50 protein-coding genes and 6 pseudogenes (1 of these 56 only partly in view) are annotated in these 56,067 nt (G+C 57.8%); 27 read left to right on the top strand and 29 right to left on the bottom strand.

The features are described 5' to 3' along the window. Positions 1–39: 39 nt before the first annotated feature. Both ACWGZX_RS01670 and ACWGZX_RS01665 read right to left on the bottom strand, forming a co-directional pair. The gene (locus ACWGZX_RS01670; protein WP_452628948.1) at positions 40–414 is read right to left on the bottom strand and encodes a DUF1214 domain-containing protein; all 375 of its coding nucleotides are present in this window, start codon (positions 412–414) and stop codon (positions 40–42) included. 630 nt (positions 415–1,044) lie between these two features. Then, a pseudogene (locus ACWGZX_RS01665) lies at positions 1,045–1,611 on the bottom strand (DUF1254 domain-containing protein); the annotation flags it as partial. Between the two features lie 517 nt (positions 1,612–2,128). On the opposite strand from ACWGZX_RS01665, the gene ACWGZX_RS01660 reads away from it, so the two are divergent. After that, positions 2,129–2,524 carry a hypothetical protein gene (locus ACWGZX_RS01660; protein WP_452627018.1) on the top strand — a complete coding sequence of 132 codons (396 nt, stop codon included), beginning with the start codon at positions 2,129–2,131 and terminating at the stop codon, positions 2,522–2,524. A gap of 175 nt (positions 2,525–2,699) precedes the next feature. On the opposite strand, the gene ACWGZX_RS01655 is transcribed toward ACWGZX_RS01660, so the two are convergent. The 6 genes and pseudogenes from ACWGZX_RS01655 to ACWGZX_RS01630 form a co-directional block, all read right to left on the bottom strand. Next, positions 2,700–4,127 (bottom strand): GGDEF domain-containing protein, encoded by a 1,428-nt coding sequence (locus tag ACWGZX_RS01655; protein ID WP_452627017.1) that lies wholly within the window; start codon positions 4,125–4,127, stop codon positions 2,700–2,702. An 849-nt stretch (positions 4,128–4,976) separates the two neighbouring features. Continuing rightward, positions 4,977–5,230: pseudogene (locus tag ACWGZX_RS01650) on the bottom strand (cytochrome d ubiquinol oxidase subunit II); the annotation flags it as partial. Continuing rightward, a pseudogene (locus ACWGZX_RS01645) lies at positions 5,226–5,576 on the bottom strand (copper oxidase); the annotation flags it as partial. The pseudogenes ACWGZX_RS01650 and ACWGZX_RS01645, both read right to left, overlap by 5 nt. Positions 5,577–6,118: 542 nt before the next feature. Then, entirely contained in the window at positions 6,119–7,549 is a 1,431-nt protein-coding gene (locus ACWGZX_RS01640; RefSeq protein ID WP_452627016.1) for an IS1182 family transposase, read from the bottom strand. 170 nt (positions 7,550–7,719) lie between these two features. Next, positions 7,720–8,148 (bottom strand): hypothetical protein, encoded by a 429-nt coding sequence (locus ACWGZX_RS01635; protein WP_452628947.1) that lies wholly within the window; start codon positions 8,146–8,148, stop codon positions 7,720–7,722. Between the two features lie 271 nt (positions 8,149–8,419). Beyond that, positions 8,420–8,638, bottom strand: coding sequence for a GDCCVxC domain-containing (seleno)protein (locus tag ACWGZX_RS01630; RefSeq protein WP_452627015.1), 219 nt, complete (start codon positions 8,636–8,638; stop codon positions 8,420–8,422). Positions 8,639–8,803: 165 nt separating this feature from the next. Between ACWGZX_RS01630 and merR the strand changes: the two genes are divergently transcribed. Beyond that, on the top strand, positions 8,804–9,202 hold the full coding sequence (merR, locus tag ACWGZX_RS01625; protein WP_223517523.1) for an Hg(II)-responsive transcriptional regulator: 399 nt from the start codon (positions 8,804–8,806) through the stop codon (positions 9,200–9,202). A gap of 416 nt (positions 9,203–9,618) precedes the next feature. On the opposite strand, the gene ACWGZX_RS01620 is transcribed toward merR, so the two are convergent. Next, positions 9,619–10,008 (bottom strand): hypothetical protein, encoded by a 390-nt coding sequence (locus ACWGZX_RS01620; protein WP_452627014.1) that lies wholly within the window; start codon positions 10,006–10,008, stop codon positions 9,619–9,621. Between the two features lie 145 nt (positions 10,009–10,153). Then, positions 10,154–10,684 (bottom strand): DUF2867 domain-containing protein, encoded by a 531-nt coding sequence (locus ACWGZX_RS01615; RefSeq protein WP_452627013.1) that lies wholly within the window; start codon positions 10,682–10,684, stop codon positions 10,154–10,156. Between the two features lie 462 nt (positions 10,685–11,146). Between ACWGZX_RS01615 and ACWGZX_RS01610 the strand changes: the two genes are divergently transcribed. Both ACWGZX_RS01610 and ACWGZX_RS01605 read left to right on the top strand, forming a co-directional pair. After that, the gene (locus ACWGZX_RS01610; protein ID WP_452627012.1) at positions 11,147–11,662 is read left to right on the top strand and encodes a hypothetical protein; all 516 of its coding nucleotides are present in this window, start codon (positions 11,147–11,149) and stop codon (positions 11,660–11,662) included. A 187-nt stretch (positions 11,663–11,849) separates the two neighbouring features. Continuing rightward, positions 11,850–11,945, top strand: a pseudogene (locus tag ACWGZX_RS01605) (DUF6124 family protein); the annotation flags it as partial. A 126-nt stretch (positions 11,946–12,071) separates the two neighbouring features. On the opposite strand, the gene ACWGZX_RS01600 reads toward ACWGZX_RS01605, so the two are convergent. After that, entirely contained in the window at positions 12,072–13,394 is a 1,323-nt protein-coding gene (locus ACWGZX_RS01600; protein ID WP_452627011.1) for a DUF1329 domain-containing protein, read from the bottom strand. A gap of 367 nt (positions 13,395–13,761) precedes the next feature. Between ACWGZX_RS01600 and ACWGZX_RS01595 the strand changes: the two genes are divergently transcribed. From ACWGZX_RS01595 to ACWGZX_RS01570, 6 genes are all read left to right on the top strand, one after another. Continuing rightward, positions 13,762–14,598: an AraC family ligand binding domain-containing protein gene (locus ACWGZX_RS01595; RefSeq protein WP_452627010.1), complete on the top strand. Its 837-nt coding sequence runs from the start codon at positions 13,762–13,764 to the stop codon at positions 14,596–14,598. A 108-nt stretch (positions 14,599–14,706) separates the two neighbouring features. Continuing rightward, positions 14,707–15,303, top strand: coding sequence for a LysE family translocator (locus tag ACWGZX_RS01590; protein WP_452627009.1), 597 nt, complete (start codon positions 14,707–14,709; stop codon positions 15,301–15,303). A gap of 148 nt (positions 15,304–15,451) precedes the next feature. Further along, complete coding sequence (locus ACWGZX_RS01585; protein WP_452627008.1) at positions 15,452–17,452, top strand: peptidase U32 family protein; 2,001 nt, start codon at positions 15,452–15,454, stop codon at positions 17,450–17,452. Between the two features lie 126 nt (positions 17,453–17,578). Beyond that, complete coding sequence (locus ACWGZX_RS01580) at positions 17,579–18,406, top strand: Nmad3 family putative nucleotide modification protein (RefSeq protein ID WP_452627007.1); 828 nt, start codon at positions 17,579–17,581, stop codon at positions 18,404–18,406. A 197-nt stretch (positions 18,407–18,603) separates the two neighbouring features. Continuing rightward, complete coding sequence (locus ACWGZX_RS01575; protein ID WP_452627006.1) at positions 18,604–19,227, top strand: NIPSNAP family protein; 624 nt, start codon at positions 18,604–18,606, stop codon at positions 19,225–19,227. A 141-nt stretch (positions 19,228–19,368) separates the two neighbouring features. Continuing rightward, complete coding sequence (locus ACWGZX_RS01570; protein WP_452627005.1) at positions 19,369–20,133, top strand: tetratricopeptide repeat protein; 765 nt, start codon at positions 19,369–19,371, stop codon at positions 20,131–20,133. Between the two features lie 33 nt (positions 20,134–20,166). On the opposite strand, the gene ACWGZX_RS01565 is transcribed toward ACWGZX_RS01570, so the two are convergent. From ACWGZX_RS01565 to ACWGZX_RS01540, 6 genes are all read right to left on the bottom strand, one after another. After that, complete coding sequence (locus ACWGZX_RS01565; RefSeq protein ID WP_223517535.1) at positions 20,167–21,075, bottom strand: MurR/RpiR family transcriptional regulator; 909 nt, start codon at positions 21,073–21,075, stop codon at positions 20,167–20,169. A gap of 127 nt (positions 21,076–21,202) precedes the next feature. Beyond that, positions 21,203–21,967 (bottom strand): ABC transporter ATP-binding protein, encoded by a 765-nt coding sequence (locus ACWGZX_RS01560; RefSeq protein ID WP_452627004.1) that lies wholly within the window; start codon positions 21,965–21,967, stop codon positions 21,203–21,205. Between the two features lie 18 nt (positions 21,968–21,985). Continuing rightward, positions 21,986–23,098: a succinylglutamate desuccinylase/aspartoacylase family protein gene (locus ACWGZX_RS01555; RefSeq protein WP_452627003.1), complete on the bottom strand. Its 1,113-nt coding sequence runs from the start codon at positions 23,096–23,098 to the stop codon at positions 21,986–21,988. Positions 23,099–23,107: 9 nt separating this feature from the next. Further along, on the bottom strand, positions 23,108–23,806 hold the full coding sequence (locus ACWGZX_RS01550) for an ABC transporter permease (protein WP_223517541.1): 699 nt from the start codon (positions 23,804–23,806) through the stop codon (positions 23,108–23,110). 11 nt (positions 23,807–23,817) lie between these two features. Beyond that, a complete protein-coding gene (locus tag ACWGZX_RS01545; protein WP_452627002.1) occupies positions 23,818–24,507 on the bottom strand; it encodes an ABC transporter permease in 690 nt (229 codons plus the stop codon). A 105-nt stretch (positions 24,508–24,612) separates the two neighbouring features. Further along, a complete protein-coding gene (locus tag ACWGZX_RS01540; protein WP_452627001.1) occupies positions 24,613–25,389 on the bottom strand; it encodes an ABC transporter substrate-binding protein in 777 nt (258 codons plus the stop codon). A 542-nt stretch (positions 25,390–25,931) separates the two neighbouring features. Between ACWGZX_RS01540 and ACWGZX_RS01535 the strand changes: the two genes are divergently transcribed. From ACWGZX_RS01535 to ACWGZX_RS01490, 10 genes are all read left to right on the top strand, one after another. After that, on the top strand, positions 25,932–26,291 hold the full coding sequence (locus ACWGZX_RS01535; RefSeq protein ID WP_452627000.1) for a DUF6124 family protein: 360 nt from the start codon (positions 25,932–25,934) through the stop codon (positions 26,289–26,291). Between the two features lie 179 nt (positions 26,292–26,470). After that, positions 26,471–27,040, top strand: coding sequence for a type II RES/Xre toxin-antitoxin system antitoxin (parS, locus tag ACWGZX_RS01530; RefSeq protein ID WP_452626999.1), 570 nt, complete (start codon positions 26,471–26,473; stop codon positions 27,038–27,040). Beyond that, a complete protein-coding gene (locus tag ACWGZX_RS01525; protein WP_452626998.1) occupies positions 27,040–27,537 on the top strand; it encodes an RES family NAD+ phosphorylase in 498 nt (165 codons plus the stop codon). The genes parS and ACWGZX_RS01525 overlap by 1 nt, the downstream gene beginning before the upstream one ends. A gap of 547 nt (positions 27,538–28,084) precedes the next feature. Continuing rightward, positions 28,085–28,996, top strand: a complete 912-nt coding sequence (locus ACWGZX_RS01520) for a TauD/TfdA dioxygenase family protein (protein ID WP_452626997.1) — start codon at positions 28,085–28,087, stop codon at positions 28,994–28,996. Positions 28,997–29,031: 35 nt separating this feature from the next. Then, positions 29,032–30,141: an ABC transporter substrate-binding protein gene (locus tag ACWGZX_RS01515; RefSeq protein ID WP_452626996.1), complete on the top strand. Its 1,110-nt coding sequence runs from the start codon at positions 29,032–29,034 to the stop codon at positions 30,139–30,141. 4 nt (positions 30,142–30,145) lie between these two features. Beyond that, positions 30,146–31,051, top strand: coding sequence for an ABC transporter permease (locus ACWGZX_RS01510; RefSeq protein WP_452626995.1), 906 nt, complete (start codon positions 30,146–30,148; stop codon positions 31,049–31,051). Further along, positions 31,048–31,833 carry an ABC transporter permease gene (locus tag ACWGZX_RS01505; RefSeq protein WP_223517563.1) on the top strand — a complete coding sequence of 262 codons (786 nt, stop codon included), beginning with the start codon at positions 31,048–31,050 and terminating at the stop codon, positions 31,831–31,833. The genes ACWGZX_RS01510 and ACWGZX_RS01505 overlap by 4 nt, the downstream gene beginning before the upstream one ends. Before the next feature lie 25 nt (positions 31,834–31,858). Beyond that, positions 31,859–32,623: an ABC transporter ATP-binding protein gene (locus ACWGZX_RS01500; protein WP_452626994.1), complete on the top strand. Its 765-nt coding sequence runs from the start codon at positions 31,859–31,861 to the stop codon at positions 32,621–32,623. Positions 32,624–32,682: 59 nt separating this feature from the next. Further along, positions 32,683–34,014: an LLM class flavin-dependent oxidoreductase gene (locus ACWGZX_RS01495; RefSeq protein ID WP_452626993.1), complete on the top strand. Its 1,332-nt coding sequence runs from the start codon at positions 32,683–32,685 to the stop codon at positions 34,012–34,014. 716 nt (positions 34,015–34,730) lie between these two features. Next, complete coding sequence (locus tag ACWGZX_RS01490) at positions 34,731–36,140, top strand: MFS transporter (protein ID WP_452626992.1); 1,410 nt, start codon at positions 34,731–34,733, stop codon at positions 36,138–36,140. Positions 36,141–36,422: 282 nt separating this feature from the next. Here ACWGZX_RS01490 and ACWGZX_RS01485 read toward each other — a convergent pair whose 3' ends face one another. Then, complete coding sequence (locus tag ACWGZX_RS01485) at positions 36,423–37,442, bottom strand: AbrB family transcriptional regulator (protein ID WP_452626991.1); 1,020 nt, start codon at positions 37,440–37,442, stop codon at positions 36,423–36,425. 195 nt (positions 37,443–37,637) lie between these two features. Here ACWGZX_RS01485 and ACWGZX_RS01480 point away from each other — a divergent pair, with 195 nt between their 5' ends. Together ACWGZX_RS01480 and ACWGZX_RS01475 are read left to right on the top strand one after the other, a co-directional pair. Next, positions 37,638–38,636, top strand: a complete 999-nt coding sequence (locus tag ACWGZX_RS01480; RefSeq protein WP_452626990.1) for a bile acid:sodium symporter family protein — start codon at positions 37,638–37,640, stop codon at positions 38,634–38,636. A gap of 35 nt (positions 38,637–38,671) precedes the next feature. After that, a complete protein-coding gene (locus tag ACWGZX_RS01475; RefSeq protein WP_452626989.1) occupies positions 38,672–39,157 on the top strand; it encodes a metallophosphoesterase family protein in 486 nt (161 codons plus the stop codon). 187 nt (positions 39,158–39,344) lie between these two features. Here the strand turns inward: ACWGZX_RS01475 and ACWGZX_RS01470 are convergent, their stop codons facing one another. From ACWGZX_RS01470 to ACWGZX_RS01450, 5 genes and pseudogenes are all read right to left on the bottom strand, one after another. Further along, positions 39,345–39,746, bottom strand: coding sequence for a nuclear transport factor 2 family protein (locus ACWGZX_RS01470; protein WP_452626988.1), 402 nt, complete (start codon positions 39,744–39,746; stop codon positions 39,345–39,347). Positions 39,747–39,813: 67 nt separating this feature from the next. Beyond that, positions 39,814–40,730 (bottom strand): annotated as a pseudogene (locus ACWGZX_RS01465) (alkene reductase). Positions 40,731–40,807: 77 nt separating this feature from the next. Then, complete coding sequence (locus ACWGZX_RS01460; RefSeq protein WP_452626987.1) at positions 40,808–41,566, bottom strand: SDR family oxidoreductase; 759 nt, start codon at positions 41,564–41,566, stop codon at positions 40,808–40,810. Between the two features lie 179 nt (positions 41,567–41,745). Further along, positions 41,746–42,648 (bottom strand): LysR family transcriptional regulator, encoded by a 903-nt coding sequence (locus ACWGZX_RS01455; protein WP_452626986.1) that lies wholly within the window; start codon positions 42,646–42,648, stop codon positions 41,746–41,748. A gap of 159 nt (positions 42,649–42,807) precedes the next feature. Next, positions 42,808–43,908, bottom strand: coding sequence for an alkene reductase (locus ACWGZX_RS01450; protein WP_452626985.1), 1,101 nt, complete (start codon positions 43,906–43,908; stop codon positions 42,808–42,810). A gap of 147 nt (positions 43,909–44,055) precedes the next feature. Between ACWGZX_RS01450 and ACWGZX_RS01445 the strand changes: the two genes are divergently transcribed. Then, positions 44,056–44,940, top strand: a complete 885-nt coding sequence (locus tag ACWGZX_RS01445) for a LysR family transcriptional regulator (RefSeq protein ID WP_452626984.1) — start codon at positions 44,056–44,058, stop codon at positions 44,938–44,940. A gap of 18 nt (positions 44,941–44,958) precedes the next feature. Here the strand turns inward: ACWGZX_RS01445 and ACWGZX_RS01440 are convergent, their stop codons facing one another. Next, a complete protein-coding gene (locus ACWGZX_RS01440; protein ID WP_452626983.1) occupies positions 44,959–45,270 on the bottom strand; it encodes a hypothetical protein in 312 nt (103 codons plus the stop codon). 164 nt (positions 45,271–45,434) lie between these two features. Beyond that, a complete protein-coding gene (gene katG, locus ACWGZX_RS01435) occupies positions 45,435–47,636 on the bottom strand; it encodes a catalase/peroxidase HPI (protein ID WP_452626982.1) in 2,202 nt (733 codons plus the stop codon). A 481-nt stretch (positions 47,637–48,117) separates the two neighbouring features. On the opposite strand from katG, the gene ACWGZX_RS01430 reads away from it, so the two are divergent. Continuing rightward, the gene (locus ACWGZX_RS01430; protein ID WP_452626981.1) at positions 48,118–48,747 is read left to right on the top strand and encodes a DUF2238 domain-containing protein; all 630 of its coding nucleotides are present in this window, start codon (positions 48,118–48,120) and stop codon (positions 48,745–48,747) included. 224 nt (positions 48,748–48,971) lie between these two features. Here the strand turns inward: ACWGZX_RS01430 and ACWGZX_RS01425 are convergent, their stop codons facing one another. Continuing rightward, the gene (locus ACWGZX_RS01425) at positions 48,972–49,832 is read right to left on the bottom strand and encodes a CAP domain-containing protein (RefSeq protein ID WP_452626980.1); all 861 of its coding nucleotides are present in this window, start codon (positions 49,830–49,832) and stop codon (positions 48,972–48,974) included. A 198-nt stretch (positions 49,833–50,030) separates the two neighbouring features. Between ACWGZX_RS01425 and ACWGZX_RS01420 the strand changes: the two are divergent. Both ACWGZX_RS01420 and ACWGZX_RS01415 read left to right on the top strand, forming a co-directional pair. Then, positions 50,031–50,759, top strand: a pseudogene (locus ACWGZX_RS01420) (MCP four helix bundle domain-containing protein); the annotation flags it as partial. Between the two features lie 42 nt (positions 50,760–50,801). Next, positions 50,802–51,665: a methyl-accepting chemotaxis protein gene (locus tag ACWGZX_RS01415; protein ID WP_452628946.1), complete on the top strand. Its 864-nt coding sequence runs from the start codon at positions 50,802–50,804 to the stop codon at positions 51,663–51,665. Positions 51,666–51,740: 75 nt separating this feature from the next. On the opposite strand, the gene ACWGZX_RS01410 is transcribed toward ACWGZX_RS01415, so the two are convergent. From ACWGZX_RS01410 to ACWGZX_RS01400, 3 genes are all read right to left on the bottom strand, one after another. After that, the gene (locus ACWGZX_RS01410) at positions 51,741–52,181 is read right to left on the bottom strand and encodes a hypothetical protein (protein WP_452626979.1); all 441 of its coding nucleotides are present in this window, start codon (positions 52,179–52,181) and stop codon (positions 51,741–51,743) included. Positions 52,182–52,351: 170 nt separating this feature from the next. After that, entirely contained in the window at positions 52,352–54,034 is a 1,683-nt protein-coding gene (ilvD, locus tag ACWGZX_RS01405; protein ID WP_452626978.1) for a dihydroxy-acid dehydratase, read from the bottom strand. A gap of 66 nt (positions 54,035–54,100) precedes the next feature. Further along, positions 54,101–54,997, bottom strand: coding sequence for a LysR family transcriptional regulator (locus tag ACWGZX_RS01400; RefSeq protein WP_452626977.1), 897 nt, complete (start codon positions 54,995–54,997; stop codon positions 54,101–54,103). A gap of 129 nt (positions 54,998–55,126) precedes the next feature. Between ACWGZX_RS01400 and ACWGZX_RS01395 the strand changes: the two genes are divergently transcribed. After that, a protein-coding gene (locus tag ACWGZX_RS01395) for an MFS transporter (RefSeq protein ID WP_452626976.1) crosses the window boundary here: on the top strand, positions 55,127–56,067 show its 5' portion. It continues 445 nt past the right edge of the window; only the first 941 of its 1,386 coding nucleotides appear in the window; it begins with the start codon at positions 55,127–55,129; its stop codon lies beyond the right edge, outside the window.

Genomic DNA, 56,067 nt, shown 5'->3' with positions numbered 1-56,067 from the left:
GAACACCGCCCGGGAGGTTGTGCTGACCGTGACCTTGTCTCACCGAACCAGTTCGACCTCGCTCGGGCGCCACTCTTTCGTGAAGAACGACTCAAGGGGGCTGTAGAGGCGCAGGAGCAGGAACCAGCCCTTGTTGGGCATGGTTTGTATCCAGTTGCCAGCTTTGGCGTCCGCTGGTTTGGAAGGGCCGAAGTAGATGGTCATGGAACCATCCGCGTTTTCGACGGCCGCCGGTGAAGGGTAGGTTTGACTGCCTGCACGCGGATAGCGCTGTGGTGTCTGGAGCATGGAGCGCGTCTGGTTATCGTAGACGGTAAAGGACCAGAATTTCGCCGCAGGGATCTTTGGTGGCAGGGTCACCTTGTAGGTCTTTGCGCCATCGAAGGGATTCTTGTCGGCGTCAGAGAAACCCATGAGGTACTGCGAGCCAACATTGGGTAGCCGCATGATCATGCCCGGCGAATCCATTGTGTAGCCGTAGTAGAAGGCCGTGCGGGAATCAAGCGTACGCGCGCCAGTCGGCGGTAGTGCCTTGAACAAGCCTTCCTTGGTGATCAACGGCGGCGGTGTTTCAAAATTGAAGCCGCCCTGCCACAGCATGTTGGCCCACATCGAGTTCAGGTAATAGGCCCAGCCGGGATACTCGGCGGCGCGCCAGTTCAGCACTCGTCCAGCGGCGTTGCCCACGGCTGCCGCGTCGCTGAGGATCTGCTTCATCCGCTCGTCCGGAACAAAGGGTTTGCCCTTCACGATACCAATGGCCGCCAATTCGCCCATGAGTTCCGGGCTGAACGAGGTGGCGGGTTCCAGCTGTACGAGCTTGTCGAGCATCTCGAAGTATGAAAAATCGTTAGGCGGGATAGTGTTGAAGGACTTGCCACTGCCCTCGATGAACTTCGTTGGCGGTATCGAGGGGATCGGCTCCAACCGGACTTGGCCGTCGAGTGCCGTGGCAATGCTGGTGCCGTAGCCACCCGGTGTGTAGGGGTAGATCTTCAGCTTGTCTTTGATGAGATCAACAGCAGGTTTCGGGTCGTTGTTCTCCATAAAGGCGCGAACGGCGTAGAGCACATGGTTGGTTTTCGAGCGGCCGACAAAGTAACCGCCATCAGGAACAGGACCATCGTAGTCTGGCGGCAGAATCAGGTATTTACCGCCTTCACCCCGATCAGGTCCGGGTGCGCCTATGTCGATGATCCAGCCAAATCACATGTCATTAAGCGTGCCGAGAGCCTTCGGTGGCACTTCAACCACCAACGGTCCTTTCGTCAAGTCGAGCGTTGCCACCGTGTAGATAGTATCGGCGTTGGCCGTGAGAAAGAGCGAGTTGGAGTCCATCAACTCGGAGAAGATGACCACCGAGTTGTCTTCAGCGCCAATGCTGTGGAAGCCCTCGCGAATCGCATAGGCCGAGGCGCCCGAAAAACTGTTCACGAATGCATCGACACTGCGTGTGAACGCCAGTGTGTCGTAAACATTCTGAGCGGTTTTGGCGCTTGGAGCGCCATCTTTAAATTCCAGCACGCCGATTCGGGTCTCGACACGATCCGGCGTCTTGATTGCGGGTGGAATGTCGGTAGCCGCCTGCGCAGAGGTCAGCACCGGCAGCATCATTGTAAAAAAGGACGTTAGTACGGCGATTGGTTTGAGAATGTGCACAATGGTTTTCTCCCTGGGGGAAGTTTGAAGCATTGACGACTCAAACTGAGGAAGGGCATGGCGCAAAGGATTTTCGAAAGTCAGGGAAACTACTGGCTTGGTTCCAGGATCATCGAAGATGTGCTGAAACTGATACGCCCGGATGACCTTTGACGGATATTGCGCACAGGTGACGGAGCAGCACGGAATGCTCGATCAGTTCTTCCAGCAGACCCAAGCATAGGTGCACGTTTGCCATAGCTCCAGCCACCGTCAACTGTTGGCCGATTTCTCTCTGTTGCATCGACCGGTTGAATCCACAACCCAAATCAGCCATTCGGATACTTCTATGGCATCACGGGTATCGCAATAAAAAACAAACGCTTTCCATGAGCGTCAACCGTTCGGCGCCTGCGTCAGGTTGTCAAATAGTATTGTCTAAGCTTTGATTTACCGAATATTTTTTCGGCAAATACAAGGAAGGTGTGGCATGACTTTATCAAAGCTCAGCACGTTCATCTTGTTGTTCTGTCTGGCAGGTTGTACAACAAGCAGCGCTTATCAACCACCACCAGTGCCTGCATCCGCGGTAACGCTAAATGATGAGCAAATTCACGGCACGTTGATGGGTAAGAAGCTGTACGGAACCACCCGGGAAGGCAGTCATCCGTATACGATCAGCTTTTCTCCCGATGGAACAGACGTGTTCGAGATGGCGCCTAACCCGTCCGAAAAAGAGCGCTGGACCCTCAACGAGGGTGTTGTTTGCGTTATACCGAAAGACTATCCAACGGAATGCAGTCAGGTGAAGGTGGCTAATAATGAGTACTGGTTTGTTGATCCCAAAAGCGGGAAAGTCAATGCGCATTTGAAGCTCAGCCCGTGACCTGAGGTTGGTACCGGTGCTGGCAGACCAGGACGCTCTACAAAGTTGGTTGAAGCCAAGCGTAGCCTGCACGTTGTGAAAGGGGCGCTCCGAATGTGGAGACCGAATAACGCCCAATGCTGTGGCGCAAAGCCGGGTATCGGTGCCGACGCTTTCAGCGACTTCGAGACAATGGTCAGGGCAGAGGTTGGAGGCTGGTTTTGATGGTAGTGACCACACGGTTACGGCCTTCGTGTTTAGCGTGATATAGGCGTTGGTCGGCTGTACGCAGAATTGCCTCGATGGTGTCACCGTCGCGGCCAGATTGTGATACGCCGATGCTCACTGTGACCACGGTTGACCGCTGCAGGCCATAAAAAGAATTATTTGCAACGGTGCTTCGCAGACGCTCAGCGATTACGTGCGCGCCTTCAAGTGAAGTCTGAGGTAGCAGTATCATGAATTCTTCCCCGCCCACTCGGGCTACGCCGTCATACGGCCGGATCGAATCGAGGCATTTCTCCACGAAACTCTTCAGGATGTCATCGCCAACCTGATGCCCGAAGCGATCGTTGATGGACTTGAAATTATCCAGATCGAGTGCCAATACGGAGAATGGCGCACCGCCGTGTTTGGTCCGGCCGATTTCGACTTCGACCCGCTCCATGAACCGACGCCGATTATCAGCGCCTGTCAGTGGATCGGTCGCCGCAAGTTGCCCGAGTTCTTGATTGGTGCGCTGGAGTTCCTGCAGGGCACTCTCGGTATACGCCATCGCTTCGGCAAGACGCACCATCAACTCCTCTTGGCTGTAAATCTTCGAGAACGACCGCGTGGTGAGGAACGCTTGCACTACCCCATAGCTCAACATGAAGAATCCACCGGCGAAGATCGCATGAGCGAGCCACCACATATGGTTCCACGGACGTGCAAGGATGAAGGCAAGAGATGACAGCGCGAACGCGGTGACCGAGATGACAAAAATCATCATCAGCGGCGAACGGATACGGCGTAGCAGGAGTATTGCCACGGTCAATGTGGAAAGAACGAGGGCACCACCTTCCATTGAGAGGCGCACCGAGAGATTGCCGGCGATCGGCGAATTCGCGACATACGCCACTGCCACGTCAACCAGCAGGAACAGTCCTATCCAGGTCAACCACGGGCGGGCCTTCGTTCGTTGGTCCGCAGCATCAGGTGGGCGGTGGTACGACAGCATTCCGACTAACAGCAGAATCGACATGACCAGTCGAGAGGCCGGTCCATAAAGCAGGAACAGCCAGATATTGTGGTGTGCTTGCCCCGTGAACGCACCATGCAACGCGTAGATCAGTACAAAACCGAGAAAACCAAGCGTCATCCATCGCAGCAGCGGATCTCCCGATGACTGATAGCAGCGCCACGTTACGTAAGTAACAAACAAGCCTTCCAAGGTGGCTGTCGTGATCGCAATTACATGGAACAGGTGATTCTCGAATAGAAGCGTGGGGTCCTGAAAGAAGTATAAGTAGCCAATCAGATAGGCCGGAGCAAACGCAAATCCTGCGAGCAGCAAATAGGCGTAAACCTTGACCACGAGGCGAACGGCTTCAGGTGGCTCGTCGGTGGCGATGAGATGGTTCATGGTTCCCTCCAAAGTTAAATCCATATAGCCAACACCGGTCCAGTGTTGGAGCCGCCTACATGCCAACGGTCCCTCGCATCATTACGCAAATATGGGATGGACCGATCTATCGCATTTCAATATTAGACTCCTTACCAATTTCTGCTGCAGAAGCAGGTAAAAATGAATCGCCTCTGGTTTCCTGGACGCCTGCGAAAGACCGCATTTGGCCGATTCTGTTGAAAATGTCGGCGATGGTTTGCGCATCAGAAAAGTACGCGTCCGAGATTGAAATCTTTACTTTTGGCAGAGGCTTCCGGACTCGGATTTCACGTAGCAGCGTGCAGAAAAGGCGTTTTCACCAGTCAATGATCAGGCAGTTTGGGCAGACCGACTTTTTCAACAGAATCGGCCGTTTTGTGCCTGTCACGACCGGACTGGCTTGGGTCGATTTCGGTCATTTGTGGAGGTGGAAACCCGGCCGTGAAACTCTCTTGCTTCTGGACTTGGCTCTGAGTCGATGCCCATGCGTACCCGCGCTCATGACAATCGGCTATCGACCACTCTCTATGAATCGTGAGAAATAAGCGTCCACCCAACACACCTTGCGTGGCTAATCGTCCAAGCACTCCGGCAGCAAGATGACTTGAGTTCGCGCCTAGCCTTCAATGAATCGCTTCATGATCGTCTTGGCCAAGTCAGGATCGACCGCCATCGGAGCCGGCAGGTCAGAGCGCTCAAAGGGCCAACTCCATCGCCAGTACAGTGGACAACGCCAGCATAATCAGCAACGTGATAAATATTAGGCTCAACTGAGCAAGCTGCTTATAAAGGGTGTTCGGCCTTTTCGTGATTACAGCAATTGATCTATTAGTGGAAGACATCACCAATTCTCCCTTTTCCACGGAACACGGTTAGCTCCAGAAGGTGTTCATCAGGGTCACCGGCAGGAAGAACAGCGCGCCGATCAGGGCGAACAGCCGACTGGTGGCCGGTGATGCCGCCGCCCACAGGCTGACGGATGGCGGGATGATGTTCGGCCAGATGCTCAGTGCCAGGCCGATGTAACCGAGGAACAGCAGCACCAGGGTGAACACAAACGGCTAGTGCATATGACGTTGGCGCCGGCAGTGTCGGGTCGAGTTTTTCCGTGCCGAATTCTTCGAGCCACAGCAGTTGCTGAGTGTACGGCTGAGCCCTGAACAATTGGCTGGGCTTGCCGTTGGTGGGGATTTTGAATGATGTCTGCAAGTTTGGTTGAAGCACGTTGTCAGCCCGTGGCGTGTTCCGGTCACCGAACACGCCGTTGGGCAGGACAATCGCGCCTGGGTTGGCTGGTGGCAAGGTCAGCACATCCAGCGCGGCCTTGAGGTCGTCCGGCGGATTGTTAAACGCCGAGAGGGTCGTCGGTGGTGGCGAGCCGAAATCATCCAGCGGCACGGTGCTGGCGGTGGTCAGGGTATGGAGCATCGTACAGGGCGGGCTTGACCTGAGCAGTAAGGCGATGGAGCTGCATGGTGGTGTCGCGCGCTTCATTTTTCACCCCTCGCGTCATACCGAATCAGGCAAGCCCCGCCGTCTCCATGATGTCCGGGACGACAGCTGTTGCGGGTACCAAGGGGTGAAGCAATGAATGAGCCATTGCAATAGGGCGAAGAAAAAGTTCAAGTTAATTAACAAGCTGTATCTCAGTGTTCCAAGCGAGACTCAAATTAGGTGGTAAACACCCGGTAGGTGGGTGTAATACCCCATTTATGGGGATAGTAGCGGCCCAATTTCACCGACTGCTTTTAGTAGGGGGGCTTGCCCTAAGGCGACGTGGATTTAACGGGGCGAGAAGGGCCGCTTCTGGCCCAGAGTGTGTAAAAACGCTCACGGCCGCATTTTTTTGGATCATCGACGTTCGTTGGCTGAGCGATCGCGCGGTCAATGCTGCGGCTCACATCGGTCGCGACCTGGAACACGTCAACGCTGTTTTTACAGCCTCAGGGATGGGCCAAAACTAGCCTTTTTTATGCCAACAGCACCTTCATCAAACCGTGAGCACCGATGATTTTCATGACCCGTTTCATGTTGTAGGCGAGCACATTCAAACTCATCTCCGCACCCACCCCGGCCAGCTTTCGGGTCAGGAAGTGCGTCGCACCCATCCATTGTTTGAGCGTCCCGAAGGGATGCTCAACCGTCCGTTTTCGGACGCGCATCATCTCTCGCGCGTTGCTCAGCCGAAGCTGCATCTCCTCTAAGACGGCTTCATGCTCCCAGCGTCGAACTCGTCGTTCCGTGCTCGGCGTGCACTGTGCTTTCAACGCGCAGCCCTGGCATTTCGAACTCCAGTAACGATGCAACTTCAGGCCTTTTTCAACGTAGGAGTAGTGCCAGATCAGCGCCTCTCCAGCTGGACAAATGTATTGGTTTTTTGCCGCATCATAGACGAAGGCATCGTTATTGAAACGCCCGTCAGCCTTGGCTCCAGAGGTCATCGGCTTGGGTACATAGGCGGTGATGCCTGCATCGTGACAAGCGAGGATTTGCTCGCTTTTGAAGTAACTTCGATCAGCCACCACCGACAACGTATCTGACGCCATCGCCTCGCGGGCCTGCTTGGCCATCGAGCTGAGTTGATCTCGGTCGGAACCGACGTTGGTCACCTCATGCGCAACGATCAAATGGTTCTTGGTATCGACCGCAGTTTGCACGTTGTAGCCGACGATTCCCGTGCCACGCGTCATCATGGAACGGGCATCTGGATCGGTCAGTGAGACTTGTTTGTCCGGCGATTCATTCAGCTGGATTTCGATCGCCTGAAGCTCCTTCATTTGAGTTTTGAGCTTGGCGATTTTCGCTTCCAGCCGCACGGCGCTGGGCTCGGAAGCTGTGGGTTCTTGCCGATCGGCAGCATCGAGTGCCGCCAGGTAACGGCTGATGCTCGATTCAATTTCTTCCATTCGCCGCTTCAGTTTGGCGCTGGTGAAATTGCGGTCGCGGTTGTTGACTGCTTTGAATTTACTGCCATCGATGGCGACCAGATTTTCTCCGAACAGTCCCAATTGCTGACACAGCACGACGAACTGGCGACAGACGCCTCGGATGGCCTTGCTGTTGTCTTTTCGGAAGTTGGCGATGGTCTTGAAATCCGGCATCAAACGCCCGGTCAGCCACATCAGCTCGACGTTGCGTTGGGCTTCTCGCTCCAAACGTCGGCTCGACTGGAGGCGGTTGAGATAACCGTAGATATAGATCTTCAGCAGGATTGCGGGGTGGTAAGCAGGCCGGCCTGTGTCAGCCGGAATAGCACCATCAAAACCCAGACTGACCAGGTCGAGTTCATCGACGAAAACGTCGACTATGCGCACCGGATTGGTATCGCTGACGTAGTCGTCGAGGCTTTCGGGAAGTAAGGTGCCTTGGCCTCGATGTTCACCTTGGATAAAGCGCTTCATGGGCGATCCTTGCGATGAAATCCTCAGAAATCATAGCAAGGGTTCAAGAAAGCGTTTTTACACACTCTGGGCCGATTTCTGCCTGTCAGGAAGGGCCACAAACGACCCAGGCTGCGTGAAAACGTTTTTGAGCGTTGGCTAGAGGGGGCGGGCGAAACTTGGAGCGAACGCTAATCACAGGCCTCAGTTACAGCCTTCTCGGTGCGTTTGATTTCTTGCTTGATATCAGTGGTAATGCGCTGTTTTTTGAGTTGCTGTTCGAGAAAAACCTGATTCCCTTGGTTTTTCAATTCTGCATCGGTTGCAGCGTCTTTCGCCTCTAACTGGGCAGCGTGTGCGTCTATGACAGCTTCAACCTCAGCATCATTGTTTGCGGTATCCAAGGCGCTGACCAATTTGTCCACCTCAGTATTCTCGGCCTCTGCGTAAGCTTCGATAGACAGTCCCGCAGCCATCGCTCGCGCTCGACTTTCCAGGGTTTTCAAATGCTGCTGCGCTGCCTTGCACACCGAATCCTTTCGCTCGTTCTCGATAGATGTCCATTCCATGACCTTATGCGTCGTCACACCAATCACCGCGATGATGATGGTGGCCCCAATCAATCTGGCTCTCACGTTTCGCAACCTCAACTGAGTTTTGTGAGTGATTCCAGAATCCATTCGAAATATTAAAAGCTTAGCGGACCGACCGATCGTCACCAATTGGGTCAAAGCCAATACAGGAGAGCCATGGTATACAACCAGCCGATGGTGAGGGTGATAGTCAGGTAGGTCATCACGAGCACCAGAGCGTGATTCCACATGTCACTAACCTCCCATAACCACCGTTGGAGGCGCGTTAGGGGCGTCTGATAAACGGAATAAACATAGGTTAGGCCGTACCACAGCATCCGCGTTGCTCCTGAAACGGCGGGCACTTCACCGTGCCAAACGAACAGAACACACAGCAGTCACCGGGGTTCGGGCGTAGCAGGGTTTTGCAACTGCCACACTCGTAGAAGAACTGGCAGGCATCCGTGGGCATGGCCTCCTGCTTGGCGAAACCGCAATGCGGGCAGGTCAACACGGATTCGAGGATGACGGTGCTCATGGTTGCCTCATTTGTGCATGGTGGAGGGAAAAACTGCATTCGTCGTCGCCTTGGTCAACGCCTCAGGATCCGCCGATCTGTTGAGCCATCGTTTTCTCCATTGAATCGATCTAACTTAGAGTCACTCTACACTCCGTACCCGAGTACAGAATCAAGGGGCGTGTGATGGCGACAGGGCTGAGTATCGGCAAGTTGGCGGAAGCTGCCGGGGTGAACATCGAGACTATTCGCTATTACCAGCGACGCGGCTTGCTGGATGAGCCGCCAAAGCCGCTCAGCGGTTATCGGTGCTATCTTCCGGAGCAGGTCAAACGGTTGCGCTTCATCAAGAGGGCGCAGGCGCTGGGATTCACGCTGGATGAGGTGGGCGCACTGCTGACACTTGATGCGGCCTGCACTTGTCGCGAGACTCGAGCACTGGCCGTGCGCAAACTGGCCCTGATCGAGCAAAAGATGGCCGACCTTGCCGCAATTCGGCAGGTGCTGGGCGGACTGGTGCAGGAGTGCGATGCAGGCGACGGCGGGGCTGCTTGCCCTATCATCGATGTGCTGAACAGGGAGTGATGCCTGGTTGCAGGGCATCGTGCACAGGCGTCAGGCCAGCAATCCAGGCAGTGCAATCGTAAGGCCGCTTGCTAGCGGTCAGGAATGACCGCTTGTGGCCGATTCTGTTGAAAAAGTCGGCCATGGTTTCCACGGCAGAAAAATACGCGCCTGAGATTGAAATCTTTACTTTTGGCAGAGGCTTCCGGGCTCAGATTTCACGTAGCAGCGTGTAAAAATGGCGTTTTCACCAGACAATATTCAGGTCATTTGGGCGAGCCGACTTTTTCAACAGAATCGACCCGAAGCTGACATTCGAAGTAAGAAAATAAATCAGTCCCCTTTCCCCTCCTTTTTCCTTTGGCTTTCCCATTCTTGAATGTCTATTGAGCATATGTTTACTGAACCTAACGTCCGCTCGATGGAAGAGTTAGGCCTCAGTGCTGGCCCGCCAGGATAGGCCTGATCGACTGAGCATCGGCTTTCAGTGCGAAGTAGGTCCATATGCCTCCAAAAAGATCCGCTACTCCGAAGAGAACGATCATTGGACTGGCGAGGCCAGCGACAGCGAAGGTAGTGAAGGCCACGAAGACGGCGAAGCGCGTGTACACCGACGCTTCCAAAAATGGCTTGTTTTCGTGCTTGGCTGCGACCCATGCGTAGATGCCGATATTGAACGCGATAACGCCAACCACGTGAATCCAGACCTCGGAGGTTGGTGGAATCCGAAAGATCGCCAGCAAGAAGTTCGGCGCGACGACTAACACGGCACCCACGACGAACAAATAGATGGCGAAGACCTTGGCACTGAACGCAGACCTGGACATATTTTCCATTCCTTTAATGGTGAACGGCAGATGGCGCGAATGAATCCTGGAGGCCTGACGTTTGACATGAGCGGCTGGGCCGGGCTTGCCGGAACAAGCCTTTCGATGGAAGGGTTGACCTCAGGGGCACACAGCGTCCTCAGCTTTAGGGGCAGGTAGCCAGAGGCCAACCGACTTGCGCTGCACGGAGGAGGCTGGCCTTAACAACCAAGCGGTGAAATGGGGCAATGACGAAGATGTAGGCTCGGCCTAGACGGTTGTGGCACTGGACCACGGTTGAAAAAACGAGTTGGTGACTGCCTTCTGGCTCTGCCTCTCCAGAACACAGAACCGATATCCGGAAGTCGAGGTGCTTGTCGTCCTCTCCCAACACGATTTCAGTCTGGTTCGTGCTGTAGACCTTGAAGATTCCAATCCGATTAGCAAGTGATGCCAAGTGTTTGGCTGTCTTGAGACCGAAACAGGCAACGATAGTGTCTCGGACTTTCGTGAGCCATCCGATCCAGGATGGCTGGTGGGAAAGGATGAATCGAGCTAGCAAATCTGGATTGCTAGATGTGCCCGCAGGGAGCCGAATCGCAAAAGCGTCCGCTAGGTTCATTGACTTGTAAAGGTGGGAGATGCCGGACCTCGAGGGGACTGGCACGGACGTAATGAGCTCGAATTCTCTGGGCATCGGGGATCTCTCCTGAGGTCTAACTACTAATTAGACGACATGCCATGTCGAGTTTCTTGTTGCGATGGCTTGTCGTATAACGCTCCTTGTCGCCCTGCAAGTGCTTGTCTAGCTTAGACGTGGTTGCGGCAAACGCGACATCGCCCTGAGAGAAACACGACAAGGGCGGCGGTAAGCCCTGCTGCCTTCTGGATTCGAAAGCGGCATCGGTAACGCTACCCATTTGCCATCACTGTGTCCACCGTCTGGTCCAGGCTGTGTGAAAACGCATGCGCCGTTTTGAAGTCTGCGTTGCTACGTAAAATCTGCCAGCGTTTGGTTAATCAGCAGACCGGAAATTTGCGTAGGAGCGCGATTTTCGTTCCAGTCCTGACTGTAAAACCTGCTCCAAAATGTGTTCACACAGCCTGGGCCGATTGCTGCCTGCCGTGAAGGGCGGCAACCGTCTCAAAGGAGCAGAGCATGCCACTACCAATCGTACCCATTCTTGCAGCTCTCGCGGCTGGTGGAACATTGGTTCCACATGCCGCTGGAGGCATGATAGTAAGCTCGGCCGCAGGGTATGTGGCTGGGACATATCTCAGTACTGCAGCGATTTCGACAATTATCTACACGGTGGGCGGTACTGCTCTTGCGGCATTAGGAATGGGTACAGCAGCAGTAACCGGTGCTGGCAGCGCGATTATTGGTAGTGCAGGAATCTTTGGCACGTCCATTGGAGCCACTGGCCTTACCGGTATGCTTATGTCTGCCGGTCTGATCTCTTCGACTCCAATAGCTGTCCCAGTAGCTTGCCTGGTCGGAATTGGTGGTATCGGAGTGATTGGACTTCGTAGTGTGCATATTCGTGGAATGAAGCGCAGGCTGACTGCAATACCGGAGGGGGCAGAGCTAGTGTTTTCGGAGAAAGACGCAAAGCTCGTTGAGAAAATACTCAAATGGTTTGGACAGAAATTGAAATCCAAGGAGCCGGACTGAATAGCATTTGCATTTTCCGGGCGGATCGACCGGTAGTATTGGGCCGACTTCTGCCTGCCACGACCGCCTGAAACCGACCCAAAGCAGTCGTTTCCAGTCTCACACTGGAAGGCCTCTTTCTGCACTAGCGTGTCTTGCGAGTGATCCGCAAGGTCAGTTCCTTTCGGGAAGTACTGCCTCACCGCCCCCGCAATGCAACATAGCGCTAGCCATCCAGCAGATGATTTCCCTGGCAGAGCTGCCGGTAAACCGAGTGCTTGATCACGTAGATCCACAAGGGTAGGCGAGGGCGTTGTTTCAAAATGGTGTGCAGTAAAAAGCCCCGTCCCCTTTGAGGGGGCGGGGCTTTATGCATTTCAGTGTCTCGTCCTGAGCTAAGGCTCATTGTCTGTGCGGTATAACCCCGGACCTAGCGAATACCGGCACCCGCCATGGATTCTGGCACCCACTGCGCCGTCGATAGCGCTTCCGTATACCGAATTCCACCATGAGGACCTACCACGCCATTGATGTTGTAGGTGCCGCGCGACAGATCGTACGTCATGAAAGGCGTGGCATCCGGGACCTGCTGGTCATAGCTCTGGCTGAGGAACGCGAAGGAGCCACGGTAAAGCTGGCCACTCGTGTCGTACTGATCGGAGGCCAGAGCGGCCCAAGTGTCTTCGTCCAAGTAAAAGCGGCGTTTCTGGTAGATGTGCTTTGCACCGGACTTGAGGTTGCCCTCGACGACGTAGACGCGGTGTTTTTCCCAGCGTACGAAGTCCGGGGAAATGAAGTTTGGGGTAGTCAGCGACTTGGCATCCCGGGCATAGGTCAGTTTGTAGGTGTTATAGGGCACGATCATTTCTTGCTTGCCCACCAGCGTCCAGTCGTACAGTTCGAGTGCACGGGCGGTACCGGGGTTCGGAGTGTCGTAGGCCAGGATCGAAATCTGTTTGACCCGGCGCTGGGCCGGCATGTACTGCCAGGCACGGCCAGGACGCTGCAGCGGGTTGGTGGCGTTCTTGAGCATGATCGACTCGCCGGCTCGCCGCGCAGGTCCGGTATAGGACAGTTTCAACTGGTAGTAGAGGTCGGAGTTGTTGATGGGCTTCGACAGGTTCTCGTAAATCGGGAAGGAGACGAATGCCTCGCCGGTGACCGCCAGGCTCGCCACTCCTGCCGAGTCGACGTTCCAGGAATCGTACTTGGAACGAATGTTGACGCCCTGGTAGCGCAGCAGGAAATTCCACATCGCCTCGGCACCTGTTTTCGGGATCGGGAACGGCACACCGGGCAAAACATTGTCGAAGGCTATCCCACCGTTGAGGGACGTGGCGGCAGTGGCATTCTTGCGGCTATTGTCCAGTACCGCCTGCGGCAGCGATGCGGTGCGGTGGGTCGGATACACGTCGATGCGGTAGTCGGGGTGGCGCTTGGCCAATTCGACGGTGGTGGCAGTCAGCATGCCTTTGTACTGGTCAACATTCTTTCCATTGATCATCAGCAGTGGTTTTTCGTCCACATAGGGATCCGGGCGCATGCTGTCACCGGTCTTGAAACTGGCCGGGGCAGTGGTCAAGCCACCGCTATAAGGCGGAATGGAACCATCGGCATTACCGGCCTTTTCAGCGCCTACCAGCGTCAGGCTGGTGCCCAGTTGGGCGGCTTCCTGATTCGATACATAGGCCTGTGCATCGATGGTCAGGGCCATGAGGAGTGGAGCAGCCAGAAAACTTTTCACGAAGTTCATATTGTTGTTCTCCTGCTTGGCGTACCAAGCAACTCGTGACGCAGGTGCAGCCGTCGCGTTCGCCTTGTGGGCGACCAGACTGGCTCAATCGCCAGATGCTTTTTTATGGCTCCCATTAAAAAGCCCCCGAATCGGGGGCGCTTGTCATTCGACGACAGTCGCTTGGCTATTCATGACAGAACCAAAATATTCCGCGGGCATGGCGGCGGTGGTTGGTTCAGTCAGGGCCAGCAGCGCCTTGTCGGTCACGACCGGCAGTTATGGCTCAGCACCCACCTGCACAAATCTTCTAAACGTGCTTTTCCAAAGCGCGGTAATTTAGTCGTCCGCACAGTTCAATGCTGAATCATTACCTCTGGAGCCTTGCGTGGATAAACGCAACTGGATTGAGCTGTCCCAGGATGCCGATACCGGGATTGAATCGATTCGTGCCCATTTTCAGGGACATGCCTACGATCCGCACTGGCATGACAGTTATCTGGTGGGGGTCACCGAGCAGGGAGTGCAGCAGTTCAATTGCCGGCGCGTTCGCCACCTCAGTACGCCGGGCAAGGTGTTCATGCTGGAGCCGGGGGAGATTCACGATGGGCATGCGCCCACCGAGGAGGGGTTTACCTATTCCATGCTCTACCTCGATCCGCACTGGCTGGAACGGGAGTTGCTCGCGTTGTTTGAGCACGCACCGACCAACAGTCAGCCGGGTTTTGCCGACACCCTGAGTCAGGATCCGGGCCTGGCCACTGCCATTTATCTAGCCTTCCACGCGCTCCATGAGGGTGACTTGCGCATCGTGCGCCAGAGTGCCATCGACACTTTGTTGGGTTCGCTCACTTGCCACCTTGATTGGCGCAAGCGTCAGACCTTTGATCCGCGCCTGCCGTTGGTGGCCCAGGTTGCGCGTGACTATCTGCATACCCATGCCTACGAGGACATCGGACTGGATGATCTGGCCCAAGCCTGTGGTGTTGATCGCTTTCGTCTGACGCGGGCCTTCAAGGCAGCTTTTGGGCTGGCGCCTCATGCTTATTTGATCCAGCTGCGGCTGGCCAAGGCACGGCAGTTGCTGGCGCGGGGTGAGTCGCCGGCACAGGTGGCCAGTGCACTCGGGTTCGCCGATCAAAGCCATATGGGGCGCTGGTTTCTCCGTGCCTACCAGCTCACACCCGCGGATTACCGCAAGCGCTGCTCAAACCTTCCAGACTGAATCCCGCCGACTCGCGACCATGGTTTCCTATTTGATCAAGGAGTCCATGCCATGTCCTTTTCGCTGTTCTTTTCCGCCCCTTCGATACGCCTTCAGGGAGTCTGAGCCATGGAATCGTTCTTGCCTTTCCTGCTGTTTGCGTTCGTTGCCTCGATTACCCCGGGACCGACCAATATTCTGGTGTTGAGTCACAGTTCGCGGTGGGGGCTGGGTGCCACACTGCCCATCATTTTTGGCGCATGCGTGGCGGCGGCACTGATTGTGTTTGCAGTCGGGCTCGGCGTGGGCGAGACGCTGCTGCGGTTTCCGCGTGTGCAGCAGGCAATGGCCTGGGCCGGTGTGCTCTGGTTGAGTTGGCTGGCCTGGCAGATCTTTCAAAGTGCGCCGCCATCCTTGGACCCGGCCACCTCGAGCGACGAAGGTCTCAGCGTGGTCGGCGCCGCCACCCTGCAATTGGTCAACCCCAAGGTTTGGATGATGGCGGTGGCGGTGGTGAGCGTATTTGTCGGTGGCGGCGACAAGACCATGCGGCTGGTGGTGTTGTCGCTGGTGTTTCTGTTGGTCTCCTTGCCGTGCATGACCCTGTGGGCGTTGCTCGGCGTGGGCAGTGCCCGGTTTTTTGGTTCGCCACAGGCGTTCAAACGCATGAACCATGCACTGGCTTTTTTGCTGCTGGTGTCGGCCTGGTTGACCGTGGTGGTGTAGGTCGAACGAAAGCTGCCTGTCAGGACCGAGACCCTTGACACTCTGGATGTCACGGGTGAGTGACAGGATCCATTCCGTCGCCCCACGTGCCCATCACGTTTTTGCCCGCTACAATGCGCACCTCGACCGTGATAACCAGATAAAAAATATGTCTCTTCCCAAACATCACCTGGAATTGCTCAGCCCCGCCCGTGACGTGAGCATCGCTCGCGAGGCCATTCTGCATGGTGCCGACGCCGTGTACATCGGTGGCCCGAGCTTCGGCGCCCGGCACAACGCCTGCAACGAAGTCAGCGATATTGCCCGACTCGTGGAGTTCGCCCGTCGCTACCACGCCCGAGTGTTCACCACTATCAACACGATTCTGCATGACAACGAACTGGAGCCGGCGCGCAAGCTGATCCACCAGCTGTACGATGCTGGCGTCGACGCGTTGATCGTTCAGGATCTGGGCGTGATGGAGCTGGATATCCCGCCGATTGAGCTGCACGCCAGCACCCAGACCGACATCCGGACCCTGGCGCGGGCAAAGTTCCTTGACCAGGCTGGCTTCTCCCAACTGGTACTGGCCCGCGAGCTGAACCTGCAAGAGATTCGCGCCATCGCCGACGAGACCGATGCGGCGATCGAATTTTTCATCCACGGCGCGTTGTGTGTGGCGTTCTCCGGGCAGTGCAATATTTCCCACGCACAGAACGGTCGTAGCGCCAACCGTGGCGACTGCTCCCAGGCCTGTCGTTTGCCTTATACCCTCAAGGACGACCAGGGCCGTGTAGTCGCCTACGAAAAACACCTGCTCTCGATGAAGGACAACAATCAGAGCGCCAACATCCGTGCGTTGGTCGAAGCCGGCGTTCGCTCGTTCAAGATCGAAGGGCGCTACAAGGACATGGGGTATGTGAAGAACATCACGGCCTATTACCGTCAGCGTCTGGACGACGTGCTTGAAGATCGTCCGGATCTGGCTCGGGCATCCAGCGGCCGCACCGCACACTTCTTCGTGCCCGACCCGGACAAGACCTTCCACCGTGGCAGCACCGACTACTTCGTCAGTGAGCGCAAGATCGACATCGGCGCCTTCGACTCACCGACCTTCACTGGCTTGTCGGTGGGCGTGGTGGAGAAGGTGGGCAAGCGTGATTTGCAGGTGGTGACCTTTGAACCGCTGTCCAATGGTGATGGCCTTAACGTGCAGATCAAGCGTGAGGTGGTGGGCTTTCGCGCCAACATCGCCGAGCCCAAGGGTGAATTCCTCGAAGAGGGTCAGAAGCGCTATCGCTACCGTGTCGAACCCAACGAGATGCCGGATGGGATGTTCAAGTTGCGGCCTAACCATCCATTGAGCCGCAACCTTGACCATAACTGGCAGCAAGCCTTGCAGAAGACCTCCGCCGAGCGTCGTATCGGTTTGAGTTGGGTTGCACGTCTTGATGAGCAGCGCCTGCAACTGACAGCCACGAGCGAAGAGGGCGTCAGTGCCAGCTTGTCTCTGGACGGTCCGTTCGGTCTGGCCAACAAGCCGGAGCAGGCCTTGGAGCAACTGCGCGATCTGCTCGGTCAATTGGGCACCACGGACTATCACGCCACCGCCATCGAGCTGGATGCACCCCAGGCGTTCTTCATTCCCAACTCGCAGCTCAAAGCCTTGCGCCGTGAAGTGATTGACGCGTTGACCGTGGCCCGTCTGCTCGCCCACCCAAGAGGTCATCGCAAGGCCGAAACCAATCCGCCACCGGTGTATCCGGAATCGCACTTGTCATTCCTGGCCAACGTCTACAACCAGAAGGCTCGGGACTTCTATCACCGCCACGGCGTCAAGCTGATCGACGCAGCGTTTGAGGCCCATGAAGAAACCGGGGAAGTGCCGGTGATGATCACTAAGCACTGCCTGCGTTTCTCCTTCAATCTTTGCCCCAAGCAAGCCAAAGGTGTCACCGGTGTACGCACCAAGGTCGCGCCGATGCAACTGGTGCACGGTGACGAGGTGCTGACGCTGAAGTTCGACTGCAAACCTTGCGAAATGCACGTCATCGGCAAGATCAAGGGCCACATCCTTGACCTGCCGCTGCCGGGCAGTGTCTCGGAACCGATCGTTGGTCACATCAGTCCCGAAGACCTGCTCAAGACGATCCCTCGCGCGCCGCATTGAGTGACAGGCGAGTACGCAGCATCATGTGCTGCGTTCGCCTCCTCAGGCTTTTTTGCTGGATTTGTCTGCGCTGGCCAACTCAGGACACCACAACTTCAAGCGGCACCTCACCACTGGCGGCGGCTTATGAAACTCATACTCTCGCGCAAAGGTTTCGACTCCAGCGCCGGCGGAGTTCCTAGCCCGCTCGTGGAGGGGCGGCCAATCTCGCTCCCCATCCCCACTCGCATGCCAACGCCCATCACCTTCGGCGACCTGACCGAACCGATCCCGACCCTCATCGAACAACTCACCCGAGGCCGCCACACCAGAGCAACTCCATGCCACCTCGATCCAGATCTTGATTCCAGCGTGCGCCCTCGCGCGTCCGGATGGCGCGGGGCGCTCGGTCAGCTTGCCGCAGCTCAGAGTCATCTCGCCGGGCAAGGTGTCGGCGTCGGCGATTTGTTCCTCTTCTGGGGGTTGTTCCGGCCGGTGATGCAAATCCAGGGCCGCTGGTCATACACGGGGCAACGCGAACATCGCGTATTTGGGTGGCTGCAAATCGGCGAGGTTTTCCCTTTGGGTGTCGATGGAACACACGCGGCTGAGCACTACCCCTGGCTCGAAGAACACCCGCACACCCGGGCCGGCTGGAAGGAAAACAACACGCTTTACATTGCTGCCGACCATCTGATGCTGGACGGTCGTATAACCGATCGCCCGGGGTTCGGCCTGTTCAAGACGGGCTTTCGACTGACCGAGAGTCGTGCGCCGCGTCCGTCCATTTGGTCGGTACCTGACTGGTTGAACCCAGCACGCGGCGGAGTTGGCCTGACCTATCACCCATCGCAGCGCTGGTCGTCGTCCGGGACTCTGGAGGCCGCCGCACGTGGTCAGGAATTCGTCGCAGACATCTCCAATCGTGCCGATGCGCTCGCGTGGCTCGATCAGCTCTTTGCGCAGGAGGCATGATGAAGCGAGTCCTCGAAACCTGGCATACAGGCGAGCGGACTTGCATGGGTTTACCTGCTGACGGTTGCCATAAAGGAACTACATAAAGGAACTACCTAGAACGCTAAGGTGATCGCCGTACACCAAGGGGTTCGTCTCAATATCTCGCCTTTGAGGCTCTGGTTTAGGCTAAGGGCAACGAATGAGCGGAGCACGTTATGCGATTGTTTGAACTGATTACTTTTACGGTGCGTGTGCGGACCGTTGCAGAGGCACTGGTCCGAATCGAGGCCGCGTTGGCCAAGCCCGGAGTGGGAGGCACGCTGATGGGGTGCTGGGCGTCGGAAATCGGCCAGCTGAATCAAATTGCCGTGCTGCGCGGTTATGCCGACGAAGGCCTGCGGCAAGCGGAGCGCGAGCGCTTTCTGTTGGAGGGCGAAGCCTTCGGTATTAACGCCTTTATCACCGACCTGCGAATCGAAAATTACAGCTTGTTCCCGTTCCTCACTCCCTTGAGCGCCGGAAAACACGGGCCGTATTACGAAATGCGCGTGTACGACCTGGTCAGTTCCGGGTTGCAACCGACACTCGATGGCTGGATCAAGGCCGTGGAACCGCGTACCGCCGAGCAGTATTCGCCGGTGTATGCGGCGTTTTATGCCACCGACGGTGCCTTGCCGCGCTACCTGCACATCTGGCCGTGGTCGACCCTGGAGCAGCGCCTGCAAGTGCGGACTCAAGCCGTGGCAGACGGTGTCTGGCCACCCGAGAACTCCGGTCCGCAACTGCGTGACATGCGCTCGACGATTTACCTGCCAGCGGCTTTTTCGCCATTGCAATGAACGTGTGAAGGCGCAGTGGCCGTTGCAGCGGGAACTTCAGGGCGCTGGCCAGGTCAGTACCGGCGCTGTATTGGAGATGCCGAGCAGCGATGGTGCCTGTTTTACGGCAGCGCCGTCTCAGATCAGCCGAGTCCGCCCCTGATGCCAAACAAGAGTTTTCTGCCGGGTCTCATCCTGGCGTTCTGCGCCGTCGCGTCGCTTTGCTCGGTTGCTGCCGAGCGAAGAGCGCCCTCGCAAAGTAACAGCGCATCGACCACCCTGATCGAAACCGCCTCGCGGCAGTATGAAAATGGCCAGTTGGACCAAGCAGCTGCCACGCTGGAGCGTGCCCTGCATATCCAGCCGAACAATCCCGCGACGCTGCATTACCTCGGCGTGTTGCGTCTTCAGCAGGGACAGTACCAGCAGGCTGAAACGTTGGCGGCGCGCTCGAACATGCGGGTTGGTCGCAACGTCGAGTTACGCAACCGCAACCTCCAATTGATCCAGGCTGCGCAGCAGGCCAAGGCTTCGGGTACCTCACCCAACGCCAGTGAGGACTTGGTCGCAGTACAGAAAGGGCTCGCAGAGGAGGCCCAAAGACGTCGCGAAGCAGATATGGCCACTGCTGAACAATTTACTCCGGACGCGGAACCTCACGCAGGCAACTTCGCTCGCGCAAATGAAGAGTGGGTATCGGATTTGCCAACGGCTGGCAGGTCCAATCCCGAAGCAGAGTTGCAAGTGACTTCGGTCGAGCCAGAGCCCGCGTACGGGGAGGTTGAAATTCCCCGCGGCCATTGGCCGCCTCCGGGTAAATGCCGCATCTGGTTTCCCGATCGCCCGCCCGGACATCAGCCCCCACCCGGCAAATGCAAGAAGCTGCGACATCGGGTTCCGTCAGGCGCTTACCTGGTGCGCGGTTGAGTTGCTGTCTATCAGGTAAAAACCAGAACGAAATCACTTTTTCGCTGGTTTACCGCTGTTAGGAATATGCAGGTACGACATCACGCTTTCTGTCAGTTCTGTTGCCAGCTTCACCGCTTCTTTATTGCGCGCCATCACGCCGGCGACCAAGCCTTCGATCAAGGCAAGCACGGCGATGTTGGAACTGGTCAGCACCGGGTGATCGCACGGCGCAAACAGCGTGTGCTCGGCGATGCCGGTGAGCGGTGAGGCGGGTGAGTCGGTAATTGCCAGCACCGATGCGCCACGTTCATTGGCGAAGCGTGCCAGTTGCAGGGTGTCGAGGGAGTAGCGCGGCAGAGAGATCGCCAGCAATACGTCCTGATCGGTGATCGCGGCCAGTCGGTACGCGGCATTTTCGTTGCCACCCTCCATGCTGATGGCCGTGGCGTCGGCACAGAAGGGCATCAGGGTCGAGGCGGCGAGGCCGGCGAAGTAAACACTGTTGCCGAACCCCAGAATGTAGATTTTGCGTGCCGTGGTCAGGCGAGTGACGAACGCTTCAAAGGTGTCGGCGTGGTTGTTGCTCGTTGCCGTAGTCAGGTTGCTGCTGGCGCTCTGGAGTTGCTCATGCAGGCCAAACGCGCCGCCCGGGCGATGGGCAAGTTCGTTGCGCAGTTTGTCGACCGGCGACACCATTTGCTGCAACGTTGCGACCAGTTCGGCCTTCATGCCGCTGTAACCACCGAGGTCCAGCGCTTTGGCCAGACGGTTGACGGCGGCGGGTGAGGTCAATGTTTCGTGAGCCATCTCCTCGATGGTCAGCGTCGCGGCTTTGAGCGGGTGACGCAGGATAAAGTCCGCCACCTTGCGCAGTGACGGCGGCAGTTCGGAAACGATTTCCGTCAGTTTGCGCATGACCGGAGCGGCATAGACAGTGGTGTCTTTCGATGGGGTTGGCATATCCAGCTCAACAATTCCTGAAGGTGAGAGAAGGGCTGTGCCTGATGCCCTGACAAGGTTGGCTGGAGTGTATCCGAAGCCAACCTTGTCAGGGCAGCGCCGAGCAGTGGATGGGGGCGCGGCGGTCCTACTTCAAGCTCCCGGACAGAAACTGCTGGAGGCGTTCGGACTGCGGGTTGACCAGCACCTCCCGCGGGTCGCCGCGTTCTTCGACAACGCCCTTGTGCAGGAACACCAGTTGGTTCGAAACCTCGCGGGCAAAGCCCATTTCGTGAGTCACCACCACCATGGTGCGGCCTTCCTGCGCCAGATCCTGCATGACTTTAAGCACTTCGCCGACCAATTCGGGGTCGAGCGCCGACGTCGGCTCATCAAACAGCATCACTTGCGGCTCCATCGCCAGTGCGCGGGCAATGGCCACGCGCTGCTGCTCGCCACCGGACATATGCGCCGGCCAGGCGTTCATACGGTGCGCCACACCGACTTTGTTCAGGTAGTGCTCGGCCTTTTCCCGTGCCTCTTTCTTGCCCAGGCCCAGCACATGCACCGGGGCTTCCATGACGTTTTCCAGAGCGCTCATGTGTGACCAGAGGTTGAAGTGTTGAAACACCATCGATAGCTGCGAACGCATGCGTTGTAACTGCTTGGGTTCGGCCGCCTTCAGCCCGCCAAGCTTGTTGGTCACCAGCTTGAGCGGTTCGCCATTGAGCACGATATTGCCGGCATTGGGTTGTTCCAGCAGATTGATGCATCGCAGGAACGTACTTTTTCCAGAGCCGCTGGAACCGATGATGCTGATCACGTCACCGGCCTGTGCTTGCAGGGACACGCCCTTGAGTACCTGGTGTGCGCCGTAACTTTTATGCAGGTCCTGAACTTCAAGTTTGTACATGGTTTGAACTCTCTGGAATCAGTCGCTGAGCAAGCGACCCTGGCGAATGGGGGTGACGCCTGCAACTTTGGCCAGCCACAATCCGGGCTGGGCAAAACGCAGCCGTTCGCGGGCGTAGAGAATGCCGTCGGTGCTGGCGCTCACCACGCTATGGCGGTCGGTCAGCGGGTCGATGACTTCGAATAGCGGATCGCCGACCCTGACCTGCGCGCCCAGCGGTTGCAGAAAACTCACCACACCTGGATGGGGCGCACAGGCGTACTGCGTGCCGGCGAATGGCATGGCCTGGCAATGGCTCGGCGGTGCCGCTGGCCAGTCACCGCTGATCAAGCCCTGTTCGGCGAGATAGCCGAGAATGGCTTGTGCACTGTCGACGCATTGCTCGCGCTCGGTGTCAGCCATGCCACGCAATTCAATGGTGGTGGCCACGCACGCCAGGGGAATATTGGCTTCAGGAAACAGCTCAGCCAGGCGTAACCACGCAATTGCGCAGGCTTCGTCGAAGGCACTGCCGCCCGCATCTTCGGCCAATAACGTGACCCCGGCACCGAGGCGAGCGGCCAGTGACTGCAAACGCGGCCAGTGTTGCGGCATCGCATACAACAACATGATCGATTCGAAATCACAGTGCAGGTCCAGCACTACATCGGCGTCACAGGCATGCTGCAGCAACAAGCGGCGCAGGCCATCGAGTTCCGAGGTCGGTGCTGGCATGGCGGCCAGGGCATCGCCCATGGCGCGGCGGATGAGTGCGATGTTGGCGTCGGCATCGTCTCCCAATTGGCCTTCCAACAGCGGTGCAACGGCGTCGACCAACACCGGGAAGTCGCGATTGAAGTTCTTGCCGCTGGAGAACTCGAAGCGCCCCTGATGGGTGGCCTGGAACATCTGGGCGATACCGATCGGATTGGCCATTGGCACCAACTCGATCACCCCGGTCAGGCGGCCTTGTGATTCCAGTTCCAGAAGACGGCGCTTGAGCTCGACAGCGACGCGCATCCCCGGCAACTCGTCGGCATGCAATGACGCCTGGATGTACGCTTTGCGTGGTCCACTGCCAAAACGAAACAGGGTCAGCGTGCGTTCGGTGCCCGATGCACTCCACGGCAAGAGGTATTGAATGTGCTCCATAGCAACTCCTTAGTGCTTGCGCGGTGCCAGATACGCCAGCCAGCGGCGCTCGGCCAACTTGAACAGACGCACCAGAATGAAGGTCAGGGCGAGGTAGATGAGGCCCGCGGTGATAAACGCCTCGAACGGTAGATAGAACCGCGAGCTGACAGTCCGCGCGGCCCCGGTGATGTCGACGAGGGTGACGATGGAGGCCAGACTCGTGGTTTGCAGCATCATCAGCACTTCGTTGCTGTACTGCGGCAATGCCCGGCGCAAGGCCGACGGCAGGAGAATGCGGCGATACAGGGTCAGGCGTGACATACCCATGGCCCTGGCTGCTTCGATCTCGCCATGGGGCGTGGATTTCAAACTGCCGGCCAGCAGCTCTGCGCTATAGGCACTGGTGTTGATCGCGAAGGCCAGGCAGGCGCAAAAGGTGGCGCTGGAGAGGTAAGGCCAGAGCACGCTTTGGCGCACTGCTTCGAACTGCGCCAGGCCGTAATAGATCAGGAACAATTGCACCAGCATCGGCGTGCCGCGGATCACGTAGGTATAGAGCCAGGCCGGGAAGTTGATCAGCGGCGATCGCGACACCCGCATCAGCGCCAGTGGAATCGCCAATACCAGACCCAGGGCCAGGGAAATGAGCAGGACTTTGAGGGTCAACAAGGCGCCATTGAAGTACAGCGGCAGGTTTTCCCAAATCAGGTTGTAGTCGAGAATCATGGCGGCTCCCCTCACAATTCGGCGGCTTTGATGCCGACCGAGTAGTGTTTTTCCAGATAGCGCAGCACCAGCAAGGACAGGCTGGTGAGCATCAGATATAGCGCTGCCACTGCGAGGAAAAACGTGAAGGGCTCGTGTGTGGCATCCGCTGCGTTCTTGGCTTTGAACATCATGTCCTGCAAGCCGATCACCGAGATCAGCGCGGTGGATTTGGTCAGTACCAACCAATTGTTGGTGAACCCGGGAATGGCGAAACGAATCATCTGCGGTACCAGAATTCGCCAGAACACCTGCGCACCGCCCATGCCATAGGCCATGCCTGCCTCGGCCTGACCTTTGGGGATCGCCATGAAGGCGCCGCGAAAGGTTTCCGAGAGGTAGGCGCCAAAAATGAAGCCCATGGTGCAGACGCCCGCGATAAAGGGGTTGATGTCGATATAGCGGGTGTAACCGAGCGCCAGGGCAATGCGGTTCACCAGATCCTGGCCGCCGTAGAAGATCAGCAGGATCAGCACCAGGTCAGGAATGCCGCGAATCAGGGTGGTGTAACTTTCCCCGAGCAGGGCCAGCCATTTGAGCGGTGACAATCGGAAGGCCGCGCCAATCAGACCCAGGGCAATCGCCAGGGACATGGACGTCAAGGCCAGGTTTATGGTCAGCCAGGCGCCATCGAGAATGCTCGATCCGTAGCCGTGAAGCATGATGAAGTTCCTCAAGCGAGCGCCACGAGGCGCGCAAGACAAGCCCCGACAGACGCCTGCAACGGGCCGTCGCCGGGTCTTGGGTCAGGGGGGCAGGGGTAGGGCTTACTCGCCGTAGATATCGAACGCGAAGTACTTGGCCATCACTTGCCCGTACTTGCCATTGGCGCGAATGGCGTCAATCGCGGCACTCAGACGCGCAACGTTGGCACTGTCGCCTTTGCGCACGGCAATCCCGGCGCCCCGGCCAAAATATTTCGGGTCGTTGATGTCGGGTCCTGTCAGCGTGAAGCCCTGGCCAGCCGGTGTTTTGATGAAGCTCTCATCGGTGTTGACGATGTCGGCGAGGGTGGCGTCCAGACGACCCGAGGCCAAGTCGAGGAAAGCCTCATTCTGTGAGCCGTAACGCACCACGACGACGCCGGCTTTTTCCAGTTGCTCGGTGGCAAAACGATCGTAAGTCGAGGAGCGTTGCACGCCGACTTTCTTGCCCTTGAGGTCCACCAATGGGTCGTTGATCACGTTGCCGGCCTTCATCGCGAACTTGCCCGGTGTGTGGTAGTACTTTTTGCTGAAGTCCACGGACTTCATCCGGTCTTCGGTGATTGACATCGACGACAGCACGGCATCGATCTTGCGCACTTTGAGCGACGGGATCATGCCGTCGAACTCCTGAATGACCCACTCGCATTTGACCTTCATTTCTTCGCACAAAGCATTGCCGATGTCGTAATCGAACCCGCTGACGTTGCCCTCCGGTGTCTTGAAGGAGAAGGGAGGGTAGGCGGCTTCGATACCGATACGCAGGCTGTCTTCGTCGGCATGTGCCAGGAAACTGAAAGCGCATAGCGCCAGAGCACCTAGAAGTTCTGTCTTGTTCATATTGTTGACTCCTGGAGGGCATTTGGGGGAAACGGGTGCCCGCCATCCGGGTTGGCGCGGTGGATCAGTCCTGTGATCGGCGAGACTATAAATGACACAATAAAAATCTATATGCAACACTTCTGAAAAAAATCATATCAGTTTGAGGCGTGGCAAAACACGGGGAAGTCGGGTTGCTCGCCTGTTTAACCATGAAATGGCTTTTGTTTAAACGCCCTCAATGTTACGTCCTGAAAGCTACAAAACCTTGCGCCGTTGCCTACGGCCGCGCCAGAATCCGCTGGCTTGTGCGCTTTGGGCCTGCTCGGTAACTTGACTCCTGTCACTGCCCATCAGTGATCGGGTTTAGTCGCCCGTTGATGTCAAGACGCACAATGTCTCTATCAGTCAGGTATCCCATGCCTGCACTTGATGGCGGTTGTGCGCAGGGCGCTTCGGCGCGCCGATTTCTTGGCTCATCGGTCGACTAACCTGTGCACAGCTGCCTCCCTCTCGTTTAGTCGCGAGCTGGTTGCAGCCTCACTCTTATGAGGTTAGAGCCAATGTTCAAAGTAACGCCCAATCCACCAGACACCGATCCAGTATCCCCGTACGAACCTGATTCAAAAAACCTCAACGAGGCAGCCGAACGCGCCCTCAACTTCCACTTCCCGTCGAATGCCGACATCAAAGCCACCAAGCGAACGCGCAGTACTCTGTTTTCCGTGGACCCAGAAGCCACGACCGAAACCCTGGCGGTTTTTTTGGTCGAGACGCTGGCCTCGGTCGATGTGATGGTCCATCAGTTGGTGGATCATCTGGAGGGTGAGTCGCGTTATGCCCTGCTGGGTATTTCAAACAGCATCATGGTGGCGGAGATCACTGCGAACCGGGTGCTGGATAAAGTTGAGCCATCTGTGTAACAGCTGTTCTGTGGCGAGGGAGCAAGCTCCCTCGCCACAGGTTCTCGGAACTTGTTGTCTCTGCTCACAGACTGGTGTTTGGTTTGAACATCCGGGTGGCGAACGAAAAGCTGTCGGGTTGGGTTTTCTGCCATTTGGCACTATAGTTTATGCCAGATGTCGGAGCGACGGAGGCTGCTATGAGCGCCAAGAAAAAAGATGTTGTTGTCGAAGAGTCTGTTAAAGGGGCCGGTCTGATTAGTAAAGCCACACTGCGCGAACTTGAAGCAGACATAAAAATTTTGATTAACGAGGAGCCTGCGGTGAGTGTGACTGCTACGCGTCGCTTCCCACAAATGGTCTCGATCTTGCTCTCTGGAAAAATTAGCGATGATCGTATGGAAGTCTACAGGGCTGTTAAAAACGGTTTCCCGCTTCAGTCGGTGCTCAACATGATCGAAAACAGCACTGTGTATAAGCAATGCGGTGTGTTGTCGAAAATCGTTGGTGCGTCTGATCGCACGCTTGCGCGGCGACTGAAAACGCCCAATGAAGCGTTGACCCCGGAGCAAAGCACGCGCGCGCTCAATTATGCTGAGGTGTTGGAAAAGGCCACGGATGTGCTGGGTTCGCGTGAGCTTGCCGAACAGTGGATGGTCAAGCCTGCGCGGGGCCTGGATGGTGAGACGCCTATCGACCTGATTTCTAATTCGGTCGGGTATGAGTTGGTGACTGACTTTCTGACGCGCATTGAGTACGGGGTCTATTGATGGCTAAAGACCCATTGAGCAATGAGGTTCACTTCTGGCGCCTTGATCCTGCTGAGTATGCCACCACCTGGAATTCGGGCGTGGGGGCTGAAAAGGTGGGTGGGCGCTGGAACCCTAGGGGTATGGCCACGGTTTATGCCGCCCTGGACGCCTCTACGGCCATCCTTGAGGTGGCGGTGTTTAAGGATTTCGATGCGCTGGATTGCAAGCCCCATTGTCTGACGCAGGCCCGGGTGCTGGACCCGTCGAAGATTTATGTGGTGCAGCCGGAGAGCATTGCGAACCCGAATTGGCTGGTACCGGGTACCCCAAGCCGCAGCCAGCAGCAGTTCGGTGCTGACTTGTTGAGCCAGCATCCCTTTGTACTGGTCCCTTCTAGTGTTTCGCCGCATAGCTGGAATTTGTTGATGAACCCGCAACTGGCTCTTGGGTTGTATGAGTTGGTGTTGCAAGAGCCTTTTGCCCTTGATGGGCGGCTTAATAAGCCGTTGCCCTGAAGCCGGTTCTGCCCCTCTGGATCTGTGTCCGCCTATCTTCGAATGTCTGGCTGCTTTATGCCTTTTGCCATTAGGTACAGACAGTTTGTTTTCGATGAGAAGGCGCTGACCAGCGCTTGCAGGTGGCCAATCTGAAGGTCAATAAACTTTCCTGCTGGAAAAGAAAAACCCCGCCGCCGCGAAAGTAGAAAAACAGGCCAATGATCCGCACTCTCTGTCGAATACTGACGACATCTGCCGTGCAGCCTCTCAGCCAATTTCATTGAAAGAGTTTAATTTCAGAAAATCGCTGAAGCGCTCAGACCTAATGTTTAATGGATTTTAGTCACCTTGGCTACGTCGGTTTCGATGTGGATCAAACTCGCTCGTTAAACCAACTAAAAAGTTATGAGCTAATAACACTTGGCTTATAGCTTTTCTCCGGGCTTGGTAAAAGATTTGCTATATGGCTGTTCTTATATCTTTAGAATAATTTGTGATTAGTCAGGGCTGCTTTTATGTCTTTATGATCTGTCTCACAACTACTCGTGAGACAGGAGGTAGCTCGATGGCCATTCAAATTAAACCGGTCGCTGGTCGAATTGGCGCACAACTGGAAGGCGTGAAGTTAGGTGAACACATCAGTGCTGAGAATTTCGAATTTATTAATCAGGCACTGCTGACATATAAAGTGCTGTTCTTTCGCAACCAACATCTGGATGACGCCGGGCACGAAGCTTTTTCCCGGCGTTTCGGGGATCAGGTGCCGCATCCGACCGTGCGTTCTGCTGAACAAAGCGCCGCCATTCTGCACCTGGACGCCAAGGAAACCCGCGCCAATTCCTGGCACACCGATGTCACTTTTGTTGCCAATTACCCGAAGATATCCATCTTGCGCGGTGTGGTTATTCCACCTTATGGCGGCGATACAGTGTGGGCCAATACTGCGGCGGCCTACGCCGACTTGCCCGAGCCATTAAAACAACTGGCCGATAATCTACGCGCGTTGCACACCAACTTATATGACTATGCGGCGCCGCGTAATACTGATGAGTCGGGTCTCAAGCGTTACCGCGAACAGTTTACTGCTGAAGTCTACGAGACCGAACATCCTTTAGTACGGGTGCACCCGGAATCGGGTGAAAGAAGTTTGTTGTTGGGGCACTTTGTCAAACAGATACAGGGAGTAAGCAATAGCGATTCGAAACAACTGATTCGCCTGTTCCACGACCGTATTACCCATGTCGACAACACCGTGCGCTGGCGCTGGGAGGAGGGCGATGTGGTGATCTGGGATAACCGCGCCACGCAGCACATCGCGATCAACGACTACGGCGATGCCCAGCGCATCGTGCGCCGGACCACCATCGACGGTGATGTGCCAGTCGGGGTGGATGGTCGCTTGAGCCAAGCGCTCAAGCCAAGCCCGGATACCCGCTCGCCGAAAACCGAAGCCGACAAAACACATCTCGCCGCCTGACAAGCGAGCCTCATCGACACAAGGAAGGCTTCAACATGGAACTCAAAGGTATTCCCCTGTTTCTCAAATGCAGCATCGCTGCAGCACTGGCTACGGTTCTTGCCATCCCCCTGGCCCAGGCCGATGTGTTGCGCATTGGTGTAGCGACCGCCGGCGGCGGTGACCCGGTGACGTTCAGTGGGTCGCCCCTGGGCATCGTGCGCAATCAGCAACTGCTGGAAAAAGCCTTCGCTGGAACCGGGACCGAAGTGCAATGGTTCTTTTTCAAGGGGGCTGGTCCCGCGGTAAACGAAGCCTTGTCAAACCAGCAACTTGACTTCGCCTACCAGGGCGATCTGCCCGCCGTCGTCGGGCGCTCCAATGGGCTGGACACCAAACTGCTGGCCGCACTGGGCGTACGTGCCAATCTTTACCTGGCAGTTCCCAAAGGATCTGACGTCAAAGGCATCGATGATCTGAAAGGCAAGAAGGTGGCGATCTTTCGTGGAACCAACGGCCATCTGGTGACGATCAATCTGTTGGCGGAGCACGGTCTTACCGAACGCGATATCAAGGTCATCAACCTCGATACCGGCAGCACTCAGGCTGCATTGGTATCCAATGGGGTAGATGCCGCATTCGGCGGTCGCGAATTGTTCAAGCTGCGCGATAAAGGCCTGATCGACATCGTTTACGACAACCCCACTCAGGATGTGCGCTACACCCGACAGACCGCACTGGTCGTTCGGGGGGCCTATGAAAAAGAACATCCGGACAACGTGCAAAAAGTCGTCGACACGCTGATGGACGCGGCGAAATGGGCGTCGGAAGAGAGCAATCGTGACGCGGTCTTCACTGAATGGGCCAAGAGTAATGAACCGGCAGAATCACTACGCGCCGACTTTACCGGGGTGAGCATCAGGGACAGAGCCTCGCCTCTGGTCGACAACTTCCTGCTTGGCCGCTATCAGGCCGTGGCGGATCAAGCCAAAGAAGAAAAGCTCATCCGTCGCCCCGTCAGTATCGATGGCTGGTTCGAGACCAGCTATTTGCAAAAATCCCTCAAAACCAAGGGGCTTGAGAACTACTGGACGCCCTACGGTCCGGATGGCAAACAGCCGGCGGGTAATGCAGTAGCGGCCGCGACCAGCAAGCAAGGGAGCTAGGCAAATGGCCAGGGCACAGACCGTCAGACTAGAGCAGTACGCGGCACCGGGATTTGCGGGCGATAACGTCAAACGTTTTCCACCGTCACCGGCCCGCCCAGTTCGCAAGATTGAAGTGCCGCGCCAGTCAGCCTGGCCCGTCAGTCTGGTTGACAAGGCCTTGCCCTGGCTGTTGCCGCTGGTATTGCTGGGCTTATGGTACCTGGGGGTGGAACGCGGCTGGCTTTCAGAGCAGGTGCTACCCCCGCCAGTCTACGTCTACCAGACCTTGTCGGACCTGGTCACCAGCGGTGATCTCTGGCTGAACGCGTCCGCCAGCCTGCAGCGGGTTGTCGTCGGATTTACATTGGGCGCCTTCACCGGCATAGCGCTGGGCCTGGCCATGGGACTGTCCAGGACGCTAGAGGATTATCTCTTACCCACCTTCAACGCACTGGTGCAAATACCGGTACTGGGCTGGTTACCGTTTGCCCTGTTGCTGTTCGGCATCGGCGAGACGCTCAAGTATGTGCTGATTGCCAAGGCAGCCTTGGTGCCGATCACGCTGTGCACCTTGCAAGCTTTCCGCCAGGCGCCCAAAGGGTTGTTGGAAGTCGGCCGGGCCTACGGTTTCAGTCGTCGGCAAAGCGTCACTTCCATCGTCTTGCCTGCGGCTATCCCGACGCTGTTTACCGGTTTGCGTCTGGGGTTCACCAAAGCCTGGTTATCGCTGGTGGTGGTCGAGTTAGTGGCATCGAGTGAGGGGTTGGGTTACCTGATCGTCTATGGGCGTCAGCTATTTCAACTGGACTTGGTGATGGCGGCTGTTGTTGTGGTGGGTGCGCTCGGTCTGCTGATAGACCGCGGTTTTGATTACGCGGAGAAACGCCTCAATCGTGGTCGGCCAACTGCCGGGGGGCGTCTGTCATGAGCGCGATCTTGTCAGTCGGTAGCGGTAGCCGCCGATATCGCGGTTGGGTCTTGCCCATTTCGGTCATTGCCGTGTGGTGGTTGGCTTCGAACCAGGGCTGGAGTCATTCGGGGTTGTTCGTTTCGCCAGAAAAAGTGGCTGCAACGGCCTGGGATCAAATCGCCTCGGGCAAATTCTGGCGGGCCATTTCTGCCAGCCTGGCGCGCAACCTCAGTGGTTTTTTTATCGGTACTACGCTCGGCCTGGTACTGGGTTGCCTGCTGGGCCTGTCGCGGAATTTCGAACGCGTGGTCGGGCCGAGCTTCAATACCTTCAAGCAAATATCGCTGTTCGCCTGGATTCCGTTGATCTCGGTGTGGTTCGGCCTGGGCGATGTGGCCAAGGTGGTGTTCCTGTCATTGGCAGCACTGGTGCCTGTGGTGGTCAATACCTGTGACGGTTTGCGCAACGTCCCGCCCAACCTGTTGGAAGTGGCGCGGGTGTACGGCTTCACCCGTTGGCAAACCATCGTTGGGGTGATGCTGCCCGCCGCCTTGCCGTCGATTTTTACCGGGCTTTACCTGGCGCTGGTCTATTCCTGGCTGGCGACCATCGGCGCTGAATACTTGCTGGTATCGGGGGAGGGGATCGGCAACACGCTGATTGATGGCAGCGAACATTTCATGATGGACCTGGTGTTGTTTGGAATGGTGATTATCGGCCTGGTGGGATGGGGTCTCAACGCAGTGGCCCGGACACTTGAGCGGCGGATGCAGCGCCTATATGGCATCGCTCCTCGTTGATTGGCACTTTCAAAAGGATTGCGACATGCTCAACAACAGCCTGACCCTGGAAAACATCAGCAAGCGTTTCGCTTCCCGACCGGGCAGTTCGACGCAACTGCAAGTACTCGACAACATCCAGCTCGACATTGCGCCTGGCGAGTTCATCAGCATCGTGGGCGCCAGCGGCTGCGGCAAATCCACGCTGCTGCGACTGATTCTTGGCCTGGACGAAGAATACGACGGGCGCATCCTGCTGGATGGCAAACCCATCGAAGGCACTGGCCTGGAACGCGGCATCGTGTTTCAGGATCACCGTTTGTTCCCTTGGCTCAACGTCGAGCAGAACGTCGCGGTCGGGCTCAAGAATTCACACCTGAGCGCTGCGCAGAAACGCGAGACCGTGCGCGAGCACATTGAACTGGTCGGCCTGCAAGACTTTATCGATGCCTACCCGCATCAGATATCCGGCGGCATGGCGCAACGCGTGGCGATAGCCCGCGGCCTGGTCAATCGACCGAGCGTGCTCTTGCTGGATGAACCGCTGGGTGCGCTCGATGCCTTGACCCGTGCGCGCCTGCAAGGCGAGCTGCAAAACATCTGGGCCAAGGAAAAAATCACCATGATCCTGGTTACCCACGATGTTGATGAGGCGGTATTCCTGGGCGATCGCGTGGTGGTGATGCAACCGAATCCTGGCCGCATCCGGCGCATTCTCGACATCGATCTGCCGCGCCCGCGCAACCGCAGTGACAGCCGCTTCATCGCCCTGCGCGACGATGTGCTGAGCGATTTCGCCGAGCTGCACTGAGCCTCTGCGCCGCGCGCAAGCACCTATTTTTCATACTTGTTTTTTTCAGGGAACGGGAAATGTCCGAACGTCAGCTCAGCCTCAACCTATTCATCTACCCGAACGGCCATCACGAAGCCGCCTGGCGTCACCCGCAGTCGGTGCCGGAAGCTTCCATGGATATCGGCTATTACCAGCAACTGGCGCTACGCGCTGAGCGCGAGAAGCTTGATGCGATTTTCTTTGCTGATTCGCCGTCACTGGCCGAAAGCGGGCGTGAAGGTCTGCGCATTCGTTTCGAACCCGTTACCTGGCTGGCGGGAATTGCTGCGGTGACCCAACGCATAGGCCTGATCGCCACGGCCAGCACGACCTACAGCGAGCCTTACAATCTGGCCCGCTCGTTCAGTGCGCTGGATCACCTCAGTAAGGGCCGCGCCGGTTGGAACATCGTCACCACTTCCATGGCGGCTGCAGCCGCCAATTTTGGCCTGGACCAACATCCGTCGGCTCATGATCGCTATGCCCAGGCCGAAGAATTCGTGCAGGTGGTCGGTGACCTTTGGGACAGCTGGGAGGACGACGCGCTGGTGCTGGACAAGACTTCCGGGGTGTTTGCCGACAGTGACAAGGTGCATTCGATCAACCACGTGGGTACTCACTACAAAGTCAAAGGCCCATTCAACTCGCCACGCTCCCCACAGGGGCGACCGGTGCAGGTGCAGGCCGGGTCTTCCGAAGATGGCCGTGATTTCGCTTCCAGGCATGCCGAAGCGATTTTCACCGCGCACCAGACCCTGCAAAGCGCGACCGAATTCGCCAACGATATCCGTGCTCGGGCGAAGGCGGTGGGTCGCGATCCTCGCCAGCTGAAAATCCTCCCGGGCATCAGCCCGTACATTGGCAGCACCGAAGCCGAAGCCCAGCGCAAGTTCGATGAACTCAACGACCTGGTGCTGCCACATGTTTCACTAGGCCAACTGCGCCGCATGTTGGGTGTCGACCTGTCCGGTCACGATCTGGATGCGCCATTCCCTCGCCATCTGGTCAATTTCGACAGCAGCGAGAGCCAGTCCAGTCGCTTCAAGCTGATCCTCGACATCGTCGACCGCGAGAAACCGACGCTGCGTCAGCTGATTAATCGCCTGGCCGGTGCTCGCGGGCATTGGGTTCCTGTCGGTACGCCGGTGCAGATTGCCGATCTGATTGAGCAGTGGTTCCGCAGTGGCGCTGCCGATGGTTTCAATGTGATGCCGCCAGCGTTCCCCGAGGGCTTTGAAGTGTTCCTCGATGAAGTGCTGCCGATCCTGCGCAAGCGTGGGCTGTTCCGCCATGAATATGCGGGCAGTACGCTGCGCGAGCATTATGGTCTGAGTCGCCCGGTTTCGCGTTTTGCCCTGAAGTCCGCCTGAGCGGCCTTTCCATTGCGCAGCGGAGCTCTATCGATTCCACACCCTGTTTGATCTCATTCAGGGCGATTCGAGTCAGGCCGGCGGTCCATACACCGACTACCTGACTCGCTTTTGTACATGTAAACATGCGTCATCGTACAACATGGTTCATCGCTCCGAGTCCCCACATCCCCTCGTCAATGCCCGACAATTCACACGGCTGAAGATCCTGTACCCAGCGAGTTCTATAACAAATCGAAATTTTCCCAAGCAATCTTCGTCAAGACCAACGGCTATCTTTGATATTGACAGCCCACCCTCGAACTCGATATAAAAGGCACAGTTGTACGACGACAGACGATACGTCGACTGTTCATGCCAAAAAATAAAAAGAGTGTCGGCCCCATCATGAATTCAACTTGCGAACTCATCCCCCTCAACGTCGCTTCCTCTGGCCTGACCTTGTCTGCTTGCGCGCCCGCACAGTCAGTTCCGTCGCAGGCGACGGTCCCGCCAAACCCCTGCTAGTACTCGCTACACGCCCAGCTCCAGCCACCAGCAATCGCACTGCGCATGATGCAACCGGCGGCGGGGTACAGCATAAGTTGATCGCAAGACCCGGCTGAATCTGACCAGCCTTGACGCGGACTCTTTGCGTCTTGGCAATGCTCTACGACACTATTGATCTCGCTTGAAACCGAGAGATCATCACCATAATCCAATAATAAAGTGATGCCATGAATCTGAACGAGCCCATCAATGCGAACGCGCAACGCGTCGGCCAAACGGTCGGCAAATACCGCTGGACGATCTGTGCGCTGTTGTTTTTCGCCACCACCGTCAACTACCTGGACCGCCAGGTACTGAGTCTGTTGGCGCCGCAACTGTCGACGCAGTTTGGCTGGAGTAACACTGACTACGCCAACATTGCCTCGGTTTTCCAGTTTGTGTACGCGATTTCCATGCTGTTCGCCGGCCGCTTCGTCGACAAGATCGGCACCAAGAAAGCGTATATCTGGGCGATTGGCATCTGGTCCACCGGTGCGATCATGCACGCCTTTGCGGTGCCGATGGGTGAGGGCATTGGCGCCCTGAGCAGCGCGCTCGGCCTTGCCGTCATTCCGGTCTCGATTGCCGGTTTCATGCTGTCTCGCGCGGTTCTGGCGATTGGTGAAGCGGGTAACTTCCCGATTGCGATCAAGGCCACCGCGGAGTACTTCCCGAAGAAGGAACGCTCCTTCGCTACCGGCATCTTCAACTCCGGTGCCAACGTGGGCGCGGTCCTGGCGCCGATCTGCGTACCGCTGATTGCCGGTATTTGGGGCTGGGAAGCGGCCTTTATCGCGATCGGTATGCTGGGCTTCGTCTGGGTCGCCGTATGGATTGCGCTCTACCAAAAGCCGGATCAGCAAAAGCGTCTGTCGGCAGAGGAACTGGCATACATCCGTAGCGATGAACCTGTGCAAGTAGCCACCCCGGAAGTGTCGGGTGTCGCTGCCAAAAAAGTATCGTGGTTCAAGTTGCTGACTTACCGCCAGACTTGGGCGTTTGCCTTCGGCAAGTTCATGACCGATGGCGTGTGGTGGTTCTTCCTGTTCTGGCTTCCGACCTACCTGTCGGCGCAATACGGCATGAAGGGAGCGGCCATCGTGGCGCCGCTGGCCGTGTTGTACAGCTTGACGATGATCGGCAGTATTGGTGGCGGCTGGTTCCCGAGCTACTTCATGTCCCGCGGCGACAAGCCGTATGACGGTCGCATGAAAGCCATGCTGGTGATCGCGCTGTTCCCGTTGGTGGTGCTGCTGGCTCAGCCATTCGGTTACATCAGCTTTTGGGTCCCTGTGTTGCTGATAGGCGTTGGCGCATCGGCGCACCAGGCGTGGTCGTGCAATATCTTCACGACGGTGTCCGATATGTTCCCGCAAAAAACCATCGCTTCGGTGGTCGGCATTGGCGGCATGGCGGGTGGTTTGGGTGGTGTCGTGATGACCAAGGTTGGCGGTTATGTGTTCGACTACTACAAATCGGTCAACGATATTCACACCGGCTACATGATCATGTTTGCTATCTGTTCGCTGGCCTATCTGGTGGCATGGAGCGTGATGAAGATGCTGGTGCCACGCCACAAGGAAATCACTGATCTGTAAACAGCGATTAGTGCAGTAGAAGGCCCCGTCCCACTTCAATGGGGCGGGGCTTTTTCGTTTCAAGCATCTGATCCGTATTTTCGCGAGCTATCTGCCTCTGTAATGCACTCAGTGTCAGGCTCACAATGGCGGCACACAGCGAACTCATAATGTAGGAGGCCCCAATGGGCAAGATGGCAATTTTCCTGGGTGGATTTCTGGTGCTGACCATTTTGATTGGTGCCCTGGCCACGATCTCTCCCGTTTAATCCTTTCCTCCGATACGCCGATGCTTAATGCCGATCAAACATCTTCCCGCCACCGCCGCGCCTGAACCACCAGTGCCGGTGCAAAGTGCAGCACAACCATGCGCACCAGATGATGAGTCAGGATGAACACAACGTTCAGCCCGCCACTGAAGGCGACCATGGAGATGGTCTCGATGGCGCCCGGCATGTAGGCCAGCCATAACGACCAAGGATCGCTGCCCCAAACCCGCCCGGCCACGCTGGCAAACGCTGCAGCGATCAGCAGCATCAGGCCAACGGACATCAACGCGGCCCGCCCGTGGCGAACAAGTTCGGTGAAGCTGATGTCCTTGAATTTCGAGCCGATCAGCACACCGAGCAAGATGGCAGCGGAGTCGACACTCCATGGCGGCATGTGAAAGCCCTGCAAGTAGCCGGACTTGACGTAGACGCCGGTGAGCACGATGGCGGTGAGCATGAACGGTGCCGGCACGCCAACGTTCAACAGCAAACGCCCGAGCAACAGGCACAGGGCGATCAGCGACAGCAGGCTCAGCGCCAGGCTCAAGTCCAACGAGCTGCTTTGGGCAATCGCCACGTCTGCCTGTCCGGGAATGCAAAAGCTGACGAGGAGGGTGATGGAGAGCAGTCGCACCAGATGCACGACGATTACCTTGCTGGACGCGCGTTCGGATTCGAGCAAGTCGAATACCGCCGCGAGTGCGCCGGGGTAGACGGCCAGCAGGGTATCCTTGCGGTTCCATCCTGCGATTTTCAGCAGCGCAAAACCGGCCACCGCGCTTTGTACCATCAGGCACAGCAGCATGACGCCCAGGCTGGGCAAGATGGCTGCGACCGTGTGGCTGTCCCACGACGTAAACATCAAACCGGTCGCGATCCCCAAGACGATTTGCACATAGCCGAGGCCGAAGCGCAGGGTAGGGGAGAAGCGCAGGTTACTGGCGATCATTGCGCTCGCGAGTATCGAGCCCAGCAACAGGCCGTGGGGGATGCCGGCGTATTGCAACGCAGCGCCGACGCCGGTGGCGATCAGTAAACACAGTAGGGTTTTCATGAGCCTTCCTTGATTCTTGAATTCCCCGACGCTTAAATCCGGGCCGCCCCTGTTTTCCCACCTAACGGCATGATGCGTCAACAACGCTGGTCATCCTGTCCTTTAGGCGACATCTCCTGGCTTACTAGCGTTAGTCGGTAATCTGCGGACGGGTTAGAGTCGTGATCACGTTCCTGGCAAACCCGGATGACCCTGATGACGCGCCCTCGTTTCTTACCTGACAACTTCACTCTGACCCTGATCGGCGTCGTGCTGCTCGCCAGCGTGTTGCCGGCCAGTGGTCAGGTCGCAGTGGGCTTCGGGTGGCTGACCAACATCGCCATCGCCCTGCTGTTTTTTCTGCATGGCGCCAAACTGTCACGCGAGTCGATCATTGCCGGTGCCGGGCATTGGCGCCTGCATGTGCTGGTGTTCAGTCTGACCTTTGTGCTGTTTCCGCTGCTCGGCCTGGCGCTCAAACCGGTGCTGTCGCCGCTGATCGGTGACGATCTGTACATGGGCATGCTCTACCTCTGCGCGTTGCCCGCAACAGTGCAGTCGGCCATTGCCTTTACCTCTCTGGCGCGAGGCAACATTCCGGCGGCGATTTGCAGTGCGGCGGCGTCCAGTCTGTTCGGGATCTTCATCACGCCGTTACTCGTGACGCTGCTGTTGAATGTGCAGGGCGATGGCGGCTCGACCCTTGATGCGATTGTGAAGATCAGTGTGCAACTGCTGCTGCCGTTCATTGCCGGGCAGATCGCTCGGCGCTGGATCGGCGCCTGGGTCGGGCGCAACAAGAGTTGGCTGAAGTTCGTGGATCAGGGCTCGATTCTGTTGGTGGTCTTCGGCGCGTTCAGCGAAGCGGTGAACGAAGGCATCTGGCACCAGATCCCGCTGTGGGAACTGGCCGGGCTGGTGGTGGCGTGCTGCGTATTGCTGGGGCTGGTGTTGGTGGCCTCTACGGTGCTGGGCAAAGCCTTTGGTTTCAATGTGGAGGACCGCATTACCATCCTGTTCTGCGGTTCGAAAAAAAGCTTGGCCACCGGTGTGCCGATGGCCCAAGTTCTGTTCGCCGGCAGCACCATCGGCGTGTTGATCCTGCCGCTCATGCTGTTCCATCAAATTCAGTTGATGGTCTGTGCCGTGCTGGCCCAGCGCTACGCCAATCGCCAGGAATCGGTTGCTGAACTGATGGCGCACGTAGATCCTTGATCGCGTCAGGCAATGAGCCTCGTCTGGAGTGATGCATGAAGGTTGGCGTGATTTCCGATACCCATGGTTTGCTTCGCCCCGAAGCCGTTGCGGCTCTGCAGGGCTGTGAGCGGATCATTCACGCGGGCGACATCGGCAGCCAGGAGATTCTCGATCAACTGGCGTCCATTGCTCCACTGCATGTCGTGCGCGGGAACAACGACGTGGGCGCGCCTTGGGCAGCGCCTCTGGATGATCTACTGCGTTTCGACCTTAACGGTTGGGACACTTTGCTGGTGCATGACATCGCCGACGTCCCGATCGTGCTCGATGCCGGCATCAAGTGGGTGATCACCGGGCATTCGCATAAGCCACGCATCGAATGGCGCGGCGATCGGCTATTCCTCAACCCTGGCAGCGCGGGACGGCGGCGCTTCAAGTTGCCGGTGACGCTGGCGTTGGTTGAGGTGCTTGAGGGTTCGATTGAGCCGCGGTTGGTTTCGTTGTTGGAAATTGATCGAATACATGATGGAAAAAGGTGATGTTCGGTTTGCACGAATCTCGGTGCACCACCGGATCTCGTCAGGAGTTCCTGGCAGAGGTGGGCGATACCCGCCAACCGTCCACAGAGTGAAGGGCGTTTCGTCTGGGTCTGGTTGGATCGAGGGGCTGCGTTAATACAGCGTTGCTACTTCAATCAAATGCAATCGAATGAGTGGTTCAGGAACTTCAACCCGGGAACTGATCCCCAAACATAGGGTACCCGCCAGCGGAACCTTCGAGCGTCGCCTCATCCTGGATTACATCCCAGTGTTCGACCATCACACCGTCCTCAAGACGCAGGATATCGACCACGACCCAGTTTGCCGGTTGGCCGATTCCAGTGAACCGACCGTGCAACATGACGAAGTCATCTTCAGCGACTGCCAGCTGGCATTCGTAGCGCATATCGGGCGATCCAGCGGCGACCAGCTCGAACAGACCCTCGCGACCGGGCGGCACATGGGCACTGTGCTGGATATAGGAGGGTGACCAGAAGCGTTCGGCCGTCGCCAGATCCTTGCGATTGAAAAGGGTTGCGAAGCCTTCGAGGACAATGGCCTTGTTCTCGGCGGGGGTACGTGAAGTCATGGTCGGGTTCCTGCTATTGATGTAAAGGGTTGGTGGCTGAAGGGCCGCCCAAAGTTGCCTTGTTGTGTCAGGCGACAGCGGTAGAAATGTGGCGCGGATAATCGGTGTAGCCCCGGGCTCCGGATGCGTAGACGGTGTTCCAATCTATCTCCGCGAGCGGCGCTCCGACTGCGAGTCGTTCAACCAGATCCGGATTGGAAATGAAGGGCCGCCCGAAGGCGATCAGATCGGCGCTGCCTTCAGCAATGAGTCGGTTACCGCGTTCAGCATCCATCCCGACATTGGCGATCAATGTCCCCTTGAAAATGGAGCGCAAGTGCCGAAACATGGCATCACCCGCGAGCGGCTCTAGAGATGTGCCCGCTTCTCAATGCTGCCACCATATTCATCGGTTCGCAGGTTGGTTGTGCGGTTCAGAAACTGCGCAATGAGATACAAATAGTTGGCCTGAATTTGCACGCCATCGAAGCCGACGCTCATGGCGTTGCGAGCCGCTTTCGCATAATCGGAGACGGTTCGGTGAATGTCCGCAAGAGTCATCGGACGTGGCACTACAGTGGGTTTTCGACCAAGTGGCGTGGTGCTTTCATAGCCGATATTCACATCGGACGCGGACATCGGAGCAGCGCCAAAATCGGGATGTGAAATCGCCCCTGTGTGCCAAAGCTGAGCGACCATGCGACCACCTTTTGCATGCACGGCCTCAAGCACGTGAGACCAGCCTTGAAGTTGCTCCTTGCTCCACAGGCCAGGTGTGTCGGCCCAGCCAACAGCCTCCGGACTGATGGATGCGCCTTCGGAAATGATCAGTCCCGCCGATGCACGCTGCGCGTAATACTCGGCATGCAGTTCAGTTGGCACCAACCCCGGGTTGGCAGCCCGCATCCGCGTCAGTGGTGACATGACGATGCGGTTGGGAAGTTCGAGGTCGCCCATGAGGGTCGGCTGGAACAAGGGCGCCTTGCTTGAAGTGGTATCGAACATGAGACCCGCCTCCTGGAAAATTATGCCTGCAATGTCACTTGTTTCACGGGGACCCGGCCATTGCGATGCAGTCGCGATCAATCAAAAGCCGGTCCGTTTGCAATCATGTCGTTGAACCCGTTGACCCAGGCATGCTCGTTCGGGCCAGGATTGGCGCGCATGGCATCGGCCGGAGCGACGAGGATTTCGTTGACGCCGCTATCGAACTGTTTCATCGCTTCTGTAATGAATTGGTCGAGGGGAATGGCGCGTTCCTCCTCGCTGCTGTTGAGCAGCTCGGTGCGTACCCACGGTGGTGCAATCTCGACCAATTGGATGCCGTGTTCGCGTAGCAGGTAGCGCTGCGACAAGGTGTAGGAGTGCAGCGCTGCCTTGGTCGCCGAATAGACCGCCGTCACGGCCATTGGCACGAAGCCGAGCACCGAGGAGACGTTGACGATGACCGCATCAGGTTTGGCCTTCAGATGCTCGACCAGCACCGAGGTCATCCGGATCGGACCCAACAGGTTTGTGGTGACGGTCGAGAGGGCAAGCGCATCGTCCACCGGACCTTCTGCATGATCGACCAGCATGATGCCGGCATTGTTGATCAGCACGTTGAGCTCAGGGTAATTGGCGATGAGGTGCTGCGCTGCTGCCTGGATGCTGGCCGTGTCGGTGATGTCGAGCTCGATGGCGGCCATGCCGGGGTTGGCGTCGAGCGTCTGCTGCAGTCGCTCCTTGCGCCGTCCGGAGATGATCACTTGATTGCCGAGCCTATGGAAGGCTTCGGCCAGGCCCTGGCCGATGCCGGACCCGCCGCCAGTGATGAAAATAGTATTGCCGGTCATGCGCATCACACTTCTCCTGGAGAGATGAAGTAAGGAAATCCCGCCACGAACGAACAAGTCGACCGATGTGTCGTGCAGGCAGTGGCGCTAAGTTGCCAGCTTCGGCATGAACGGAGTAGCCACTCTTTTTCGCTATCATTTATGTAAAGGATGCATAGGCATTGCTGCACTATGCCGACCGGACGCTAGCTTGAAATGCCACTTCCCTCGCCAGCCAGGCTAGCTATAAGGTGCTCGATCAAGGCGCGGCCGGCACTGCGGGTACGCGAGCCATGTGGGAAGTAGGCATGAACAGGTACGGATTCGGTCTCCCAATCGGTGAGCAGTGCGACGAGTTCACCGCTTTCAAGCTCCCGTCGGCACGCCCATGCCGTTGTCGAAGTAATCCCTAAACCAGCAGTTGCCGCTGCGACAGCGCCTTCGTTTTCGTCGGTCGAGAAGTGAGCCTCAAGCTGAATCGTCCTGGTCTCGCCATCGCGTTTGAACATCCAGCCACTCGGGACAGTCGAGGCTGGCCCCGCGATGATTCGATGCGATTGCAGATCCTCAGGCGTAGTGGGCTCCCCGGCGGCGCGCAAGTAGGACGGTGAGGCGAGGATAAATCTGGAGATCGTCATGATCTGACGGCTCGTAGCACTGGAATCCAACAGCCGTCCCAACCTTATCGCTACATCGATATTTTCGCGCACCAGATCCTGCCAATGATCGGCGAGCAGGACTTGGATATGAAGGTTGGGGTGTATCGCTGCAAACGACGCCATACGAGGAATGATTTCCCGTACGCCGATGCTCGTTGGCATGCTGATCCGGACAACGCCACGTAGCTCTCCACCCCCGCGAACGCTTTGCTCTGCTTCTTCCACCGCGGCGAGGATGGGCTCCATGCGCGCCAGAAAATCTGCCCCTGCCTCAGTGGGAACGACTGCACGTGTCGATCTCGCCAGTAGCAGGGTGCCGAGATCGGCTTCGAGTTCGGCAACAATCCTGGAGACCTGGGATTGAGAAAGACCCACTTCGCGTGCCGCGGCCGAAAAGCTGCCCAGTCGCGCCACCCTTGTGAAAAGCCTGTAGGAGAAAAGGTCCTTCATGCGTTAGCACCTTCCATCAGACAGCATGCACCTTGAGTCCGCTGGAAGAAGCTACGGTGAAACGGGGCAGTAAGCTGGCGCATCGCTGCTTGGGTGATTGATTTTTTTGCGGGGAGGTAGCTGGGGCACTATGACCCCAGTTACCAGTGGTGAAAATTATCACGCAACTTCAGTGTGGAAAGGATAGTCCGTGTAACCCACTTGCGTGCCGCCGAAGAACGACTCGCGGTCGTACGGGTTCAGCGGCCAGCCGTTGCGCAGGCGCTCTGGCAAGTCAGGGTTGGCGATGAAGTGGCGGCCGAACGCGACCAGGTCTGCATCGCCGGCCTCGAGGATCGCGTTGGCCGATTCACCGGAGAAGCCGCCCGCCGCGATAAGGGTGCCCTTGTAGTGCTGGCGGATGAGTTGGGACGCCACCGGATTCTGGTCCCGGCGCTCGTCTTCGACGAGACCCAGGATGCGTGGCTCGATCAGGTGCAGATAGGCGAGGTCCAGCTTGTTCAGTTCGCGCGCGACATAGGTGAACAGGCCAATGGGGTCGCTGTCGGACATATCACCGAAATTGCCGCTCGGCCCCAGACGCACCGCCACTCGATTGCTGCCCCAGACGGAGATCACCGCCTCTACCGCTTCCAGCAGGAACCGGCTGCGGTTCTCGAACGAGCCACCGTAGATATCCGTACGTTTGTTGCTGCCGTCCTGGAGGAATTGATCGAACAGGTAGCCGTTGGCCGAGTGCAATTCCACGCCGTCGAATCCGGCTGCGATACCGCGTTCGGCCGCGGCGCGGAAGCTGTCTACCAGCCCGCGGATTTCCGCGATGGTCAGTTCGCGCGGCGGGCTGCCGGGGGTCCAGCCGGTCTCGGTGAAGGCAAGGCCGCCGTGCTCCACGACGGAAGGGGCCACGGGCTGGGCGCCGCCCGGCTGCAGGAGGCTATTGGACTGGCGCCCCGCATGATAGAGCTGCAGAAAGATTTTGCCACCCTTGGCATGAACGGCGTCGGTCACGAGCTTCCAGCCGGCGATCTGGCTGTCGTCATACAGACCGGGAGCACCGAGGTAGCCATTACCATTGGCTGCGGCGATAGTGGCTTCGCCGATCAGCAGGCCACCGGCGGTGGTACGTTGGGCGTAATACTCGGCCATCAACTGGCCAGGGATGGCGCCCGGCTCGGCACGCATGCGGGTAAGTGGCGCCAGAACGACGCGATGGGAAATCTGGTATGGGCCTATCTGGATGCTCGTATGCAGTTTGGACATGACATCGATACCTATCAGTGGTGGGATGGGCGCAATGTAGGCGTAACGTTCGCGGAGAAAAATATCCCGCGATGCCGAACATTTCGGATGTTTTTTCCGTAATCCCGCCTTGTTGGTGGGGTTCTACCGGAGCAGGCAGGAAAAGTGATGGAAAGTCTGAATGGCATCTCAACGTTCGTGCAGGTTGCCGAAACGCGCAGCTTTACCGAGTCCGCCCGCCAGTTGGGGGTGTCGTCCTCGACAGTGGGCAAAACCATCGCTCGAATGGAGGAGCGCTTGCATGTGCGGCTGTTTCATCGCAGCACACGCAGCATCACGCTGACGGCCGAGGGGACTCTGTTCCTTGAGCGCTGCCGCCGCATCCTCAGCGAAGTCACCGCTGCCGAGTCCGAGCTGTCAGGCCTGGCTGGCAGTCCACGTGGGCGGCTTCGCGTGGGCACACCTCTACTGGGCGACCTGATGATGCCGGCCTTTGACGGGTTCATGGAGCAGTATCCGGAAGTCGAACTGGATATCGATTTTTGCGACCGCATGGTCGATGTGATCGAGGAAGGGTTCGACGCGGTGATTCGGACCGGCGAGCAAACCGACTCTCGCTTGACCGCGCGCCGCCTCGGTTCCTGTGCACATGTGCTGGTAGCGTCGCCGACGTATCTCAAGCGGCATGGTGTACCCGCTAATCCGCGTGAACTGGAACGCCATTCATGCCTGCAGCACAAATTCCCCGCGACGGGAAAGCTGGAGCGTTGGCCGCTACGGCTCGAAGCATCCGAGGCTGAATTGGTGCTGCCCGCCACGATGACGTCGAACACGATCGAGCCTCTTGCCTACTCCGCAATCCAGGGCAGGGGGATTGCCTTTCTGCCGGCTTTCCTGGTGCACAAAGCGCTGGAAAGTGGCCAGTTGGTCACTGTGCTGGACGATTACATAGACCGCCAGGTCGTCTTCTGGATGCTGTGGCCAGCCAGCCGTTATGCCTCGCCCAAGTTACGCGTTTTTATTGACTACATGAGTGCGCACTTGCGCATCTGATTGCTTACGCCGGTAGCTTCAGGCGCACGCCGTCGCGGTTGGAGACCTCGATGGCATCGAGCAATTCATGCATGCGCATGGCATCTGCCAAGGTAGGTGCCAGGTGGGTACCGTCGCGCACATCCTTGGCGTAGGCAGCACCGCATCGAAATAATGACTGCCATAGATGGAGAGCAGGCTGGAGAAGTTCTCCGGTGGAGTGGTGAAGTGCAGTGCTGCTTTGCGCTCGCGCTGGAAATATTCAACGCTGATATGCAGCCGCACTGAACGCAGTTCCCCGATGTAGCCGTCCTGCAACAGGTCGCGCACGTAGCGATAATCCGGGTTCAATCGACGTTGCCTTCATCGGCACCATGTTGCGTCAACACGCCCATACCAAGCTAAAAGACTTTTTTCGAGTTTGACCTGGAGGGGGGGGGGCATATTGGGCCACCCCAACCCGTACAACCGGGTCGAGGTGGTCCATTCAATGCCTCACAGATTCAACAATCGCATCACTTCACATCAAACCGATCCAGGTTCATCACCTTGGTCCATGCCGCCACGAAGTCTTTAACAAACTTCTCCTTCGCGTCACTGCTCGCATAAACCTCAGCCAGCGCCCGCAATTGCGCATTCGAACCAAAAACCAGATCCACACGCGTCCCGGTCCATTTCACTGCGCCGGTTTTGCGATCACGTCCTTCAAACTCTTCAGCAGCCTCGGAGGTGGGTTTCCATTCCACGCCCATGTCGAGCAGGTTGGTGAAGAAGTCGTTGGTCAGCGCTTCCGGTTGTTGGGTGAAGACGCCGTGTCGGGTTTGTCCGACGTTGGTGTTCAGCACGCGCAGGCCACCGATAAGCGCGGTCATTTCTGGCGCGGTGAGCGTCAGCAGTTGCGCCTTGTCAATCAACAGTTGCTCGGCCGGTACGCGGTAGCGGGTTTTCAGGTAGTTGCGGAAGCCATCGGCAATCGGTTCGAGGAAGCCGAAGGAAACCACGTCCGTTTGCTCTTGCGTCGCGTCCGTCCGTCCTGGCGTGAACGGCACTGTGACGGTTTGGCCGGCATTTTTTGCCGCCTGTTCGACGCCAGCGTTACCGGCTAGCACGATCAGATCGGCCAGCGAGATTTTCTTGCCGCCGGCGTTGAACTCGCTCTGGATGCTTTCGAGTTTCGCCAATACTTTCGCAAGTTGCTCAGGTTGGTTGGCTTGCCAGGATTTCTGCGGTGCCAGACGCAGGCGTCCGCCGTTGGCGCCGCCGCGTTTGTCGGAGCCGCGGAAGGTGGAAGCGGCTGCCCAAGCCGTCGATACCAACTGCGAGACCGACAGGCCAGAAGCGAGGATTTTGCCCTTGAGTGCAGCGACGTCGCTGTCGTTAACCAAGGGATGATCAACCGCCGGGATAGGGTCTTGCCACAGCAGTTCTTCGTTTGGCAATTCCGGGCCGAGGTAGCGGGAGAGGGGGCCCATGTCGCGGTGGATCAGCTTGAACCATGCGCGGGCGAAGGCGTCGGCCAGTTGATCGGGATTGGCCAGGAAGCGTCGAGAAATCGGCTCATAGATCGGGTCGAAGCGCAGGGACAGGTCCGTGGTCAGCATGGTGGGATTACGCCGTTTGGACGGGTCGTGGGCATCCGGAATGGTGCCGGCACCGGCGCCGTTTTTTGCGACCCACTGATGTGCCCCGGCTGGGCTTTTGCTCAGTTCCCAGTCGAAGCCGAACAGGTTTTCCAGGTAGTTGTTGCTCCATTTTGTCGGCGTGTTGGTCCAGGTCACTTCCAGGCCGCTGGTAATGGTGTCCGCGCCTTTGCCGGTACCAAAACTGCTTTTCCAGCCCAAGCCTTGCTGTTCGAGACCAGCAGCTTCGGGCTCGGCACCGACATTGTCGGCAGGTCCGGCGCCGTGGGTTTTACCGAACGCGTGGCCGCCAGCGATCAGCGCCACGGTTTCTTCGTCATTCATCGCCATGCGGGCGAAGGTTTCACGGATGTCCGTGGCTGCAGCGACGGGATCCGGATTGCCTTCAGGGCCCTCGGGGTTGACGTAGATGAGGCCCATTTGCACGGCGCCGAGCGGGTTTTCCAGATTGCGGCCCTGTTCGGTGCGGCTCTCCTGGTTTTCTTTACCGTAGCGGATATCGCCGCCCAGCCATTTTTTTTCTGCGCCCCAGTAAACGTCTTCGTCCGGCTCCCAAACGTCCGGACGACCACCGGAAAAACCAAACGTTTTAAAGCCCATCGACTCCAGTGCAACGTTGCCGGTAAGCACGATCAGGTCAGCCCAGGAAATGTTGCGACCGTATTTTTGCTTGATCGGCCAGAGCAGCCGGCGCGCCTTGTCGAGGCTGACGTTGTCTGGCCAGCTGTTGAGCGGCGCAAAGCGTTGCTGACCCGAGCCAGCGCCACCCCGACCGTCACCGGTACGATAGGTGCCTGCGGCGTGCCAGGCCATGCGAATGAAGAGTGGCCCATAGTGACCAAAGTCCGCTGGCCACCAGTCTTGCGAATCGGTCATCAACGCCGTGAGGTCTCGTTTGACCGCTGCAAAGTCCAGTTTTTTGTACGCTTCGGTGTAGTTGAAACCCTCGTCCAGGGGATCGGACAGGGATGAGTGCTGGTGCAGGATTTTCAGATTCAGTTGGTTCGGCCACCAATCGCGGTTCGTCGTGCCACCGCCAGCGGCGTGGTTAAACGGGCATTTCGATTCATTTGCCATGTGCGAGCTACCTTTGGTCGTGATCATCCGGGCTATCCGGCCCGTTGTGGGCTCTAAATAGCGACGAGCGAAAGCAATGACACAGGCTGCTGGGCCAGCAGTTCGATTCACTGATTGTTTTGATTACACGGAAATCGGTACAGCAGAAAACGAGGTGCAATCACGGTGGCCCACGGCAGGCTTAGTCATGTTTCTGACTCAATTCCTGTCTCCTTATCAGCTCAAATCCGGCTGGCTGACGCCAGCGCAGGGATAAGGTTAGACGCCTATCCGCAAGTCAGCTAATAGGTGGAGTATTCGGGGCTCATAGGCAAAAGCTTTTGCGGCAGCCCTTGAGATTGCCCGCCGGCCGCCACGAGTTCGGAACCCCTGCCGCCCACGCGAATCAATTTGATTTGTAGGGACATCATTTGCCCGGAGTGTCGAAAACCCGAATCACCCTGAGGCTGGAAGGAAACGCGTCAGGCCAGGAGACCAGAGCATGCAGCCCAAGGCAGATGCGCGATACGACCTGACGTTGTTGAGTCTGCTGGTATTGATCGCCGTGGTGCTGGGCTATTCGCCGCACAGCCGGATCGATTGGGCGCTGGAAAACCTGTTGGCGCTGTTGCTCGTCGGCACGTTGGTGGCGGTCGCACCCTGGTTTCGTTTGTCTGCTGTGTCCATCACCCTGATTTTCGTGTTCCTGTGTATTCATGAATTGGGTGCTCACTACACCTATGCCGAAGTGCCTTATGACCGTTGGTGCTCAGCCTTGACCGGGGTCGGCCTCAACAAGGCACTCGGGCTGCATCGCAATCATTTTGATCGACTGGTCCATTTGAGTTACGGGCTGTTTATGGTTTATCCCGTGCGGGAAGTGCTGTTGCGACTAACCCCATTGCGGGGTTTCTGGGTGGTTTTTATCGCGTTGAACATCATGCTGTCGACGTCGGCCATGTATGAACTGGTGGAATGGATCGGCGGGGCGTATCTGGGAGACGACACTTCACGCGCGTTTATCGGTGCACAAAACGACCCGTGGGATTCGCAGAAAGACATGGCGCTGGCGGTCGCCGGCGCCTGTGTCAGTCTGTGGGTGATGTTCCTTATCAAACTAAAGAAGGCATGAGCGCGTAAGGCCGATCAGTTAAGCCATAACGCGATCCGTAGCAGCTGGCGAAGCCTGCGTTCGGCTGCGCAGCAGTCGTAAAACCTGAGTTTGCGGTCTTCCTGAAACACTGCATCGTCTGATTTCGCGACTGCTGCGCAGCCGAACGCAGGCTTCGCCAGCTGCTACAAAAATTGCATTGCCGCATAAATTGCTTAACTGATCGGCATTAGGCGTGATCGCGGTCATTGCGCCCCAAACACCATCGTCCAATACACCCCTTTATCACTGCGCGCTTGCGCCGCATAGCCTGCGCCGACTTGAGTAAACATCGGGTTCATCAAATTCGCACAATGCCCAGGGCTGGCCAGCCATCCTGCCATGGCCTTGCTCGGTGAACTCTGCCCGGCGGCGATGTTTTCGCCGATCTGCCTACCGCGAAAGCCTGCAGCCCTCGCTCGATCCGCTGGCATATCACCGTCGGGGTCCTGGTGTGCGAAGTAATTGCCGTAGGCCATGGCCTTACTGTGCCCTTGTGCGGCAGCGCCGAGAGCGGGGTTCCAGCCAAGTGGTCGCGCGGCGGCGAAGCGCTGGCCGCCACACATCCGTGGTTTGGACCGTGCTGCGTTGACCTGTGCCAACAATGCTTTGCTGACGGCTCGCGAATCGCCGATCTGGCTGTCGAGCACCGGCCTTGCCAGCACCACTTGCCATTCGGTCCTGGAGCGACTGACGCCAATGTCGGCGTACTGGCCGTCCAGCAGCGCCCCGCAGTAATCGTCCTGCAGCCTATCGAAGGCTTCATCGGCATCCTGTGCGCCGACCACCCGAATGCTGCGTACCGCCACCGCTGAATAGCCGGAATCTTTCAGCCGTTCGCGCAAACCGCCGCCATAGCCGATCGGCAGCGCCAGGCTAGAGTTCAGCGCCAGCGGTGCCAGACGCTGGGCCGGGCGTCTGTCGCAACGTTGCGGGTGGGCACGATAGTCGTTGATCGCCGCTACCAGTTGGCGTTCGCCATTGGCATGAGCGGGGGCGGCGGATAGAGCAAGTACAGGCAAGAAACACAGCGAGGCGCAGCGCAAAGCGAGGACGGTCGGGTGCATGAGGCGGACAGCTCTGATAAGAGGAGGGTGGTAATGGGAATTCACGGCGGGAGTAAGACTGGGGTTTGCACACTAGGTTCAGGAGGGCGAGGCGCAAAAAGAGCGGCTTTGCCTACCGCATGTCGCAAATGGCTAAAAGTCCCGGTCCGGCGTTAAACATGTGGCGGCCGCGGTCGATAGCGTTTTCATAACGCCGACGTGGCAACAGAGGGCTCCACCGTGTCGATAAAACTCCGTTTACTCTTGCTGATTGGCACCAGTGTGCTCACCGCGCTGATCGTAAGCCTGGTCAGTTACGTGGGAAATACGCAGATGGCTGAAGCGGCGAATGAGAACGAGGTCAGCATGACCGCGCTGCGCAATCACCTCGAAGCCGACATGATGCACGACGCCCTGCGCGCCGATGTGCTGTCGGCGATGTTGGTGGGCCTGGGCAAAAGCACCAGCAGCAAAGCCGAGGTGCACAGTTCCATCGAGGAGCATGCGCAGCATTTTCGCAAAGTGCTGGGCGAAAACCTCAAGCTGCCGGTCAACGACACCCTCAAAGTTGCACTGAACAAGGTCAAACCGAGCCTCGACACCTACATCAGCGCGGCCGAGCGCATCGTCGGCCTGGGGCTGGAAAATCCCGAAGCGGCGCAGAAAGAGTTGGGCGCCTTCAATACCGTGTTCAGCCAACTGGAAGACCAGATGGCGGCCCTCAGCGAGTTGATCGAAACCAACACGCAGCAGACCAGCCAAGGCACTGCGCAAGCCATCCAGAGCGCCAACTTCACCCTCGGCATTGTGCTGGTCGCCAGCCTGGTGTTGCTGCTCGTTCAGGGACGCTGGGTGATACTGAGCATCATCGGGCCACTGCAGACCGCCAGCCGTATTGCCCAAAGCATCGCCCACGGCAATTTGAGCGAACCGATTGCCGAACCGACGCAAAAAGACGAAGCCAGCGCATTGATCCGCAGCCTGGCGACCATGCAGCGCGACTTGCGCGGCATGATCGAGGTGGTGCGCAGCAACGCTCACGGTGTCAGCGGCATGAGCGATCAATTGAGCAGCGGTTGCCACCAGGTCGCCGACAGCAGCCAGCAGCAAAGCGCCGCCGCCAGCACCATGGCCGCTGCCGCCAGTGAAATGACCGCAAGCATTGAGGAAATCACCCGCCACGCTGAACGTGCACTGGACATGGCCAATCAAGCCGAGTCACTGGCCAAGGATGGCGGCCGTGTAATCCATCAGGTCGTCCAGGACATGGACGGCATTGCCCGTTCCGCGCAGCAGTCGGCTCAAGTGATCCGCACGCTGGACAAGGAGTCCGAAGGGATTTTCAACATCATTCAGGTGATCAAGGGCATCGCCGATCAGACCAACCTGCTCGCGTTGAACGCCGCCATCGAAGCCGCCCGTGCCGGCGAGCAGGGCCGTGGCTTTGCCGTGGTCGCCGATGAAGTGCGCAGCCTTGCTGGCCGCACCAGCGCCTCCACCCAGGAAATTGCCAGCATGGTCGCGCGCATCCAGCAAAGCACCCGTGAGGCGGTGACCAGCATGGAAGCCGGCGTGGCGCAGGTCGACAAAGGCATGGCAGTGACCGCCGATGTCGAGCGCGCGATTCGTCAAATCCTCGAAGCGACGCTCAACACCACGCAACTGGTCAACGACATTACCCGCACCATCGGCGAACAAAGCCTGGCCAGTAACGAAATCGCCCATCAGGTGGACATGATTGCCGGAATGTCGGAAGGCAACAGCAAGGTGATCGGGCGGACCGCGTCGACGACCGATGATCTGTCGAGTCTGGCGGGCAAGCTATCGCAGTCGGTGGATCGGTTTCGGCTCTGACGGATTTCAATGGCAGGCATCTGGCCGGCACGCCTTCCCGCTCCCACGCTGTTGCGTGGAAGCGGGGAGAGGTTTTTAGATAAGTTCACCGCAGAAAATATCGTGATTGCCATCGGCCGGGCTATCGCGCACCACCAGCGAGTAATGGCCGGAACGCAGCGTGTCATAAGGCAGAGGCACAGTCTTCTGGAGATGGATTCCTTCTGTTTCATTGAAGTTGTCAGTAATGACTCTGTTGAGTGAATAGGCCGGTTTCGGCTCATGCTTGGCACAGCTTCCCGAGTAGACATAGGTATACAAGTGCGCCGGAACCAAAGTGCCATCGGGTACACCACCCACGAACAATGAGAGCTCCGTTTCGCTACTGTTCAAGGGGGTTAGAACGGCCTGAGCGATATGCCCGGCATTGTAAGTAGTTGCGTTCAAGGGAACGGCGTCGATCTGCTTCGGGGTTGCTACAGCCACGGAGATGCATCCTGCCGCTACCATCAACGCCAGCGAAGATACGATTTTCATCGTAGAACCTCCTGCCTTACAAAGGCGCGTTGAAGTGATTCCCCCAGTAAATTTTAGTCGTCTATACAAACCCAGACTTTCTTCGGATAGTCGGTCTAATAGCGATTGGATATGTACCGCCGTACTCGAACGGTCTTACAGGTTGCCTCTGATGTCTTAGAGCTGATGTCTTAGAGGTATTTATCCGTCACAGCCCCTTCCGAAGCACTCGACACGGTCTTCGCATACTTCGCCAACACCCCGCGCTTGTATTTGGATTCCGGCCGCACCCAACGGCTCTTACGCTCGGCCAACACTGCATCGGAAACATCCACTGTAATCTGCCGGGTTTCGGCGTCGATGGTGATTTTGTCGCCATCTTCAATCAACGCAATCGGCCCGCCTTCAAAGGCTTCCGGCGTGATATGCCCCACAACAAAACCGTGCGAGCCGCCGGAGAAGCGGCCGTCAGTGATCAACGCAACATCTTTGCCCAGCCCCTTGCCCATGACCGCCGACGTCGGTGAGAGCATTTCGCGCATGCCCGGTCCACCCTTGGGCCCTTCATAGCGGATCACGATGACGTCGCCGGCCTTGACCTCGCCATTGAGAATCCCCGCCAACGCACCTTCTTCACCGTGATAAACCCGGGCCGTGCCTTCAAAGCGCAGGCCTTCCTTGCCAGTGATTTTGGCCACGGCACCGGTAGGCGAGAGGTTGCCGCGCAACACCACCAGGTGCGAGTCCTTTTTGATCGGCTTGTCGAAGGGCAGGATCACGTCCTGGCCTTCGGGGTAATCGGGTACGTCTTTCAGGTTTTCAGCCAGGGTCTTGCCGGTGACCGTCAGCACGTCACCATGCAACATGCCGGCGTCGAGCATGCGTTTCATCAGTGGCTGGATGCCGCCAATGGCCACCAGTTCGCTCATCATGTATTTGCCGCTGGGGCGCAGGTCGGCGACGACAGGCGACACCTTGCCCAGCTCGACGAAGTCGTCCAGCGTCAAGTCGACATCCACGGCATTCGCCATGGCCAGCAAGTGCAGCACCGCGTTGGTCGAGCCGGCGAGGGCGATGACCACGCGAATTGCGTTTTCAAAGGCTTTGCGGGTCATGATGTCGCGGGGTTTGAGGTCCAGCTTGAGCAACTCCATGACCTGCTGACCGGCGCGGAAACTGTCTGACGCCTTATCGCTGCCAACCGCGTCCTGAGAACTGGAACCAGGCAGGCTCATGCCCAGCGCTTCAATGGCTGAGGCCATGGTATTGGCCGTGTACATCCCGCCGCAGGAACCGGGGCCGGGAATCGCCACTTCTTCGATCTGTTTGACCTGGATCTCGCTGATATCCCCCCGCGCATGCTGCCCCACGGCCTCGAACACGGAAATGATGTCGGTATGGCCGGCGCCCGGGCGGATGGTGCCGCCGTACACAAAGATCGACGGGCGATTGAGGCGCGCCATGCCGATCAGGCAGCCCGGCATGTTCTTGTCACAGCCGCCTAAGGTCACCAGGCCGTCAAAGCCTTCGCAACCGACCACCACCTCAATCGAATCGGCGATCACCTCGCGCGACACCAGCGAGTACTTCATGCCTTCGGTGCCATTGGCGATGCCGTCGGAAATGGTGATGGTGTTGAAAATGACGCCTTTGGCGCCGGCCGCGTTGGCGCCTTTTTCGGCCTCAAGGGCGAGCTTGTCGATGTGCATGTTGCACGGCGTGACCATGGCCCAGGTGGACGCGATACCGATCTGCGGCTTTTTGAAGTCGGCATCGGTGAAGCCCACGGCGCGCAGCATGGCGCGTGCGGGCGCGGCTTCGACGCCGTCGATGACTTGAGAGGAGTATTTGCGCAGATCGTCTTTGTCGCTCATGACTTTTGCTCACATCAGCAGACCATATCGGCAAGGATTGAAGTCTAGACCCGGGTGCCGCAAAAATCAGTTTGCCGATGCACACACCTCGCGAACACATTCGCGTAACCACCGATGCGCCGAGTCCGCATCCATGCGCGGATGCCAGAGCATGGAGATCGTGATCGGTGGCGTCGGGATTGGCAGGGGGAAGCTGTGCAAACCGGCGCGCAGGTTTTGAGTATGTCGCTCAGGTACGGTCGCGATCAGGTCCGAGGCGCGGGCCAGTGCCAGTGCGGCCGAGAAACCGCCAACGATGGTGACGATGTCTCGCTCCAGTCCCAATGATTTCAAGGCATCATCCATCGGCCCGCTGTCCCGCCCGCGTCGCGAGACCAGGATGTGCCGGCCAGCGGCGTAACGGGCAGGTGTGATCTCGCCGTCGCTCAAGCCATGCCCGGCGCGCACCACACCGATAAAGCGATCCTGGAACAACGCGCGGGTGCGCACTTCGGGGCTGGTGGTGTCGCCCACCACGCCGGTTTCCAGATCGACCGTTCCGTCACGCAGCAGCGCGCTGTCCTTGTTGAGTTTCTGCACGAACTTCAGGCGCACTCCGGGCGCTTCCGCGCTGAAGCGAGCAATCAGCGCCGGGCCGAAATTTTCGACAAAGCCGTCGCTGGTGCGCAGGGTGAAGGTGCGAACCAAGTGCTGGAGGTCGAGTTGCTCGGCAGGGCGCAACACCGCTTCGGCGTGCTGGACCAGTTGGCTGACCTGCTCGCGCAATTCAAGCGCTCGAGGCGTCGGCACCAGCCCACGGCCGGCGCGCACCAGCAACGGGTCGCCGGTGGTTTCACGCAAACGCGCCAGCGCTCGGCTCATCGCCGACGGGCTCAGGCGCAAGCGCTGGGCGGCGCGCGCCACGCTGCCTTCGGCGAGCAGGGCATCGAGGGTAATCAGCAGGTTCAGATCGGGCGTGGTCATGGCTGAACGTTAGCACGAGTTTGCGGTGGCATGGCGTTGTGTGCAGGTATCAAGTGCAAACGGTGCGTCTTCCGCCATGTCAGCCGTGGGAATACGCTGAAAGCCAACCTTGCAGAAGCGGCCACCTCCATGAAAACCCTTACGCCATCCGCCCCGGTCCGTTGGGCGCTCGCCAGCCTTTCACTGTCGATGTTGATGCCTTCCCTCGATACCAGCATTGCCAATGCCGGATTGCCGACATTGGTTCAGGCCTTTGGCGCAGCATTTGAAGACGTGCAGTGGATTGTCCTGGCTTATCTGCTGGCGATCACGACGTTGATTGTCAGCGTCGGACGACTCGGAGACCTGGTCGGTCGCAAACGCTTGTTGTTGAGCGGCATCGTGATTTTTACCCTGGCCTCACTCGCCTGTGGGCTCGCGCCTTCGTTGGGGTGGCTGGTCGCCGCCCGCGCGGTGCAGGGCCTTGGCGCGGCGATCCTGTTGGCGCTGACCGTGGCACTTGTCGGGGACACGGTGCCGAAGGCGCAGACCGGCAGCGCCATGGGCTTGCTCGGCACGATGTCGGCGATGGGCACCACGCTCGGTCCATCCCTGGGTGGCGTGTTGATGTCCGGTTTTGGTTGGCAGGCGATTTTTCTGGTCAACGTGCCGTTGGGCGTTTTGAATTTTGTGCTCGCGTATCGCTGCCTACCGGCGGGTCGGCCTGCGGCTCGGCGGGGTGGATTCGATTTTCCGGGGATGCTGCTGTTGGCGCTGACGCTCGGTACGTATGCGTTGGCCATGACGTTGGGTAATTGGGGTTTGCTGCTGGTCGCGGGTGTCGGCGCCGGGATTTTCCTGTTTGTAGAGGCGACGTCCAGATCGCCCTTGATCAGGCTGGCGCTATTGCGTGAACGTGGACTGAGTGCAAGCCTGGCGATGAGCGCGTTGGTGTTGACGGTGATGATGGCAACGCTGGTGGTCGGGCCGTTCTATCTCTCGGGTACGCTGGGGCTGAACGCGGCGCTGGTCGGGCTGATCTTGTCAGTCGGCCCGCTGGTGGCGGCGCTGGCCGGCGTTCCAGCCGGTCG

It is taken from the genome of Pseudomonas sp. CLCA07, from assembly GCF_053615335.1.
The sequence above is the reverse complement of the archived record's forward strand: the minus strand, read 5'-3'. Positions and strand labels throughout refer to the sequence as shown.

Excerpts from the sequence above, each read along its gene's own strand:
- ACWGZX_RS01555 (WP_452627003.1), bottom strand. The coding sequence starts at position 23,098 with ATGGAGCACATTCAATACCTCTTGCCGTGGAGTGCATCGGGCACCGAA.
- ACWGZX_RS01535 (WP_452627000.1), top strand. The coding sequence starts at position 25,932 with ATGTTCAAAGTAACGCCCAATCCACCAGACACCGATCCAGTATCCCCG.
- ACWGZX_RS01455 (WP_452626986.1), bottom strand. The coding sequence starts at position 42,648 with ATGAAGGACCTTTTCTCCTACAGGCTTTTCACAAGGGTGGCGCGACTG.
- ACWGZX_RS01450 (WP_452626985.1), bottom strand. The coding sequence starts at position 43,908 with ATGTCCAAACTGCATACGAGCATCCAGATAGGCCCATACCAGATTTCC.
- parS (WP_452626999.1), top strand. The coding sequence starts at position 26,471 with ATGAGCGCCAAGAAAAAAGATGTTGTTGTCGAAGAGTCTGTTAAAGGG.
- ACWGZX_RS01655 (WP_452627017.1), bottom strand. The coding sequence starts at position 4,127 with ATGAACCATCTCATCGCCACCGACGAGCCACCTGAAGCCGTTCGCCTC.
- ACWGZX_RS01640 (WP_452627016.1), bottom strand. The coding sequence starts at position 7,549 with ATGAAGCGCTTTATCCAAGGTGAACATCGAGGCCAAGGCACCTTACTT.
- ACWGZX_RS01630 (WP_452627015.1), bottom strand. The coding sequence starts at position 8,638 with ATGAGCACCGTCATCCTCGAATCCGTGTTGACCTGCCCGCATTGCGGT.
- ACWGZX_RS01570 (WP_452627005.1), top strand. The coding sequence starts at position 19,369 with ATGCCAAACAAGAGTTTTCTGCCGGGTCTCATCCTGGCGTTCTGCGCC.
- ACWGZX_RS01500 (WP_452626994.1), top strand. The coding sequence starts at position 31,859 with ATGCTCAACAACAGCCTGACCCTGGAAAACATCAGCAAGCGTTTCGCT.
- ACWGZX_RS01560 (WP_452627004.1), bottom strand. The coding sequence starts at position 21,967 with ATGTACAAACTTGAAGTTCAGGACCTGCATAAAAGTTACGGCGCACAC.
- merR (WP_223517523.1), top strand. The coding sequence starts at position 8,804 with ATGGCGACAGGGCTGAGTATCGGCAAGTTGGCGGAAGCTGCCGGGGTG.
- ACWGZX_RS01580 (WP_452627007.1), top strand. The coding sequence starts at position 17,579 with ATGAAACTCATACTCTCGCGCAAAGGTTTCGACTCCAGCGCCGGCGGA.
- ACWGZX_RS01670 (WP_452628948.1), bottom strand. The coding sequence starts at position 414 with ATGGGTTTCTCTGACGCCGACAAGAATCCCTTCGATGGCGCAAAGACC.
- ACWGZX_RS01615 (WP_452627013.1), bottom strand. The coding sequence starts at position 10,684 with ATGCCCAGAGAATTCGAGCTCATTACGTCCGTGCCAGTCCCCTCGAGG.
- ACWGZX_RS01525 (WP_452626998.1), top strand. The coding sequence starts at position 27,040 with ATGGCTAAAGACCCATTGAGCAATGAGGTTCACTTCTGGCGCCTTGAT.
- ACWGZX_RS01415 (WP_452628946.1), top strand. The coding sequence starts at position 50,802 with ATGCAGCGCGACTTGCGCGGCATGATCGAGGTGGTGCGCAGCAACGCT.
- ACWGZX_RS01520 (WP_452626997.1), top strand. The coding sequence starts at position 28,085 with ATGGCCATTCAAATTAAACCGGTCGCTGGTCGAATTGGCGCACAACTG.
- ACWGZX_RS01660 (WP_452627018.1), top strand. The coding sequence starts at position 2,129 with ATGACTTTATCAAAGCTCAGCACGTTCATCTTGTTGTTCTGTCTGGCA.
- ACWGZX_RS01540 (WP_452627001.1), bottom strand. The coding sequence starts at position 25,389 with ATGAACAAGACAGAACTTCTAGGTGCTCTGGCGCTATGCGCTTTCAGT.
- ACWGZX_RS01460 (WP_452626987.1), bottom strand. The coding sequence starts at position 41,566 with ATGCGCATGACCGGCAATACTATTTTCATCACTGGCGGCGGGTCCGGC.
- ACWGZX_RS01400 (WP_452626977.1), bottom strand. The coding sequence starts at position 54,997 with ATGACCACGCCCGATCTGAACCTGCTGATTACCCTCGATGCCCTGCTC.
- ACWGZX_RS01620 (WP_452627014.1), bottom strand. The coding sequence starts at position 10,008 with ATGTCCAGGTCTGCGTTCAGTGCCAAGGTCTTCGCCATCTATTTGTTC.
- ACWGZX_RS01495 (WP_452626993.1), top strand. The coding sequence starts at position 32,683 with ATGTCCGAACGTCAGCTCAGCCTCAACCTATTCATCTACCCGAACGGC.
- katG (WP_452626982.1), bottom strand. The coding sequence starts at position 47,636 with ATGGCAAATGAATCGAAATGCCCGTTTAACCACGCCGCTGGCGGTGGC.
- ACWGZX_RS01590 (WP_452627009.1), top strand. The coding sequence starts at position 14,707 with ATGGAATCGTTCTTGCCTTTCCTGCTGTTTGCGTTCGTTGCCTCGATT.
- ACWGZX_RS01565 (WP_223517535.1), bottom strand. The coding sequence starts at position 21,075 with ATGCCAACCCCATCGAAAGACACCACTGTCTATGCCGCTCCGGTCATG.
- ACWGZX_RS01425 (WP_452626980.1), bottom strand. The coding sequence starts at position 49,832 with ATGCACCCGACCGTCCTCGCTTTGCGCTGCGCCTCGCTGTGTTTCTTG.
- ACWGZX_RS01600 (WP_452627011.1), bottom strand. The coding sequence starts at position 13,394 with ATGAACTTCGTGAAAAGTTTTCTGGCTGCTCCACTCCTCATGGCCCTG.
- ACWGZX_RS01505 (WP_223517563.1), top strand. The coding sequence starts at position 31,048 with ATGAGCGCGATCTTGTCAGTCGGTAGCGGTAGCCGCCGATATCGCGGT.
- ilvD (WP_452626978.1), bottom strand. The coding sequence starts at position 54,034 with ATGAGCGACAAAGACGATCTGCGCAAATACTCCTCTCAAGTCATCGAC.
- ACWGZX_RS01475 (WP_452626989.1), top strand. The coding sequence starts at position 38,672 with ATGAAGGTTGGCGTGATTTCCGATACCCATGGTTTGCTTCGCCCCGAA.
- ACWGZX_RS01575 (WP_452627006.1), top strand. The coding sequence starts at position 18,604 with ATGCGATTGTTTGAACTGATTACTTTTACGGTGCGTGTGCGGACCGTT.
- ACWGZX_RS01485 (WP_452626991.1), bottom strand. The coding sequence starts at position 37,442 with ATGAAAACCCTACTGTGTTTACTGATCGCCACCGGCGTCGGCGCTGCG.
- ACWGZX_RS01480 (WP_452626990.1), top strand. The coding sequence starts at position 37,638 with ATGACGCGCCCTCGTTTCTTACCTGACAACTTCACTCTGACCCTGATC.
- ACWGZX_RS01550 (WP_223517541.1), bottom strand. The coding sequence starts at position 23,806 with ATGATTCTCGACTACAACCTGATTTGGGAAAACCTGCCGCTGTACTTC.
- ACWGZX_RS01545 (WP_452627002.1), bottom strand. The coding sequence starts at position 24,507 with ATGCTTCACGGCTACGGATCGAGCATTCTCGATGGCGCCTGGCTGACC.
- ACWGZX_RS01585 (WP_452627008.1), top strand. The coding sequence starts at position 15,452 with ATGTCTCTTCCCAAACATCACCTGGAATTGCTCAGCCCCGCCCGTGAC.
- ACWGZX_RS01610 (WP_452627012.1), top strand. The coding sequence starts at position 11,147 with ATGCCACTACCAATCGTACCCATTCTTGCAGCTCTCGCGGCTGGTGGA.
- ACWGZX_RS01410 (WP_452626979.1), bottom strand. The coding sequence starts at position 52,181 with ATGAAAATCGTATCTTCGCTGGCGTTGATGGTAGCGGCAGGATGCATC.
- ACWGZX_RS01470 (WP_452626988.1), bottom strand. The coding sequence starts at position 39,746 with ATGACTTCACGTACCCCCGCCGAGAACAAGGCCATTGTCCTCGAAGGC.
- ACWGZX_RS01445 (WP_452626984.1), top strand. The coding sequence starts at position 44,056 with ATGGAAAGTCTGAATGGCATCTCAACGTTCGTGCAGGTTGCCGAAACG.
- ACWGZX_RS01430 (WP_452626981.1), top strand. The coding sequence starts at position 48,118 with ATGCAGCCCAAGGCAGATGCGCGATACGACCTGACGTTGTTGAGTCTG.
- ACWGZX_RS01490 (WP_452626992.1), top strand. The coding sequence starts at position 34,731 with ATGAATCTGAACGAGCCCATCAATGCGAACGCGCAACGCGTCGGCCAA.
- ACWGZX_RS01510 (WP_452626995.1), top strand. The coding sequence starts at position 30,146 with ATGGCCAGGGCACAGACCGTCAGACTAGAGCAGTACGCGGCACCGGGA.
- ACWGZX_RS01515 (WP_452626996.1), top strand. The coding sequence starts at position 29,032 with ATGGAACTCAAAGGTATTCCCCTGTTTCTCAAATGCAGCATCGCTGCA.